The sequence below is a fragment of the Mesorhizobium sp. B2-4-17 genome (assembly GCF_006441275.1).
Lineage (GTDB): Bacteria > Pseudomonadota > Alphaproteobacteria > Rhizobiales > Rhizobiaceae > Mesorhizobium.
The window spans coordinates 1-57671 of sequence record NZ_VFUX01000022.1 but is presented as its reverse complement, the minus strand read 5'-3'; the positions used below and the strand labels follow the sequence as shown (position 1 = coordinate 57671).

Annotated in this window: 47 protein-coding genes and 1 pseudogene (1 of these 48 running past the window's edge); 11 read left to right on the top strand and 37 right to left on the bottom strand. The window is 62.4% G+C overall.

Annotated features, from left to right (window positions below; translation table 11 throughout):
• The 8 genes from FJ548_RS18355 to FJ548_RS18315 all read right to left on the bottom strand — a co-directional run.
• Positions 1–132, bottom strand: the 5' portion of a protein-coding gene (locus FJ548_RS18355) for an ATP-binding cassette domain-containing protein (RefSeq protein WP_140698655.1). Its footprint begins 1014 nt before the window's first position; only the first 132 of its 1146 coding nucleotides appear in the window; it begins with the start codon at positions 130–132; the stop codon falls past the left edge of the window.
• A gap of 32 nt (positions 133–164) precedes the next feature.
• Positions 165–1193, bottom strand: a complete 1029-nt coding sequence (locus tag FJ548_RS18350; RefSeq protein WP_140607439.1) for a 2-aminoethylphosphonate ABC transporter substrate-binding protein — start codon at positions 1191–1193, stop codon at positions 165–167.
• Between the two features lie 266 nt (positions 1194–1459).
• Positions 1460–2470, bottom strand: coding sequence for an NAD(P)-dependent oxidoreductase (locus FJ548_RS18345; RefSeq protein ID WP_140698658.1), 1011 nt, complete (start codon positions 2468–2470; stop codon positions 1460–1462).
• A 2-nt stretch (positions 2471–2472) separates the two neighbouring features.
• Complete coding sequence (locus FJ548_RS18340) at positions 2473–3831, bottom strand: aspartate aminotransferase family protein (RefSeq protein ID WP_140607441.1); 1359 nt, start codon at positions 3829–3831, stop codon at positions 2473–2475.
• A 73-nt stretch (positions 3832–3904) separates the two neighbouring features.
• Complete coding sequence (phnY, locus tag FJ548_RS18335) at positions 3905–5362, bottom strand: phosphonoacetaldehyde dehydrogenase (RefSeq protein ID WP_140607442.1); 1458 nt, start codon at positions 5360–5362, stop codon at positions 3905–3907.
• Positions 5363–5627: 265 nt separating this feature from the next.
• Positions 5628–6884, bottom strand: coding sequence for a phosphonoacetate hydrolase (phnA, locus tag FJ548_RS18325; RefSeq protein ID WP_140698661.1), 1257 nt, complete (start codon positions 6882–6884; stop codon positions 5628–5630).
• Positions 6885–6910: 26 nt separating this feature from the next.
• A complete protein-coding gene (locus tag FJ548_RS18320; RefSeq protein WP_140607445.1) occupies positions 6911–8110 on the bottom strand; it encodes a 2-aminoethylphosphonate--pyruvate transaminase in 1200 nt (399 codons plus the stop codon).
• A 124-nt stretch (positions 8111–8234) separates the two neighbouring features.
• Positions 8235–9929 carry a Na/Pi cotransporter family protein gene (locus FJ548_RS18315; RefSeq protein WP_140607446.1) on the bottom strand — a complete coding sequence of 565 codons (1695 nt, stop codon included), beginning with the start codon at positions 9927–9929 and terminating at the stop codon, positions 8235–8237.
• 155 nt (positions 9930–10084) lie between these two features.
• Between FJ548_RS18315 and FJ548_RS18310 the strand changes: the two genes are divergently transcribed.
• A complete protein-coding gene (locus tag FJ548_RS18310) occupies positions 10085–10954 on the top strand; it encodes a LysR substrate-binding domain-containing protein (protein ID WP_140607447.1) in 870 nt (289 codons plus the stop codon).
• Here FJ548_RS18310 and FJ548_RS18305 read toward each other — a convergent pair.
• The 13 genes from FJ548_RS18305 to FJ548_RS18245 form a co-directional block, all read right to left on the bottom strand.
• Positions 10951–13428, bottom strand: a complete 2478-nt coding sequence (locus tag FJ548_RS18305; RefSeq protein WP_140607448.1) for an FAD-dependent oxidoreductase — start codon at positions 13426–13428, stop codon at positions 10951–10953. The two genes, FJ548_RS18310 and FJ548_RS18305, sit on opposite strands and share 4 nt — an antisense overlap.
• Before the next feature lie 82 nt (positions 13429–13510).
• On the bottom strand, positions 13511–14296 hold the full coding sequence (locus FJ548_RS18300; protein WP_140607449.1) for a DeoR/GlpR family DNA-binding transcription regulator: 786 nt from the start codon (positions 14294–14296) through the stop codon (positions 13511–13513).
• Positions 14297–14407: 111 nt separating this feature from the next.
• Positions 14408–14548 (bottom strand): hypothetical protein, encoded by a 141-nt coding sequence (locus tag FJ548_RS18295; protein ID WP_226890568.1) that lies wholly within the window; start codon positions 14546–14548, stop codon positions 14408–14410.
• 64 nt (positions 14549–14612) lie between these two features.
• A complete protein-coding gene (gene doeB / locus FJ548_RS18290; RefSeq protein ID WP_140778607.1) occupies positions 14613–15614 on the bottom strand; it encodes a N(2)-acetyl-L-2,4-diaminobutanoate deacetylase DoeB in 1002 nt (333 codons plus the stop codon).
• A gap of 5 nt (positions 15615–15619) precedes the next feature.
• Positions 15620–16798, bottom strand: a complete 1179-nt coding sequence (gene doeA / locus FJ548_RS18285; RefSeq protein ID WP_140778606.1) for an ectoine hydrolase DoeA — start codon at positions 16796–16798, stop codon at positions 15620–15622.
• A gap of 123 nt (positions 16799–16921) precedes the next feature.
• Positions 16922–17914, bottom strand: coding sequence for an ectoine utilization protein EutC (eutC, locus tag FJ548_RS18280; RefSeq protein WP_140778605.1), 993 nt, complete (start codon positions 17912–17914; stop codon positions 16922–16924).
• Positions 17911–18906: a hydroxyectoine utilization dehydratase EutB gene (gene eutB / locus FJ548_RS18275; RefSeq protein WP_140778604.1), complete on the bottom strand. Its 996-nt coding sequence runs from the start codon at positions 18904–18906 to the stop codon at positions 17911–17913. The genes eutC and eutB overlap by 4 nt, the downstream gene beginning before the upstream one ends.
• A gap of 183 nt (positions 18907–19089) precedes the next feature.
• A complete protein-coding gene (gene eutA / locus FJ548_RS18270; RefSeq protein ID WP_140613375.1) occupies positions 19090–19866 on the bottom strand; it encodes an ectoine utilization protein EutA in 777 nt (258 codons plus the stop codon).
• A 3-nt stretch (positions 19867–19869) separates the two neighbouring features.
• Positions 19870–20529 (bottom strand): ectoine/hydroxyectoine ABC transporter permease subunit EhuD, encoded by a 660-nt coding sequence (gene ehuD, locus FJ548_RS18265; RefSeq protein WP_140613374.1) that lies wholly within the window; start codon positions 20527–20529, stop codon positions 19870–19872.
• Between the two features lie 16 nt (positions 20530–20545).
• Positions 20546–21205, bottom strand: coding sequence for an ectoine/hydroxyectoine ABC transporter permease subunit EhuC (gene ehuC, locus FJ548_RS18260; RefSeq protein WP_140613373.1), 660 nt, complete (start codon positions 21203–21205; stop codon positions 20546–20548).
• 174 nt (positions 21206–21379) lie between these two features.
• Positions 21380–22231 carry an ectoine/hydroxyectoine ABC transporter substrate-binding protein EhuB gene (gene ehuB, locus FJ548_RS18255; RefSeq protein ID WP_140778603.1) on the bottom strand — a complete coding sequence of 284 codons (852 nt, stop codon included), beginning with the start codon at positions 22229–22231 and terminating at the stop codon, positions 21380–21382.
• A 63-nt stretch (positions 22232–22294) separates the two neighbouring features.
• Entirely contained in the window at positions 22295–23080 is a 786-nt protein-coding gene (gene ehuA / locus FJ548_RS18250) for an ectoine/hydroxyectoine ABC transporter ATP-binding protein EhuA (RefSeq protein ID WP_281407081.1), read from the bottom strand.
• 244 nt (positions 23081–23324) lie between these two features.
• Positions 23325–24710, bottom strand: a complete 1386-nt coding sequence (locus FJ548_RS18245) for a PLP-dependent aminotransferase family protein (RefSeq protein ID WP_140778601.1) — start codon at positions 24708–24710, stop codon at positions 23325–23327.
• Positions 24711–24792: 82 nt separating this feature from the next.
• Between FJ548_RS18245 and FJ548_RS18240 the strand changes: the two genes are divergently transcribed.
• The 5 genes from FJ548_RS18240 to hutH all read left to right on the top strand — a co-directional run bounded on the left by FJ548_RS18240 (position 24793) and on the right by hutH (position 31075).
• Positions 24793–25284 carry an Lrp/AsnC family transcriptional regulator gene (locus FJ548_RS18240; RefSeq protein ID WP_140698687.1) on the top strand — a complete coding sequence of 164 codons (492 nt, stop codon included), beginning with the start codon at positions 24793–24795 and terminating at the stop codon, positions 25282–25284.
• Between the two features lie 130 nt (positions 25285–25414).
• Positions 25415–26908, top strand: coding sequence for an NAD-dependent succinate-semialdehyde dehydrogenase (locus FJ548_RS18235; RefSeq protein ID WP_140698690.1), 1494 nt, complete (start codon positions 25415–25417; stop codon positions 26906–26908).
• A 35-nt stretch (positions 26909–26943) separates the two neighbouring features.
• Entirely contained in the window at positions 26944–28323 is a 1380-nt protein-coding gene (locus FJ548_RS18230) for an aspartate aminotransferase family protein (RefSeq protein ID WP_140698693.1), read from the top strand.
• A 9-nt stretch (positions 28324–28332) separates the two neighbouring features.
• On the top strand, positions 28333–29436 hold the full coding sequence (locus tag FJ548_RS18225; RefSeq protein ID WP_140778600.1) for an alcohol dehydrogenase family protein: 1104 nt from the start codon (positions 28333–28335) through the stop codon (positions 29434–29436).
• Between the two features lie 142 nt (positions 29437–29578).
• Complete coding sequence (gene hutH, locus FJ548_RS18220; protein WP_140778599.1) at positions 29579–31075, top strand: histidine ammonia-lyase; 1497 nt, start codon at positions 29579–29581, stop codon at positions 31073–31075.
• A gap of 51 nt (positions 31076–31126) precedes the next feature.
• On the opposite strand, the gene FJ548_RS18215 is transcribed toward hutH, so the two are convergent.
• Both FJ548_RS18215 and FJ548_RS18210 read right to left on the bottom strand, forming a co-directional pair.
• Positions 31127–32566: a 2-hydroxyacid dehydrogenase gene (locus FJ548_RS18215; RefSeq protein WP_140778598.1), complete on the bottom strand. Its 1440-nt coding sequence runs from the start codon at positions 32564–32566 to the stop codon at positions 31127–31129.
• Positions 32567–32758: 192 nt separating this feature from the next.
• Positions 32759–34219, bottom strand: coding sequence for a DHA2 family efflux MFS transporter permease subunit (locus FJ548_RS18210; RefSeq protein WP_140778597.1), 1461 nt, complete (start codon positions 34217–34219; stop codon positions 32759–32761).
• A 322-nt stretch (positions 34220–34541) separates the two neighbouring features.
• Here FJ548_RS18210 and FJ548_RS29890 point away from each other — a divergent pair, with 322 nt between their 5' ends.
• The gene (locus FJ548_RS29890; RefSeq protein WP_181165784.1) at positions 34542–34874 is read left to right on the top strand and encodes a hypothetical protein; all 333 of its coding nucleotides are present in this window, start codon (positions 34542–34544) and stop codon (positions 34872–34874) included.
• Between the two features lie 74 nt (positions 34875–34948).
• Here the strand turns inward: FJ548_RS29890 and FJ548_RS18205 are convergent.
• Positions 34949–35482: pseudogene (locus FJ548_RS18205) on the bottom strand (ATP-binding cassette domain-containing protein); the annotation flags it as partial.
• A 5-nt stretch (positions 35483–35487) separates the two neighbouring features.
• Positions 35488–37311 (bottom strand): glutamine--fructose-6-phosphate transaminase (isomerizing), encoded by a 1824-nt coding sequence (gene glmS, locus FJ548_RS18200; protein ID WP_140778596.1) that lies wholly within the window; start codon positions 37309–37311, stop codon positions 35488–35490.
• A 622-nt stretch (positions 37312–37933) separates the two neighbouring features.
• On the opposite strand from glmS, the gene FJ548_RS18195 reads away from it, so the two are divergent.
• The gene (locus tag FJ548_RS18195) at positions 37934–39355 is read left to right on the top strand and encodes a hypothetical protein (protein WP_140778595.1); all 1422 of its coding nucleotides are present in this window, start codon (positions 37934–37936) and stop codon (positions 39353–39355) included.
• A 139-nt stretch (positions 39356–39494) separates the two neighbouring features.
• Here FJ548_RS18195 and FJ548_RS18190 read toward each other — a convergent pair whose 3' ends face one another.
• The 9 genes from FJ548_RS18190 to FJ548_RS18150 all read right to left on the bottom strand — a co-directional run bounded on the left by FJ548_RS18190 (position 39495) and on the right by FJ548_RS18150 (position 50122).
• Entirely contained in the window at positions 39495–40838 is a 1344-nt protein-coding gene (locus FJ548_RS18190; RefSeq protein ID WP_140778631.1) for an HlyD family type I secretion periplasmic adaptor subunit, read from the bottom strand.
• A gap of 26 nt (positions 40839–40864) precedes the next feature.
• Positions 40865–42577: a type I secretion system permease/ATPase gene (locus tag FJ548_RS18185; RefSeq protein ID WP_246678704.1), complete on the bottom strand. Its 1713-nt coding sequence runs from the start codon at positions 42575–42577 to the stop codon at positions 40865–40867.
• Positions 42578–42976: 399 nt separating this feature from the next.
• On the bottom strand, positions 42977–43852 hold the full coding sequence (locus tag FJ548_RS18180; protein WP_246678703.1) for a class I SAM-dependent methyltransferase: 876 nt from the start codon (positions 43850–43852) through the stop codon (positions 42977–42979).
• Between the two features lie 122 nt (positions 43853–43974).
• Complete coding sequence (locus FJ548_RS18175) at positions 43975–45234, bottom strand: polysaccharide biosynthesis/export family protein (protein ID WP_140766165.1); 1260 nt, start codon at positions 45232–45234, stop codon at positions 43975–43977.
• Between the two features lie 40 nt (positions 45235–45274).
• Positions 45275–46498: a hypothetical protein gene (locus FJ548_RS18170; RefSeq protein ID WP_140778594.1), complete on the bottom strand. Its 1224-nt coding sequence runs from the start codon at positions 46496–46498 to the stop codon at positions 45275–45277.
• Complete coding sequence (locus FJ548_RS18165; RefSeq protein ID WP_140766157.1) at positions 46495–47499, bottom strand: SDR family NAD(P)-dependent oxidoreductase; 1005 nt, start codon at positions 47497–47499, stop codon at positions 46495–46497. The genes FJ548_RS18170 and FJ548_RS18165 overlap by 4 nt, the downstream gene beginning before the upstream one ends.
• A gap of 45 nt (positions 47500–47544) precedes the next feature.
• Positions 47545–48219, bottom strand: coding sequence for a sugar transferase (locus FJ548_RS18160; protein WP_140612104.1), 675 nt, complete (start codon positions 48217–48219; stop codon positions 47545–47547).
• A complete protein-coding gene (locus FJ548_RS18155) occupies positions 48216–49352 on the bottom strand; it encodes a DegT/DnrJ/EryC1/StrS family aminotransferase (RefSeq protein ID WP_140766156.1) in 1137 nt (378 codons plus the stop codon). Before FJ548_RS18155 ends, FJ548_RS18160 begins: the two co-directional genes overlap by 4 nt.
• Before the next feature lie 47 nt (positions 49353–49399).
• The gene (locus FJ548_RS18150; RefSeq protein ID WP_140612108.1) at positions 49400–50122 is read right to left on the bottom strand and encodes an NDP-sugar synthase; all 723 of its coding nucleotides are present in this window, start codon (positions 50120–50122) and stop codon (positions 49400–49402) included.
• Positions 50123–50684: 562 nt separating this feature from the next.
• Here FJ548_RS18150 and FJ548_RS18145 point away from each other — a divergent pair.
• Positions 50685–51362: a response regulator transcription factor gene (locus FJ548_RS18145; protein ID WP_140612110.1), complete on the top strand. Its 678-nt coding sequence runs from the start codon at positions 50685–50687 to the stop codon at positions 51360–51362.
• A gap of 95 nt (positions 51363–51457) precedes the next feature.
• Here the strand turns inward: FJ548_RS18145 and FJ548_RS18140 are convergent, their stop codons facing one another.
• Complete coding sequence (locus FJ548_RS18140) at positions 51458–53200, bottom strand: PAS domain S-box protein (protein ID WP_140778593.1); 1743 nt, start codon at positions 53198–53200, stop codon at positions 51458–51460.
• Positions 53201–53490: 290 nt separating this feature from the next.
• On the opposite strand from FJ548_RS18140, the gene FJ548_RS18135 reads away from it, so the two are divergent.
• Together FJ548_RS18135 and FJ548_RS30505 are read left to right on the top strand one after the other, a co-directional pair.
• Entirely contained in the window at positions 53491–54168 is a 678-nt protein-coding gene (locus FJ548_RS18135) for a helix-turn-helix transcriptional regulator (RefSeq protein ID WP_140612174.1), read from the top strand.
• Positions 54169–54266: 98 nt separating this feature from the next.
• Positions 54267–54440 (top strand): hypothetical protein, encoded by a 174-nt coding sequence (locus tag FJ548_RS30505; protein WP_246671587.1) that lies wholly within the window; start codon positions 54267–54269, stop codon positions 54438–54440.
• Between the two features lie 234 nt (positions 54441–54674).
• Here the strand turns inward: FJ548_RS30505 and FJ548_RS18125 are convergent, their stop codons facing one another.
• Entirely contained in the window at positions 54675–56900 is a 2226-nt protein-coding gene (locus tag FJ548_RS18125; protein WP_140766154.1) for an oligosaccharide flippase family protein, read from the bottom strand.
• A 76-nt stretch (positions 56901–56976) separates the two neighbouring features.
• A partial coding sequence (locus FJ548_RS18120; RefSeq protein WP_140778592.1) for a tyrosine-protein kinase family protein occupies positions 56977–57671 on the bottom strand: 695 nt, incomplete at its 5' end.

Below are 57671 nucleotides of genomic sequence, written 5' to 3'. Positions count from 1 at the left end.
CAGCGGATGCAGCACGACATGCGCGCCATAAGCGACGCTGACCCTGTCGAAGTGGACGTTGGAACCGGCGCCGCGAACCTTCGCGGCGTCGATATCCATGACACTGGTACCCGTGAAGGCGACGGCCGACATGGCGTTGTTCTCCCGACTGGTTCCCTTGGGGATCAACTTCCGGTCGCTTCGTTCCACTTCTTGACGTAGTCGGGAAGCTTGGCCAGCGCGTCATCCCAGTTCGGCGACCAGATGGTCAGGCCCTTCATCGCCTCCTGCAACTTGGCGAAATTGGCGTCGGACGGCTTCACGTCCTTGCGGGCGGGCATACCGATGGCAATCGAGCTTACGGTGGACTGGGCTTCCTTGGATAGCAGGAAGTCGATCAGCTTCTTGCCGTTGTCGGCGTTCGGCGCACCGGTGACCAGGCCGATTTCATAGGGCAGCGCGAAGGTGGAGCGAGTGCCGTCCGGACCAGCGGGCCAGAACACCTTGATGTTGGGATTGTCGGCCATCTGCGACATGTTCATCTGCAAATCGCCATTGGCGACATGCAATTCACCCTTGTTGACCAGTGCGGTCAGCTTGCCGGTCGAGGCGGACGGGCCGACATTGTTGTCCTGCAGTTTCTTCATGAAGGCGAAGCCCGCATCCTCGCCGCCGAAGGCGTGAATGATCTGCAGCATGACGGCGGTGCCGTCGCCGGCCTGGCCAGGAGTCGAATACTGGATCTTGCCCTTGAACTTCGGATCGAGCAGGTCGTTGTAGCTCTTCGGCGCTTCCGATAGCACGGCGCTGTTGTAGATGAAGTTCATGTAGTTGTTGACCAGCGGCCGGTACTTGTCGGTGCCGCCGTCGATCTGGGATGCGGCCTCAGGCTTGTAATCCTGCAGCAGGCCGTCTGCGGCCGCGCGCTGGATGAAGGGGGGCAAGGTCACCAGAACGTCGGCCTGCGGGTTCGACTTCTCCTTGGCGACGCGCTCGACGACGCCGCCCGAACCTGCCTCGATATACTGCACGGTGATGCCGGTGGCCTTGGTGAAGGCGGCGAATTCGGTCTCGTACCAGCTGCCGTTGCCGTCATGCAGGCCATCGGCGGAATAGATGGTGACGACGCCGTCGGCGAGTGCCGGTCCGACGAGAGCGGCCGACGCGAGCAATGCGGCAAAGGCCGCGACCATGGTTGCGTTTCGTGATTTCATGACCAGTTCCCCTTTATGATTGAAGGCACATTCTGCGATGCACTAGGACCAATCGGCTCGGCCTCTGACGGACGTTGAGCCGATTGGATGTCGTCGTTGTGACAACTCTGAGGATTGGTGATCGATAAGTAAAATCTATTTATTTTATGACAGGCAAACTTCCTCTGATATTTGTCATAGAACTGTCGCATCCATGTCGTGGACGCATTTCAGGGTCGCGGAACCGGCCCGAGGCAGGGGTCCTGAAAGTTAAAAGGTGATGGAAATCAGGAGAATAAAACGCCTGCCGTCTGCGCCCGCAGACGAGGATCGAACGAGCGGATGGTCACCGGACGTCCGTCGAGGATTTCGAAGCAGCGGGCGAGCGTATCCTGTTCAAGCCGGCGCATCGCTTCCGCCGTGAAAAATGTGAGATGCGGAAAGAGGATCACATTGTCGCGACCGAACAATGCGCTCATCGGATGGCCGGACTTCGCCAGAGGCTCGACCGAATAGACGTCGAGCCCGGCGCCGGCTATGCGCCCGGCGAGGATCGCCTCGACGAGTGCCGCCTCATCGATCAGCGCGCCGCGAGAAACGTTGACGATGACGGCGGAAGGTTTCATGCAAGCGAGTTCGGCCTTGCCGATCAGGCCACGTGTCTTGTCGTTCAGCACACAATGGATGGAAACGAAGTCGCAGGCCTGTAGCATGGTGTGGAGATCGTCGGCCTTCTCGATGCCGGCAGCGTGCATCGTCGCTGCATCGACACCGGGATCGAAACCAAGAACCCGTGCGTGAAACCCTTGCCCGGCCATGCGCGCCATGCTGCGGCCGATCTTGCCGCAGCCGACTAGGCCCAGCGTGGCGCCGGAAATATCGCGCCCAAGCCAACGCTGCCCGGCCCAGACCCAGCCATCGCGCGACACCGCCGCCGTAATGGCCGGCAGCCGCTTGGCCAGCGCGATCATCAGCGCGAAGGCGCCTTCGGCGACGGTTTCCTCGGCATATTCGGGCACGTTGACGACCGGGATGCCGCGCCGCATCGCGGCCGGAATGTCGATGGCGTCGATGCCGACGCCATATTTGACGATGCCCTTCAATCTGGGAGCTGCCTCGATCACCGCAGCGGTAATCGGCGTGTAGCACATGAGCAGGAGGTCGGCGTCGGCGACCGCGCTGATGAGATCGGCTTCGGGAATGCCGTCCGGCAGCGTCACCAGTTCGACGCCCCTCGCCCGCAAGCCGGCGTCGATGCCGGGGCATTCGAGTTCCTGATCGGTGCGCACGGCCTTCATGGTCAGGCCGCCAGCACCGCGGCCTCGACGACATCCAGCGCGCGATCGAGATCGGCTTTCGAGATGACCAGCGGCGGCGAGAGCGTCAGCACATTGCCCTGGCTGATTTTGAAGCTCAGCCCTTGCTCCAGGCACGTGTAGAAGACGCGTTCCGCAAGTTCACGTGCCGGCTGGCGCGTGGCTCGGTCCTGGACGAGTTCGACGCCGCCCATCAGCCCCCTGCCCCTGACGTCGCCGACATGAGGCGAGCGCGCCATCAGATCCTGCATGCGTCCGAGCATGTGCCGACCGAGTTCGGCCGAGCGCTCGACTAGCCCTTCTTCCAGGATAATGTCGATTGTCGTCAGCGCGGCGCGCGTCGTCACCGGGTTCTTCTCGTGGGTATAGTGGCCAATGGCAAAGCCGCCCGTGACATCGAGGTCGCGGCGGGCAATGACGGCGGCGATCGGCAAGATGCCGCCGCCGAGCGATTTGCCGAGAACGACGATGTCGGGCGTCACGCCATCATGGTCGTGGGCGAAGAATTTTCCCGTCTTGCCGAGCCCGGTCGGGATCTCGTCGAAGATCAGCAGCGTGCCGTGCCGGTCGCAGGCCTCGCGCACCCGCTTCCAGAAACCAGGCGGCGGCGGGTTTGGCGTCGCCCGCATCGGCTCGGCGACGACCGCCGCCACGTCCTGCTCGCGGCCGAGCACGTAGGCGATCATATTGGCGCAAGCGAGCCCGGATGCTTCCAGTGAATCGTGGCCGTAGGGGCAGCGATAGCCGTCCCAGGGCGCGACATGCTCGGTGCCGGTCATCATCGGGCCGGCGATATGGGAACGGAAGGTCGCCTCGCCGCCGACGCTGGCGGCGCCGAAGCCAGCGCCATGGAAGGCGTCCCAGAACGACACCGTCTTGAAGCGGCCAGTCGCGGCACGCGCGATCTTCAGCGCCACCTCGATTGCATCCGAGCCGCCCGTGGTGAACAGCACCTTGCCGAGGTCGCCGGGTGCAAGTGCCGCCAATTTCTCGGCCAGTTCGACCGCGGGCTCGCAAGTGAAGCGGCGCGGCGCAAAGCAGAGCTCGTCGAGCTGCTTCTTGATTGCCGCCACCAGCCTTGGATGGCCGTAACCAAGGTGATGCACGCTGTTGCCGTGGAAATCCATCAAGCGCCGGCCGGCGATGTCCTCGATCCAGATGCCTTCCGCCTTGGCGATCGTCGACAGGCAGGGACTGGACAGGCTCTGGTGCATGAAAGCGGCCGCGTCGCGGTCGAGCAGGCCGCGGATACGCGGATCATCCTGGCCGGCGTCCCAGCGGCCGCGCGCCGCCGTGGTGTTGGAATCGCCCTCGGTATGCACAAGCTCAGATATTGGGGCCATAACCCTCTCCGAAACGCGAATGAGGGAGCGCGAAACGCCCCCTCGATTTGTCCTGCCAGCCAGTGTGGTCCGGTCAGGACCAGGGCAGCGAAAACGTCTTTACATTGGTATAGCTCTTCATCGCCTCGATGACGCCTTCCTTGTAGCCATTGCCCGAATCCTTGATACCGCCAAATGGCGACATCTCGATGCGGTAACCCGGCACTTCCCAGATGTTGACCGTGCCGACCTGCAGGCCGGCGATGTACCTCTGCATGCGGGGAAAGGAATTGGTGCAGACGCCCGACGACAGGCCGAAGGCGGTTGAGTTGGACAACGCGATCAGCGCCTCGTCATCGTCCGGCGCGCGCACGATGGGGATGATCGGCCCGAAGGTCTCTTCCATCACCAGTTCGGATGTGTGCGGCACACGATCGACGACGATCGGCGGCAGCAGCGCACCCTGGCGGCCGGGGTTGTAGAGGATTTCCGCGCCCTGCTCGGCGGCCATGTGAACGCGGGCTTCGAACAAAGCCGCCGCCTTCTCGTGCACAACGGTGCCGAGATCGGTCGCGCGATCCATCGGATCGCCGAAGCGGATCTTCTTCGCTCGCTCCAGCACCATCGGCACGAAACGGTCAGCGACGCTTTCCTGGACGAGGATGCGCTTGACCGCCGTGCAGCGCTGGCCGGAGTTCTTGGTTGCACCCGCGACGGCGAGATCGGCGGCCTTGGCCAGATCGTCGTCGGAGAGATCGTTGAGGATGATCAGGGGATCGTTGCCGCCGAGTTCCAGCACCTGGCGCTTGTAGCCGGCGGTGCGGGCGATCATCTTGCCGACCGGCACACCGCCAGTAAATGTGATCAGGTCGATGTTCTCGTTGGTGATCATTTCGTTGCCGATGTCGGCCGGCCAGCCGGTCACCACCGAGAGCATTTCCGGCGGCAGGCCGGCTTCGTAGAGGATGTCGGCGAGCAGCAGCGCCGTCATCGGCGTCAGTTCGGTCGGTTTCACCACCACGCAATTGTTGGTGGCGATCGCCGGTGCCACCTTGTGCGAGACCATGTTGAGCGGATGGTTGAACGGCGTGATCGCCGAGATCGCCTTCAGCGGCTCACGCGTCGTGAATATCTTGCGTGCCTTGCCATGCGGTGTGAGATCGCAGGAGAAGATCTGGCCGTCGTCCTGGATGCACATCTGCGCCGACAGCGTGAACACGTCATAGGCGCGGCCGACTTCATAGAGCGAGTCGGTCTTGGAGATGCCGAGTTCCAGCGTGATGAGATCGGAGATTTCCTCCTTGCGCGATGCCAGCGCTTCGGCGGTACGGAACAGGATCTGCTGGCGCTCGTAACGCGTCAGTTTCGATTTGTAGCCAGCCGCGATTTCGAAGGCCTGGCGGGCGTGTTCGGCGCCACCGGCCGGCACAGTGCCGATGACAGTGTCGTTCCAGGGATAGCGCACCTCGACGACGCTGTCGGCATCGACCTTCTTGCCGGCAATGCGCATCGGCTCGTGGCGAACTTTGATGGCAGGGTCAAGTTTGGTCATGTGAGTGTTCCTGGTGCTCAGTGAGCTACATTGATCTTTATCGGCTAGGCCATCGCGTCTCTGCAACGGCTTCCCCCACTCCGTCGCCGCTTCGCGGCGCCGCCTCTCCCCCCTCCGGAGGGAGAGGAAGGGAGCCAAGGCTGACGAGCCCGCGCGCCCTTCCTCTCCCCCGTCGATCGGGGGAGAGGTGGCCCGGAGGCCGGAGTGGGGGTCGACCAGTGCCATCATGGATGGCGACACACCCAACCGGCGCCCAACTCACCCGTCACGCCAAAGCCGCTGCCATGGTAGCGTAGTAGAAGGCGTCGAAATTGCGCAAGGTTGGCTCATTCGGCAGGTCCGGCAGCACGCGGTTGACGATGAACGGCACTTCCTGCTCGGTCAGCCCGCCATGCGAGCGCAGCGGTTCGTTGAGGGCCGCGAGATCATGCCGGTGTTCGCTGGTGCCAATGGTCTTGTTCTCGGTCGAGATCAGCACGATGTCGCCGATGCGGTCGGCCGGCAGTTCGAAACGTTCGCAGGCCGTCGGGCTGTCGACGACCAGCATGATGCCGTCGACCTTGGCCAGACGCGCCATGATGTCGGCCTGGTCCGCGCCATCAGGCAGATAGGCGGTGGCGAAGGAGCCGAGCGCGCCGTGGTGCACGACATAGGGATCAGTGATCGGCAGGATCACGCGGGCGGCGTCCTTTCCCAGCCATTCGTCGAGCAGGTCCTGGACATAGACGACGTCGGGCGAGCCGTCCGCCTTGTGCTTGGGCTTCATGCCATGGTCGGCGGTGACGACGATCGCCGCGCCCAGCGCATCGAGTTCGGTCAGGTACTTGTCGAACATCTCGTAGAAGGCGTTGGCCTGTGGCACGCCGGGCGCATATTTGTGCTGCACGTAGTCGGTGGTGGTCAGGTACATGATGTCAGGGCGGAATTCCTTCAGCAGTTGGACGCCTGCGGCGAAGACGAATTCCGACAGCTCAGCTGAATAGACTTCCGGCACCGGGAGGCCGAAGTGCTTCGAGGCGTTGTCGATGCCGTGCTCGGCCTTGGTGGTGGTGTCGGACTTTTCCGCCGAGAAGCACAGCGCACGGCCTTCGTCGAAAGCCAGCCCCTTGCCGAGCAGCGCGCGCAATTTGTCCTTGGCGGTCACCACGGCAACCTTGGCGCCGGCGTCGTAGAAGGCCTGGAAGATGGTCGGCGCGCGCAGGAAGCGCGGGTCGTTCATCATCACTTCCTTGCCGGTCTCACGCTCGTAGAGATAGTTGCCGCAGATGCCATGCACCGACGGCGGCCGGCCGGTGGCGATCGAGAGATTGTTGGGGTTGGTGAAGCTCGGGATGACCGAGTGCGCCATGAGCACCGTGCCCTTCTGCTTGATCCTGACCAAAGCCGGCATCAGCCCGGCATGAATAGCCTCGTCGAGATAGGCCGGCTCGCAGCCATCGAGACAAATGGCGATGGCGGGCACGCGCGGCCAGGCGTAGGTGCGGCCGTTGACGGCGACGTTAACGGGAGACATCTGGTTCATCGAAAATCCCTTGAAATCCTGCCGCTTCAGGCGGCGAGTTTGGCACGCTCGGCGATTGCCGCGGCGGGTGGAGCGGCGGTGTCGACGCCCATTTCCTTCAGTGACTCCGCCGCTGCCTCGACGACGCGGCGCATGACATGTTCGTCCATCTGGCCGATGCAGCCGACGCGGAAGGAATCCACGACCGTCAGCTTACCCGGATAGATGATGAAGCCCTTGTCCTTCATCAGCTCGTAGAAGCGATCAAAGGCGAAGTTGGCATGGGCCGGATTGAAGAAGGTGACAATGATCGGCGACAGCCAACGGTCTTTCAGCAAGGTCTCGAAACCGAGTTCGCGCATGCCGGCCACCATGACGTCGCGGTTCCTGGTGTAGCGGGCGCCACGGCCAACGACGCCGCCTTCGGCTTCGTGCTGGCGGAGCGCCTCGAGGAAGGCGGCAACGACATGCGTCGGCGGCGTGTAGCGCCATTGGCCGGTCTTGTTCATATGCGCCCATTGCGCGTGGACGTCGAGCGACAGCGAGTGGCTGCGGCCCTTGGCGGCCTCGAGTTCGCTTTTGCGGGCGATGATGAAGCCGAAGCCTGGCACACCCTCGATGCATTTGTTGGCGGAGGAAACCATCGCCTCGTAGCGGATCTCGTTGACGTCGAGCGCGACCGCGCCGAAGGCACTCATGGAATCGACCAGCAGCTTGCGGCCCTTGGCTTGGACGGCCTCGGCAATCTCGGCGACCGGATTGAGGATGCCCGAGCTGGTTTCGCAATGGATGGCGATGACATGCGTGATGGCGGGGTCGGCTTCAAGGGCTGCCGCTACCTCGTCGCCGCGCGGCGGCAGATAGTCGCCCTTGTCGATCAGCGTATAGGCACGACCGAGATACTGCATGGTCTGCGCGGCGCGCAGGCCGTAGGCGCCGTTGGCCAGCACCAGAACCTTGCCATCTTTCGGCACGAACGAGCCCAGCATCGCCTCGACGCAGAAGGAGCCGCTGCCCTGCATCGGCACGCAATCGAATTCGCCTTTCGCGTCACCGGTCAGCGCCAGCAGGCGGCGGCGCATGTCTGATGTCATGGCGCGGAAGTCGCCGTCCCACGATCCCCAGTCGCGCAGCATGGCCTGCTTGACCGAATAGGCCGTGGTGAGCGGGCCCGGGGTCAAGAGATAGGGCTCGCCCAGCGCCGGCATGGCCAGCGGCTCCGCGGCAAATTTCGTCTCGGCGAGCATGGGTGTCCTCCGACAGGTCGCTGCTTTTTGATGCGGCCTTACTCTCGGCCGGAATGACATATTTGTAAAATCGTTATTTTGTATCGAAGTATCGATTTCCACGATGGTAGAATTGCCATCTCTGTCAGGCCGGCACGGGCGCCATTGCGTCCGCGGCGCCCGTGGCCAGCCGGCTTTCAAGCAGATCGCCGCTTTGCGTCAGCAGGGGATAGGCGACCGACGCCATCAGCGAGTTGATTTCCTTCAGCGCCCTGACCGCCTCCAGATGAATGTCGCTGGTGTCGATGCTCTGCGGCATTCCCGATTGCAGGCGCTTGAGGTGACGATCATGGCTCATGCGTTCCAGCTTGCGCATACGCTCCTTCTCGACCACGAGTTGCCGCGCCGAATCGAGGTCGCCCGATACCAACACGTTGAGCGCAAGCTGCATGTTGGCCATGACACGGCTGTGAAGCCCGCCCAGTTCGCCCCAGCCGTCGCGTGAAAAGCGCAGATTCTTGTCCCGCAATTCCCCGGCAAGCACGAGCAGGTTCTTGGCGACGATATCGCCGGCCCGTTCGAGATTGATGGCGAAATCGGTGAGTTCGATGCCGCGGCGGGCCTCGGCCGCGGTCATGCTGCCGCGGTTGACCTCGGCAATGTAGAGCTTGATGTCGGTGTGGGCGCGGTTGACCTCGTCATCGAGCTTGCGCGCCTGACGGATCTGATCGGCAGTGCCGGCGTCGAAGAAATCCATCACCGGACCCAGCATCACCTCGACGACTTCACCCATGCGCAGCAACTCGCGGGTCGCGCTGGCCAGCGCAAGACGGGGTGTCCGCATGACGCTGCGATCGAGCGCGCTGGCGCGACGCGACATCAGATCAGTACTGTCCTTTGCCGGCGGCTTGTCGGCGACCAGCAAGGTCACCAGCCTTTCCACCAGGCCAGCGAAGGGCAGGCAGCAGATGACCAGAGCCAGATTGAAGGCGAGATGCAGGTTGACCAGTTGCCGGCCTTCTGTCGCACCGAAAAGATGTGTCGGGAACGCCATTTCCTGAAGGGCGAACAGGGCGGCGAGCGCGGCCGTGCCGCGGAAGATCAGATTGCCAAGGGGGATGCGGCGCGCCTCGACGGGCTCGCCGCGCGTCAGCCACACCGCGATCAGCGCACCGCCGCAATTGGCGCCGAGGATGAAGAACAGACCGACCTCGACAGGCAAGACGCCTTGCGCGGCGAGCGTGACGAACAGCAGGATCGCCGCCACGCTGGAATGGATCAGCCACGTGAACAGGGCGGCGGCGGCAAAGGCCGTGAAATAGTCCGCGCGCAAATAGGAAATCACCAAGGGCAGCAGCGTGCTCTGGCGCATCGGCGCGGTCGCCTCGCCGATCATGTGCAGCGACAACAGAACGAACGCTATGCCCATCAGGATGCGCCCACCTTGCTTGATGCCGCGCGCCTCGAACTTCAGGAACATCGCGCCGCCGATCAGGATCAGCGCGGGTACGAGCCAGCTCAAGTCGAACGAGAGCACCTGCACGACCAAGGCGGAGCCAAGATCGGCGCCAAGCAGGATTGCCAGCCCGGCCGAAACCGAAACCATACCGCTTGCGGCAAAGCCAGCTGCCAGCATGGCGACGGCCGTGGAACTTTGCAGCAGGACGGCAAGCACGGTGCCGACCCCCGCCGATTTGATCCGCGCACCGCGAGCCTGTCTCAGTGCATCGCGCAATGCAGGCCCGCAGGCCCGCTCGACGCCGGTGCGCACCATGCGCACGGCCCAGAGCAGCAGCATGACGGCACCCGCCAGATGCAGCAGGATGAGGGAAAATTGCATGGCTACGCCTCCGGAATGTCCGTGGCCGGCAGAGACGTCGACCTTTACTCAGGCTAAGTTTGACCGAACATAAGTCAAATCGTTCATTTCTATCTTTTAGTTAATCTGGCTTATGGTAAGATATCCACTCTTCCTGACCTCGAACGGCGGAAAAGATGCGCTACGTCCAGTTGCGGGCCTTTCATCAAGTGGCGATCTCGGGCGGCTTTTCGCGAGCGGCCGAAGCGCTGTTCCTGACCCAGCCGGCCATTTCCGACCAGGTGCGCAAGCTCGAGGAAGAATATGATGTCCTGCTGTTCAATCGGAACAAGAAGCAGGTCACGCTGACCCATTCGGGCCAGAAGCTGCTCGAGATAACCCACCGCATGTTCGACACCGAACAGCAGGCACTGGAACTGCTCACCGAATCGCGCGCGCTGCGTTCCGGCACGCTGCGCATCGTCGCGGACGCCGCACATCACCTGCTTCATATCCTCGGCAGCTTCCGGGCCCGTTATCCCGGCGTCCAGGTGTCGGTGCGCGCCGGCAACACCGAGACGGTCATCAGCAGCCTCTACAGCTATGATGCCGACATCGGCGTGCTGGGCGAGGTGCCGGCCGGGCGAGACTTCGAAGTGCTGAAGCTCAACTCGACGCCGATCATCGCCTTCACCTCCATCGACCACCCGCTGTCCGGCAAGAAATCGCTGACCCTCAAGCAGCTCGCGCAGGAATCGCTGGTCATGCGCGAGCGCGGCTCGAAGACCCGCCAGAAGCTCGAAGACCTCGCTGCTGCCTCGAAGGTCGAACTGAGGCCGGTGATCGAGGCCGAGGGCCGCGAGGCCGTCCGCGAGATCGTCGCCTCGGGCGCCGGCATCGGCTTTGTCTCGGCGGCCGAATTCGGCCAGGATTCGCGGCTCGTCCCGATCACCATCGACGCTCCCGAAACCTTGATGGACGAAGCGCTGATCTGCCTGCGCGAGCGCAGCGGCGGCAAGCTGGTGCGCGCCTTTCTCGACATGGCGCGCTCGATGTCGGCGGATTAAGCGGCGGCGCGAACCTCAACCCTATCCGCCTTCACCCGCTCTGATTTCGGATCGTAGGGGCTGCGCAGGTGCGCCGTTGCCGTATGGCGAACGCCAGCGAGGTCGATTTCGAAACGGCCACCGCTGAGGAATTGGGCGTCGACGCCGGTTTCGTTTTCGACCAGCCCGAGCGCGACCGAGCGGCCCAGCGTGTGGCCATAGGCCGCCGAGCGAACCTCGCCGACCGGCTTGCCGTCACGCAGGATCAGCTCACCGCCCCACAGCATCGGCTCGGCATCGTCGAGCGTGAACAGCACGATGCGCTTGGCCGGTGCCGCCGCAGACCTTGCCTCGACCAGCGCGTCGCGGCCGATGAAGCCGCCCGGCTTGTCGATAGCGACGGCAAAGCCAAGCCCGGCCTGCCAAGGGTTGATATCCGGCGTCAATTCCCTGCCCCAGGCGCGAAAACCCTTTTCGATGCGCAAGGCATCGAGCGCGTAGTAGCCGGCGTCAGCCAAGCCGAATTCACCCCCTGCCTCATGCAGCGCCTCGTAGACGCCAACGGCGAATTCTGTCGGCACGATCAATTCCCAGCCGAGTTCACCGACATAGGTCATGCGGTTGGCATGGGCGGTGGCATGGCCGATATCGATCTCGCGGATGGCGGCGAAGGGAAAGCTCGCGTTGGAGAGATCGGCCGAGGACAGTTTGCCGAGAAGATCGCGCGAGTGTGGTCCCATCACGGCCAGCACGGCATAGGCCGAGGTGACGTCGGTCAGGATCGCATGGGCGTCGGCCGGAATGTTCCTGACGATCCAGTCAGCGTCGTGGACCGCTTGCGCGGATCCTGTGACGATGAGGAACTTCTCCGCATCCAGCCGCATCACGGTGAGGTCGCTTTCATAGCCGCCACGCGCGTTGAGCAAGCCCGTGTAGACCGACGTACCTATAGGTACATCGACATTGCCGGCGCAGATCCGGTTCAGCACGGCGCAAGCGTCGCGGCCCTGGACAAGCAGTTTTGCGAAAGACGTCTGGTCGAAGATGGCGACGGCCTCGCGTGTCGCCTTCATCTCGCGGCGGACCGCCTCATGCCAATTCTGGCGGCCGAAGGCGTAATCGTTCTCGGCCTTCTCTCCTGGAGCAGCGAACCAGTTGGCGCGCTCCCAGCCCATCTTTGAGCCGAAGCAGGCGCCCCTGGCGGTCAGCCGGTCATAGAGCGGCGAGCGTCGGAAGGGCCGCGCGGTGTCGAGTTCACGGTTCGGCCATGGCATAGCGTAGTGCAGGCCGAGTGTCTCCTTGACCCGGTCATGCAGCCAGCGCGGGTTGTTGTTGAAGGAAGCGAAGCGCCTGATATCGACCGGCCACAGATCCATGGTGGGCGCACTGTTGACGATCCATTCGGCCAGCGCCCTGCCGGCGCCGCCGGCGCTGGCGATGCCCATCGAATTGAATCCAGCGCCGACATAGAAATTCTTCAGTTCCGGCGCCTCGCCAAGGATGAAATTGTTGTCCGGCGTGAAGCTTTCGGGACCGTTGTAGAATTTCTTGACCTCGGCATGCGCCAGCTGCGGCACGCGGACCAGCGCGTTTTCCATCAGGATCTCGAACTGGTCCCAATCGTCGGGCAGCAGCGCGAATTCGAAATTTTCGGGGATGCCGTTCATGCCCCAGGGCTTGGCATGCGGCTCGAAGCCTCCCATGATCAGGCCGCCGACCTCTTCCTTGAAATAGATGAAGCCGTCGGGATCGCGCATGACAGGCAGGTCAGGATGCACACCCTCGATCCTGCCGGTGACGATATACATGTGCTCGGCCGAATGCAGCGGTACCGAGACGCCGCACATCAGTCCGACCTTGCGCGCCCACTGGCCGGCGCAGTTGACGACGATCTCGGCGGCGATGCTGCCGTGGTCAGTTTCGACACCGCAGGCGATGCCGTTCCTGACGCTGATGCCTGAGACCTTGACCCGCTCGAGGATTTTCGCGCCGCGGTTGCGCGCACCCTTGGCCAGCGACTGCGTCAGATCAGTCGGATTGGCCTTGCCGTCGCCTGGCAGCCAGACGGCACCGACCAGATCGTCAATCGCCATGACAGGCCACAGATCGCCGGCCTCGCTGGGCGAGATGACGTTGATCTCCACGCCCTGAGCACGCGCCGACGCTGCCGTGCGCTTCAGCACCGTCATGCGATCCGCGGTACGCGCAACCGACAGCGAACCGCAGTTCTTCCAGCCGGTGGCGAGACCGGTCTCAGCCTCCAGTTCGCTGTAAAGCTGGGTGGAGTATCTGATCAGGCTCGTCATGTTGGAGTGGCTGCGCAACTGACCGACAAGACCGGCGGCATGCCAGGTGGTGCCGCCGCTGAGTTGTCCCTGCTCGAGCAGGACAACATCGGTCCAGCCGAGTTTTGTCAGATGATAGGCGACCGAGCAGCCAATGATGCCGCCGCCGACGATGACAACGCGAGCGTGGATGGGAAATTCATTTGCCATGAGCGTTCCGCCATTGGAGGGATGGCCGGGATACTAACATAGCAATGCCAAATATCAACTCAAAATCTCACAAATTATCACATCAAGCAACGATGAGTTCTGGCCCCTTTTGCGAAAGCGCTTCCGCAAGCGCTGGTTCGGGATTGGCGTCGACGATCACGCCGGCGGCCCGTTCGAAATTCGGAATCCTGAGCGGTGTCAGCTTGCCGAACTTGCTGCTGTCGAGCACGAAATAGGCCTTGCCGGCGAGCGCGATCATACGGCCGCGCTGCTCGGCGCCGGCACGGGTGAAGTCCGTCACGTCGCCTTCCGGCGACAGGGCACCACCACCGAGAAAGGCGATGTCGACGCGAAAGCGGGCCATTGCATCAAGCGTGTCGATGCCGGAAGCCGCCTCCTCGCCCGGATCGATCTCGCCGCCCAGCATATGCACGCGCATGCCCGGCACATGGCACAGATGCAGCGCTATCTTCAGGCTTGCCGTGCAGATGGTGAGATCGCGCAGTTCGGTCATGGCATGCGCGACGGCCAAGGTGGTGGTGCCGGAATCGAGAAAGACCACCATGCCATCCTTGACCAGACCGGCGGCGGCCCTGCCGATCGCCGCCTTGCCATGGGCATTTTCCTGGCTGCGCAGGCTCATCGCCGGTTCGCTCGGTTCGAAGCGGGCGGCACCGCCATGCACGATGCCGAGCCTGCCCTGCTCCGAAAGCAGCTTCAGATCGCGGCGGATGGTTTCGCGCGAGACCTCGAAGAACCCGGCCAGTTCGGCGACACTGACGGAGCCTTGGGCGCTCAGCCGCCGCAGGATTTCGTCATGGCGGCGCGGGGCAAGGGCGCGCACCGGCAGGCGGCTGACGGGAGACATGGCGATCCTCTTGTCGAGCATTGACGTTGCAATATGTGGCAGTGAACTCGCATAGACGCAACCGCGCCCGACGTGGCCGGTATCGATCGGCACTCTATTTGTCAGTCGAGGTTAGGGTTTTCGCGACAAGCCACCGCCCTCTATCGCGTTGACGAGCGTCTCGCTCCCTTCGCGCAGATACTGCCGCAGAACGCTCGCGGCTTTCCTGCCGTCGCGCTCGCGGCAGGCGGCCAGCAGTTCGCGATGCTCCATTTGCGAGCCGGTCGCATCGGGCTCGCTCCGCTCGGGCCAGAGCCGAGCACACAGGCGCTCGTGCTCAGCCTACCTTCACGGCCATCACCGCGGCGCAGTCACCCGCTTTGACCAGCCCGGGAAAATGCCGCGCCGCCAGCAGGCCAGACATTTTTGCCCGGATTTCCTGTGGGGCAATGCCGGTGCGGCCAACGGAATGGATGCGTGCCAGCACCGCGCCTTCCTCGACGGGTTCGCCGAGATCAACCATGGTTTCGATCATGCCGTCGTCCTCGGCGAAGGCGAAGCAATCGCCCGAGGGCATGTCGAGCCACTGTGTTCTGGTCTTCTCCACCGCGCCATCAACAATGCCTGCATGGCGAAGCACATTGAGGATGCCACGCCGCGCGATGCGCACGGTTTCGGCACGCGATGTCCCCCCGCCGCCAAGTTCGGTGGTGACGAAGACCTTGCCCATGTCCTCGGCCGCGGTGTCGTACATGCCGACCGCATCGATCTCGGTCATGCGCATCGAGAAAGGTGCCGAGAAGGCTTCGACCGCGGCGAAGGCCTTTTCTTCCTGCACCTTGTCCGGCAGCGTGTGCGCGGCGCAGAAAGGCACGAAATCCAAGGTCCTGCCGCCGGAATGAAAATCGAAGACGATGTCGGCGCGGGGGAGCAACTCGCGTTGGAAATAGTCTGCGATCTTCTCGGTCACCGTGCCATCGGGCCGGCCGGGAAAGCTGCGGTTCATGTTGCCCTTGTCGATCGGCGACGTGCGCGTGCCGGCACGAAAGGCCGGATAGTTCATCGCCGGCACGATGATCACCGTGCCGGAGACGTCCTTGGGGTCGAGTGTGCGGGCGAGTCCGTAGAGCGCCAGCGGGCCCTCATACTCGTCGCCATGGTTGCCACCGGTCAGCAGCGCCGCCGGTCCCTTGCCGTTGCGGATGACGCAGATCGGGATCATCACCGAGCCCCAGGCCGAATCGTCGCGGCTGTAGGGCAGGCGCAGGAAACCATGCTGGACGCCGTCACGATCGAAATCGACGGTCGGCGCGATAGGCGACGGACGGAGGCTGGACATCGGGTTCAATTCTTCACCACCAGCTTGCGCGGCACATTGGCCAGGCATTCCACACCCGTTTCGGTGATCAGGATGGATTCGGTGATCTCAAGACCCATCGTCTCCAGCCACAGGCCGGTCATGAAATGGAAGGTCATGCCCGGCTTGAGCTCGGTGCGGTCGCCGGGGCGCAAGCTCATCGTGCGCTCGCCCCAATCCGGCGGGTAGGACAGACCGATGGAGTAGCCGGTGCGGTTGTCCTTGACGATGCCGTACTTCTTCAAGACGGCGAAGAAGGCATTGGCGATGTCCTCGCATGTGTTGCCGGGTTTTGCCGCCGCCAACCCCGCATTCATGCCTTCAAGCGTCGCCTTCTCGGCATCGAGGAATTCCTGCGTCGGCTTGCCGAGGAAGACGGTGCGCGACAGCGGACAGTGGTACCTGTTGTAGCAGCCAGCAATCTCGAAGAAGGTGCCCTCGCCCGACTTCATCGGCTGGTCATCCCAGGTCAAATGCGGCGCCGAAGCATCGACGCCCGACGGCAGCAGCGGCACGATCGCCGGATAGTCGCCGCCGATGCCGTCGACGCCGCGCGTGCCGGCATCGTAGATCTCGGCGACGAGATCACATTTGCGCATGCCGACTTCAATCCTGTCGACGATGCGCTGATGCATCGCCTCGACGATGCGGGCGGCCTTGCGCATGTAGTCGATCTCGGTCGGGCTCTTCAGCGCGCGCTGCCAGTTGACCAGGGCCGTGGCATCAACGAAGCGGGCGTTGGGCAGATGCTTCTGCAAGGCGGCGAACGCAGCGGCGGAGAACCAGTAATTGTCCATCTCGACGCCGATGGTCAGCTTGCCCCAGCCGCGATCGGTCAGCACGCTGGACAGGAAGTCCATGGGGTGGCGCTCGGTCGACTGCACATAGTGGTCGGCATAGCCGACGATGTTGTCATGCGCGAGATAGGCGGTGCGCTTGGCGCCATTGGCGTCCTGGCCACGGCCGTACCAGACCGGCTCGCCCGATGGCGGCACGATGACCGCCTGGTGCACGTAGAACGACCAGCCGTCGTAACCGGTCAGCCAGGCCATGTTGGAGGGATCGCTGACGATCAGGAGATCGACACCCTTGGCTTCCATGGCTTTGCGCGTCTTGGCGAGGCGATCCGCATATTCGCCGCGCGAAAATTTCAGGTTTGGCTGCATTTTTTTGGGTCCTCGTTTGTTGGGCTGGAGCCTGTTCAACTTCGCTGAATCCGGCTCGTCGTCTGGTTCTTCTTTGCACGTGAAAGCCGGTTCCCACTTTTCCGGATCACGCTTTGGCCGGCATCAGCTTTCAAAAATGGTTCCGGATTTCGCGGCCAGCGCCCGGTCGCGGGCGAGCGTGGCAATCGCCGTATCCTGCACGCCGGTGCCGGTGAGATCGGCAATGGTGATGTCGCTGGCCGAGCGCCGTCCGTGTCTCTCGCCAGCGATGATCTGGCCCAATTCGGCCACCTCGTCCTCGGCGGCCATGATTCCTGCGGCGATGGCATGATGCAGTTCGCCCAGCCGCCGTGTCTGGCGAGCACTGTCGGCGACATAGAGATCAGCCATGCGCAGGATCGCAGGGGCGATCTCGTTCTTGTGTTCGGCGTCCGAGCCCATGGCGGTGATGTGCTGGCCGGCAGAGATGAAGCCGGCCTTGATCAGAGGCTCGGTCGACGGCGTCGTGGTGACGATGATGTCGGCCCCAACTACGGCCTCCGCGGCACTGGGTTCGGCGCGAACGGCGATGCCGAGCTTCTCACGCAGGGCGCCCGCAGTCAGCTCAGCCTTGGCGGCATCGCGGGCCCAGATGCGTGCCTCTGTGATTGGCCGCACGAGGCGGAGCGCTTCGAGCTGCAATCCGGCTTGCACGCCGGCGCCGAAGATCGCGGCGACGGACGAATCCGGCCGCGATAGATGCTTGGCCGCGACCGCGCCCGCGGCGGCGGTGCGGATATCGGTGAGATAGCCATTGTCGAGCAGCAGCGCCTCGACCAGACCGGTCCTGGCCGACAAGAGCACCATCATGCCGTTGACGCTGGGCAGGCCGAGTTTTGGATTGTCGAAGAAGCCGGGGCTGATCTTGACGGCGAAGCCGTCGACGCCAGGCACATAGGCGGTCTTCACATCGACCTCGCCGTGATGTTCAGGGATGTCGAGCCGCAGGATCGGCGGCATCGCCACCGGCAGAGTGGCTAGCGCGCGAAAAGCATTCTCGACGCAGGCGACGGCATCAAGATCGAGCGTCACGATCTTACGCAGTTCCGTTTCGGTCAGGATTGTCATCCGGTTCATGCGGCGCGCTCCACAAATGAGGGCTTCTCTCCGCAAACGATCTTCTTGTGCAGTTCCATATCGATGTTGCGCCCCGAAAGCAGAACCACCACCGGTCCGCTCGCCCTGACCTTACCGGCGAGCAGTGCCGCGATGCCGACGGCGCCGGCGCCCTCGACGATCTCGCGCTCGTGCTCATAGGCATGGCGGATGCCGGCGGCGATTTCCTCCTCGGAAAGCAGAACGACATCGTCGAGCAGGTCGCGGCACATGGCGAAGGTCAGTTGGTTGTCGAGGCCGATGCCGCCGCCGAGCGAATCCGCCAGCGTCGGCAACTCCTCGACCAGCACGGGCCGGCCGGCATCGAGGCTCGCCTTCATCGCAGCACCCCGCGCCATCGACACGCCGACGACCCTGGTCCCGGGGCTGACGCCCTTGATCGCCGCCGCTACGCCCGAGGCGAGCCCACCGCCCGACAGTTGCACCAGCACCTGCGCTGCGTCGGGAACCTGCTCGATCATCTCCAGTCCGAGCGTGCCCTGGCCGGCAATGATGGCTGGATGGTCGAAGGGCGGCAGCATGACGAGCCCCTCCTCCGCCACCAGCCGCTCGACCTCCTGCTGCGCGTCGTCCTGGCTGTTGCCGACGATACGGATCTCGGCCCCGAGCCGGCGGATGGCATCAAGCTTGTTCTGAGGCACCAGCCGCGACATGCAGATCACCGCGCGCAGGCCCTCGAGTTTCGCCGCATGGGCAAGGGCCCTGCCGTGGTTGCCGGTCGAGGCCGCGACCACGCCACCTGCCTTCTCCCGCGCGCTCAGCGAAGCGACAGCGTTCGAGGCGCCACGCAGTTTGAAGCTGCCGGTGATCTGGCGATGTTCGAGCTTGAGGTGAACGGGAATACCCAACCGTTCCGACAGAGCTTCGGACAGCACGGTTGGCGTTCGTTCGATCTTGCCGGCGATACGTTCGCGGGCGGCTCGGATGTCCGAAAGGTCGATGGCGCGCGTCATCGGGCGACCCCCTCTGGCCTGCCGGCCATCTCCCCCTCAAGGGGGGAGATCGGCAGCTCATGCGGCACCGCCGTTTCTATAGCATCCACAAGCAGCCAAAGCGCAGCGGCAGGGAATCTCCCCCCTTGAGGGGGAGGTGGCCAGCAGGTCAGAGGGAGACGCTCTTGCACGCAGAACATAATCTTACCGTCCCAGCGACAACGTCATCAGACGGCCGAACTCCGGATGTGGCGTCTCGTCCCCGCACAACCGTAAACAATTCCATGCCGTCGCCTGGTTGCTGGTCACCACTGGACGGCCGATCGCCTCTTCCATACTGGCGACCGCGAGCGCGCTCCGCAGCGCCGTGCAGGACACAAACAAGGCTTCGGCCTGTGGATGGGTCGCCTGGCGCGCGAGGTCGACAAGGGCTGCCGGCGGAATGCGTGCCATCTCGCGGTCATCCTCGAAACCCAGGCAGGTGAAGCTGGCGATATCGAAACCGCGTTCGGCGAAATAGGTTGCCATCGGCCTGGAAGTTTCAACCGTGTAGGGGGTGAGAATGCTGATCCGGCGCACGCCGAAGGCGTTCAGCCCGCGCACGCCGGCCATGGGCGGGGTTACGACGGGAATGCCGGGCTTGGCCGCCTGGATCGCCGCCTCGATCTCGGCATCGCCGATCACCACCGATGCCGAAGTGCAGGAGTAGCAGATGGCGTCGAGCGGCTCGTCGGGCAGGATCAAGGCCGCGCCCGCCGTCAGCGCCGGCTGCATCTTGCGAAGGTTCCGAGGCGTCGTCGGATTGGCATAGGGAATGCGCGCGACATAGACGCCGATCCGTTCGCTCGCCACCATGCGGCGAAAGTCCGGCTCGGTCGTGTGGTCGGTGGCCAGGATGATCAGGCCGACACGCTTCGCCAGCGGGCGGTCATCGAGCGCCGGCCGGTCGGGGTGGACCTTGATCTCGGGCAAGGGCTTCATACGTTATCTCTCGATCTTGCCGTAACGGCGTTCCAGCCAGCGCAACAGCACGACAGAACAGAGGCTGATGGCGAGGAAGAAGGCGCCCACCAACGTGATCGGCTCCAGGTAGCGATAATAGGTGTTGGCGACGCTTTTGGCCTGGTTCATCAGTTCTAGCACGGTGATTGCCGACAGCAGCGGCGTCTCCTTGAACATGGCGATGAAATAGTTGGCCAGCGCCGGGATCATCGGCGGAATGGCTTGCGGGATAATGATGTGGGACCAGGTCTGCCTGGCGCTGAGGTTGCACGCCTTGGCTGCCTCCCACTGGCCGCGCGGCACATTGTCGATGCCGGCGCGATAGACCTCCGCCGTATAGGTGCCGTAGTGCAGCCCGAGCCCGATGACACCGGCGACCAACGGCGGCAGAAGAATACCGACGTCTGGCAGCACGTAGAAGATGAAATAGAGCTGCACCAGCAGCGGCGTGCCACGGACGAATTCGGCCGCCCAACCGACGGAGCGCGATACCGCCTTGTTGGGCGAGCGGCGCGCCAGCGCGATGCCCAGACCGACGATCGCCGCCAGTACCGAGCCGAGCAGCGTCGCCAGGATGGTGATCTTCACCCCCTGGATCAGCGTCGGCAGGATCTGCCGGACAAAATCCCAATCCCAATCCATCAGCGAGTTCCGGTCATCAGACGCGCACCCCGTCGAGGCCGCGCGCCAGGTGGCGCTCCAGCGAGCGCACACCCCACGAAATGAGCAGCGCAAGGATGAAATAGAGAATGAGGATGGTGGTGAACGGCACCATGGTGTTACCGGTCTGGGCTCGCACCACCTGCGCCTGGAATGTGAGGTCGGCGAGCGAGATCAGTGAGACGACGGATGTGGCCTTGAGCAGTTCGATGGCGTTGTTGCCGAAGGTCGGCAGCATCACCAGAAACGCCTGCGGCAGGATGACATGGCGCAGGCCTTGCCAGCGGCCAAGGTTGAGCGCGATGCAGGCCTCGTGCTGTTCGCGGCCGATCGACTGCACGGCGCCGCGCACCACTTCGGCGGCGTAGGCGCCGACATTCAGGCCCAGCGCCAGCACGCCGGCCTGCAGCGGGGTCAGTTCCAGGCCCAATAGCGGCAGCACGAAATAGGCGAAGAACAGCTGCACGAAGATCGAGGTGCCGCGGAAGAATTCGATATAGGCGGTGGCGAGCGCGCGCAGCAGAAAGAAGCGCGACAGCCGCCCCATCCCGGCAACAAAGGCCATGACCAGGGCAAGCACCGACCCCATCAGCGTCAGCTCGATGGTGACAAGCGCTCCCTGCAATATCAGGCCGAAATAGCCGGACCATTGGGTCATTCGATTAGAGGTTCCAACGTTTGCGATTCGAGTTCCTTCTCCCCGTTCAACGGGGAGAAGATGCCGGCAGGCAGATGAGGGGCAGCGCTAGCTTCTCCAAACCTAGCGCCGCCCCTCATCCGTCACTTCGTGACACCTTCTCCCCGTTGAACGGGGAGAAGGAAGAAGAGCGCTCTACTTCGCCGAGCAGAGCTTTTCGCGCGTCGTCGACATTGCGGCAGCCGCCGAGAAGCCGTAGGGCTCGATGATCTTGGCGAACTCGCCCGACTTCTTCATCTTGGCCAGTTCGACGTCGTAGGCGTCACGCAGCGCCTCATCGCCCTTCTTGAAGGCGGCGCCGTCGCAATAGACCGGGGCGCCCTGCACCGGCGCGATGACTTCGAGGCTCGGATCGTTGGCTTTCTTCATCAGATCATTGATCGACAGGACCGGCAGCGAATAGGCGTCGATGCGGCCGTCCTGCACCATCTTCAGGCCGCTCTGGCCATCCGGCACGACGATGACACGTTCACGCGGCACGCCGGCGTTGAGCGCCAGCTTCTCCTCGGTGCCGCCGCCCGGCGCGCCGATCGTGGCGGCAGTGTCCTTGGCGACGTCCTCGTAGCTCTTGAAGTGCTTGGGATTGCCCTTCTTCACCAGCATCGCCTCGGCGTCGCACAGAACCGGCTCGGAATAGGCGACCGCCGCGCAACGCTCCGGCTTCATGAACAGACCGGCGGTGACGACGTCGAAGCGGCCGGCCTGCAGACCGGGGATCATCGCGCCATACTCAGAGATCGAAGCGACGATATCGGCCACCCCGAGACGCTTGAAAATCTCGCGCGCCACGTCGGGCGCCGCGCCCGAAACCTTGCCGTCGGCGGCGACCGCCGTATAGGGCGGTTCGTTGGCGATGGCGACGCGGGCGAAACCCTGCGCCTTGAGCTGTTCGAGCTTCTTGTCCGCGGCCGAGCCCACGTTTGAGGTCGCGAGCACCGCCGTAATTGCAAAGCCGGCGACGCCGGCCAGAATGCCAAGTTTCTTCATTGTTCCCAACTCCTTGTTGCTCTTCTTGGTTTGCTTGTGGGCAATTTGCACGCCCGCATGGGGTCAGACACGGTGTCCGGCCGCGATGATCTTCTTCAGGAAGCCTTGCGTGCGCTCCTGCTTGGGATGGCGGAAAATCTCGTCGGGCTTGCCTTCTTCAACGATCTTGCCGCGATCGAAGAACAGCACCCGGTCGGCGAAGTCGTGGGCGAAACCCATCTCATGGGTGACCAGCAGCATGGTCATGTCGGTCTCGGCGCAGAGCCGCCACAAGACATTGAGCACCTCCTCGACCAGTTCCGGGTCGAGCGCCGACGTCACCTCGTCAAACAGCATGATCTTCGGCTGCAAGGCGAGCGCCCTGGCAATCGCCACACGCTGCTTCTGGCCGCCGGACAGTTGCGCCGGCATCGCCTTGGCCTTGTCGGCCATGCCGACCATGTCGAGCAGTTCCATCGCGCGTTTTTGGGCGGCGGCGCGCGGCGTGCCCTTGGTCAGCATCGGCGCCAGCGTGACATTGTCGATGACGCTCTTGTGCGGAAACAGGTTGAACAACTGGAAGACCATGCCGATCTTCTGGCGCATTTTTGCCAGATGCCGCTCGTCGGCCGGCAACAACTGGCCGTTGCGCTCCATATGGTAAAGCTGATCACCATCGATCTGGATGTGGCCGCCGTCGATGCGCTCCAGCGTCATCAGGATACGCAGGATCGTCGTCTTGCCTGAGCCCGACGGGCCGATCAGCGCCAGCTTCTCGCGCGGCATGACCTGCATCGACAGGCCGTCCAGCACCTTGAAGGCACCAAAGCTCTTCGAAATGGCATCGACCTTGATGATGGGTGCGGACAAATGAATTTCCCCGTGCTGGAGAAGCCTGTGCCCCTAACGATGCGGAACGCGCCAAATCATGTCAATTGGGAAAATAATATCATGACAATTATTCCGATTGCGCACAATTCTCGACCAACTGGGCGACCCGTCGAGAGTCGGGCTCAGGCCCAACCCAGCAATGGCGGCCTCTGAGACCGGAACGGAGCCGGAAGCGCAGGAGACCACCTTCGCAAGCCGGCATTACCGGAATATCGACGCACCCCTAGATGGCGAGCAGCAGGTGCTCCGGATCTCCAAGCAAGAGCTTGGTGACAACGCCGAGACCGGCGCGCAGTTCCCCCTCGGTGGTCGAACCCAGCGAAATGCGCACCGCCGGATGCCAGGGGGCGTCGGAAATGCGGAAGGAGGCGCCCGGCGCGATCGCCACGCCCTGCAGCCGGGCCTGGGCGACAAAACTCTCCTCGGCCCGGTCGCCAGGCAATTGCAGCCACAGATGCAGGCCATCGCGATGCGAACGATACTCGACCCCTGCAAGGACCTCCGCGGCAATGTCCATCCTGTGCCGGAGCGCTTGGCGCTGCCAGCGGACAAGTTCCATCGCGGTGCCGTCGGCCACCCATTTGGTGGCGATCTCGGCCACCAGCGGCGTTGCCATCCAGTTAGAGACCAGATGCCGGTTGGCGACGGCGGCAACGTAACGATCGGGCGCGGCGAGATAGCCGATGCGCAGGCCGGGCACGGTGATCTTGGTGAAGGAGGTGACGTAGAGCGTGCGCTCCGGCGCGTAAGCAGCGACCGGCGGCGGCCGGTCCTCGACCAGCGGACCCAGCACATCGTTCTCGATGATGGCGATGTCGTGCTTGCGCGCCACCGCCGCGATCTCAGCCCGACGTCCCGAATCCATCAGTGTCGCGGTCGGGTTGATCACCGAAGGCTGCACGAACACAGCGCGGATGTCGGAAAGCCGGCAGGCCTCGTCCAGCGCCTCCGGGATGAGGCCATTGCCGTCGATCGGCAGGCCTTCGAGGTTGAAGCCGAGATAGCGCGCGAGCGGCACCAGCGTGTGATGGCCGATCGCCTCGGTCGCGACGGTCGATCCCGGCGGCGCGACGCTCATCAGCGCCACTGTCATGCCGGCGGTAGCGCCGTTGGTCAGGCTGATATTCTGCGCGGAGGCCTCGAGCCCGCACAGTTTCAGCCATTCGACGGCGACAGCGCGATGGCGCGGGAACACCATGTTGGGCCGGAAGGACAGTGCCGAACTTGAGGGCAGGTGTTCGGCCAGCCATCCCAGTGCCTGCTTCATCCGTTCCCGATGCATCGGCTCGCAGACCGGCTTCAGGATCGAGAGATCGATGACCTCGCCGAGGCGCTCGGGCAGATAGGGCGGCTCCGGCTCGCGGCGCTGCGTCTGGACAAAGCTGCCGCGGCCGATCTCGCCCGAAATCAGGCCGCGCCGGATCAATTCCTCATAGGCGCGGCTCACCGTCTGTACCGACAGCTTCAAATCGTCGGCCAGCCGGCGATGGGTCGGCAGGCGCGCGCCATTCGCCAGCCGTCCGTCATGGATGGCACGCGCGAACTGGTCGGCAAGCGACTGGTAGGCTGGCCGCCTGATGAGCGCGGGATCGGGTTGCCACAATGTCATGACTTATTAGAGATCGAAATCAGTGCAATTGACAATCGAAATAATGCACCGTCATGGTGCCGTGGACGAAAAGTGGACTGTGATGACGGCTGCAAAACTCGACGCGATCGACCTCAAAATCCTCGACGCCATCCAGCGTGACGGACGCATCACCAAGCTGGCGCTGGCCGAGCAGGTCGGGCTCTCGCCGACGCCATGCTGGATGCGGCTGCGCAAGCTGGAAAAGGCCGGCATCGTCTCGGGTTACCACGCCCGGATCGCCATGCGCGTGGTGGCGCCGGTCGCCACCGTGCTGATGGAAGTGACGCTGGCCAGCCACCGCCAGGCCGATTTCGACCGCTTCGAGCGAGTCATCCGTGACATTCCCGAGATCGTCGCCTGCTGGTCGGTGGGCGGCGGCGTCGATTATGTGCTGAAGGTGATGGCGCGCGACATCGACGCCTATCAGCGGCTGGTCGATGCCTTGCTCGACCGCGAGATCGGCATCGACCGCTACTTCACCTACATCGTCATCAAGACGGTGAAGGACGACATTGCGCTGCCGATTGTCGACCTGTTGCCGGCGTCGACCTAACGCCGGAGAGATCGCCTGCCTCGTCGGCGCAACAGAGAGAGATTCTCTATCAACGGATGTCCAAACAGCCTCTCTATCTGCGCATCGCGGATAGTCTTCCCGTATCAGTCCGAACCGGGAGGCTTCGACCATGTCCGCGCATTTCGCCCGCTCGCATCGCCATGAAGCGCTCGATCGCCTCGCCGACCGCCGGCTGCTTCGCGAGCTTGCCTATGTCGACGGCCACTGGACGGCGAGCGACGCGGCCGAGAGTTTTGAAGTCACCGATCCGGCGACCGGCACCACCGTCGCCTTCGTCGCCGCGTTGGATGCGCGCCAAACGACAAAGGCGATCGATGCCGCTGCGCGTGCCTTTCGGGCCTGGCGGTCGCTGCTGCCGCAGGAGCGTTCCAAGGTTCTGCGAAAATGGTTCGAGTTGATCATCGCCGCCAAGGATGATCTGGCTCTGCTGATGACACTCGAACAGGGCAAGCCATTCAAGGAGTCGCTCGGCGAGATCGATTATGCCGCCTCCTTCGTCGAGTGGTATGCCGAAGAAGCCAAGCGGCTCAACGCCGAGAGCGTCAGCAGCCATTTGCCGGGCGCTGAAATGATGGTGCGGCGCGAACCGCTCGGCGTCGTCGGTGTCATCACGCCGTGGAATTTCCCTGCGGCCATGCTGACCCGCAAGGCGGCCGCCGCCCTCGCCGCCGGCTGCACCATCGTCGCGCATCCCTCTTCGGAGACGCCGCTGTCGGCGCTGGCACTGGCGGAACTCGGCGAGCGCGCCGGCCTGCCTGCCGGCGTCTTCAATGTCCTCACCGGCAATGCTTCGACGATCGTCGGGCGCATGTGCGAAGACCCGCGCGTCCGTGCCATGAGCTTCACCGGCTCGACCGAGATCGGCCGGCTGATCGCCGCGCAGAGCGCGCCGACGATGAAGCGGCTGGTGATGGAGCTTGGCGGCCACGCGCCGCTGATCGTCTTTGCCGACGCCGATGTCGACAAGGCCGTGCGCATCGCCGTCGACGCCAAATTCGCCACCTCGGGCCAGGACTGCCTTGCCGCCAACCGCATCTATGTCCAGCGCCCGATCTATGACCGTTTCTGCGCGGCCTTCGCCGCGCGCATCGAGGCACTGCGGACCGGCAACGGCCTTGCCGACGAAACCGACATCGGGCCGCTGATGCATGAGCGCGCCGTCAAGAAGGTCGAGGAACAGGTCGCCGACGCCCTCGCCCAGGGCGCCCGCTGCCTTGCCGGCGGCAAGCGCCATCCGGCGGGCCCCCTCTTCTACCAGCCGACGCTGCTGGCCGACGTGCCCGACGAGGCTTTGATCATGCGCGAGGAGACCTTCGGTCCGGTCGCTGCCGTCACGCCCTTCGACGGCGAAGACGAGGTGATCGCCCGCGCCAACGCCACGGAGTACGGCCTCGTCGCCTATGTTGTGACCGAGAACGGCGCCCGTCAGCAGCGCCTGGGCCGCGCGCTGGAATACGGCATGGTCGCGATCAACCGCGTCAAGATCACGGGCGCGCCGATCCCGTTTGGCGGGGTCAAGCAGTCCGGCATCGGCCGCGAAGGCTCGCGCCATGGGCTGGAGGCTTTCACGGATCTCAAATATCTCTGCCTGGATGTGGCTTAGGCCGCGCCGGAATTCTCTTTCAAGGAGTCAAAAAGATGCTCGACCAGTCCAACGAACTCAACGCCTGGGACCGCGATCACTTCTTTCATCCCTCGACCCATATGGGCACGCATGCGCGCGGCGAGAGCCCGACCCGCATCATGGCCGGCGGCGAAGGCGTCACCGTCTGGGACAACAATGGCAGGAAGAGCATCGATGCCTTCGCTGGCCTCTACTGCGTCAATGTCGGCTACGGCCGCCAGAAGATCGCCGACGCCATCGCCGCCCAGGCCAAGAACCTCGCTTATTACCACGCCTATGTCGGGCACGGCACCGAGGCCTCTATCACGCTGGCCAAGATGATCATCGACCGCGCGCCGAAAGGCATGTCGAGGGTCTATTTCGGCCTCTCCGGTTCGGACGCCAACGAAACCAACATCAAGCTGATCTGGTACTACAACAACGTTCTCGGCCGCCCGGAGAAGAAGAAGATCATTTCGCGCTGGCGCGGCTATCACGGCTCGGGCGTGATGACCGGATCGCTGACCGGCCTTGAGCTGTTCCACAACGCCTTCGATTTGCCGCGCGCGCCGATCCTGCACACCGAGGCGCCCTATTATTTCCGCCGCGCCGACCGCTCGATGAGCGAGGAGCAGTTCTCGCAGCATTGCGCCGACAAGCTCGAGGAAATGATCCTGGCCGAAGGCCCCGAGACAGTCGCAGCCTTCATCGGCGAACCGATCCTCGGCACTGGCGGCATCGTGCCGCCGCCCGCAGGCTACTGGGAAAAAATCCAGGCGGTGCTGAAGAAGTATGATGTGCTGCTGGTCGCCGACGAGGTGGTGACGGGCTTTGGCCGGCTCGGCACCATGTTCGGTTCCGACCACTACGGCATCAAGCCGGATTTGATCACCATCGCCAAGGGCCTGACCTCGGCCTATGCCCCTCTGTCAGGGGTCATCGTCGGCGACAAGATGTGGCAGGTGCTGGTCGAGGGTTCCGACAAGCTCGGTTCGCTCGGCCATGGCTGGACCTATTCGGCGCATCCGATCTGCGTTGCCGCGGGTGTGGCCAATCTCGAACTGATCGACGAGATGGAGCTGGTGAAAAATGCCGGCGAGACCGGCGCCTATTTCCGTGCTGAACTCGCCAAGGCCGTCGGCGGCCACAAAAACGTCGGCGAGGTGCGTGGCGACGGCATGCTGGCGGCGGTCGAATTCGTAAAAGACCGCGACGACCGCGTCTTCTTCGATCCTTCGCTCAAAGTCGGACCGCAGGTCGCCACGGCCCTTGCCGCAAGCGGCGTCATCGGCCGCGCCATGCCGCAGGGCGACATCCTCGGCTTCGCGCCGCCGCTCTGCCTGACGCGCGAGGAGGCCGATATCGTCGTGGCCAAGACCGCGGATGCGGTGAACAGCGTGTTTGCCAATCTCTGAGATCGAGCCATGAATGCCAGGACCAACACGCTCCCCGCCACCATGGCCGCCGTGCTGCTGACCGGCCACGGCGGACCGGAAAAACTCGTCTACCGTACCGATGTGAGAGTGCCCGCCCCTGCTTCGGGGGAAGTGCTTATAAGGGTCAGCGCTTGCGGGATGAACAACACCGATGTGTGGGTGCGCCAGGGCGCCTATGGCACCGAGGAAGACGCTGCAGCGGTGTCGACCTGGCGGCGGCAGGGCAACACGCTTGTTTTCCCGCGCATCCAGGGCACCGACACTGTCGGCATCATCGCTGCCGTCGGCGATGGCGTTTCGTCTGATCGTATCGGCGAACGGGTGATGGTCGATTTCTCCATCTACAACCGCGACGACGATTCGCTCGCCGATATCGACTATATGGGCCATGGCCGCGACGGCGGTTATGCCGAATACCAGGCCGTGCCGGCGGAGAATGCGCATGTCGTCGACACGACGCTGAGCGACGTCGAACTCGCCACCTTCTGCTGCGCCTATCTCACCGGCGAGCAGATGCTGGAACGAGCCGCGCTGAAAGCCGGCGAGCGCGTTCTGGTCACCGGCGCCTCGGGCGGCGTCGGCTCGGGCATCGTGCAACTGGCACGGGCGCGCGGCGCCATTCCCTATGCCGTCGTCGGCAAGGGCAAGGAGCAGGCGGTGCTCGACATCGGAGCGGAAGCCGTCATTACCCGTGGCGTCGACGATTTGCCGCAAGCCGTGGCCGAGGCGACCGGCGGCCAGCCGATCGACGTCGTGGCTGACCTCGTTGGCGGTGCCATCTTCAACGATTTGCTGCGCATCCTGAGGCCGGAGGGCCGCTATACCACCGCCGGCGCGATTGCGGGCCCGGTCGTCCAGCTCGATCTCAGGACCATGTATCTCAAGCAGTTGCAACTGCACGGTTCGAGCCAGGGCACGCGCGCGGATTTCCGCCGCATCGTGCGCTACATCGAGGCGGGCAAGATCCGCCCGCTGGTCGGCGGCGTCTACAAACTCTCCGATTTCCACCACGCGCAAGCCGATTTCGTTGCCAAGGATTTTGTCGGCAAGCTGGTTGTGGTGCCAGACGCCGTCGCGGAGCGAACGGCGTAGTTCCAAGAATCAAAGCCCCTCGCCTGCTTCCTCACCGCTGCCACAATGGGAATGGCTTGCACTCCAGCCGGCAAGCCGCCACAAACAGTGACGCCCGCCGCGCCGCTGGTCCGGGCATCTGGTCACGGGGTACAGGCGAGACATGACGGCCCGGATGATACTGCTCGACGCCAAGCCACTCGGCGTGGCTGACGTCGCCGAGATCGCACGGCGCAACGCCCGGCTTATGCTGGGTAAGGAAGCGATGCGCCGTATCCGGGCGAGCCGCGCGCTGGTCGAGCACCTGATGCAGCTCGGCAAACCGATGTATGGCGTCACCACCGGCCTCGGCGCCTGTGTCGACACGCCGCTCGCCGAGGCCGATCTGATCGCCTTTCAGCATAGCGTGCCGCTCAGCCACAGCATGGGCATCGGCCCCGCCCTTCCGACCGAGGCGGTGCGGGCGCTGATGACCGCACGCATCTCGGGCATGGCCGCCGGCGGCACCGGCACCTCCGAACGCGTGGTCTTGGGCCTTGTGGCGGCGCTCAACGCCGGCGTCCATCCGGTGATCCCCACATGGGGATCGATCGGCGCGGCGGACCTTGCCCATCTCGGCCATATGGCGCGGGCGCTGCGCGGCGACGGCGAAGCGGAATTCCAGGGCCGGATCATGCCATCGGCCGAGGCGCTAACCCTTGCCGGGCTGGAGCCGCTCGACCTGCGCGAGAAGGACGGCCACGCCCTCATCGTCGCCAACAGCCTGTCGACCGGAACGGCCTGCCTGTGCCTCGAAGACGTCGCCCATCTTATCGACTGGGGGTTGGCTGCCGTGGCGCTCAACTACGAGGCGTTCCGTTCTTCCCTCACCGCGATCGACGAGGATGCCCTGGCCGCGCGGCCGGCCTTCGGCCAGCGCGAGATCGGCGCTCGGCTGCGCACGGAGCTGGCGGGCAGCGGCCTGTGGAAGGACAAGGCCGCGCGGCGCCTACAGGACCCGCTCAGCTATCGCTGCGTGCCCCAGGTCTGGGGCGGCCTGCTCAATGCGTTCGAACAGGCAAGGCTGGCGACCGAGATCGAACTGACCCATTCGGGCGACAATCCCGTGATCCTGCCCAAAGACGAGCGGGTGGTTTCGAATGGCAATTTCGACCTCACGGCATTCACGCTTGCCTGGGAACAGCTCGGCCAGGCGCTGGCGCATTGCGCGGTCGGCACCGCCAACCGCTGCATGAAGCTGATGTCGCCGACAACAGCTGAGCTGCCGCGCTTTTTGTCGGCCAGGGGCGGCAGCCGCCAGGGCTACGCCGAATTGCAGAAACCGCTGGCGGCGCTGGAAGCCGAGATCCGGCATCTGGCCAACCCGATGTCACTCAGCCCGCTCGCCGTCTCGGATGGTATCGAGGACCAGTCGTCGATGGCGCCCCGGGTCGTGGCCAAGACCGCTGAGATCATCGAGCGCCTGCGCTATCTCATTGCGATGGAGCTGATCTTCGCGGCAACGGGCGTGGAGTTGCGCGACGTCGTCGACAGCATGGGCGAAGGCCCGCAACGCACCTTTGCCGCGGTGCGCGCGCTTGTCAGTCCACTCGACGACGACCGCGAGATGAGCACCGATATGACACGGATTGCCCGGATGGTGGCCGGTCCCCGCTACTGAGGCAGCGTCTTTCCGCCTGAGGCCTTTAAACCTCCGCAGCGGCAGGTTGAGTTATTGGTAAGGGCCCCTGAGATTCAGTTTCTCGGCCACAAGGCAGAAACGGTCGATCGACCGGACGAGCTCTTCGCCTTGTTCGGCAACAATCCCGCCACGCTCGGCAGTTGGCGTTTCCGACAGCGCCTTCCACAACCGGCTTTGCCGGTCGCAGAGATCCGCCAGCTCGGCGCAGTCGCTGGAGGTCAGTTTCAAAAGATGGGACTCCGTCACCGGTCCGATGCCGTGAGGCGTCGTCACTCCGAGGGAAACATAGCCCGGCGGCACGGAGCCCTTGGCATTCGTCACCGCTTTGCGGCAGATGACATCGAACAGCTGGTCGACGGCCTGTTTGGCGCCGGCGACGCGCGAAGGATGGTCGGTGTCGGCCGCGGCATGGGGCAGAAGTTCGAGCTTGTCGCCATGTTTCTCGACGAGGTCGAGATAAGGCAGCATCGGACCGGACAGGCTGCCGGTCGAGGCATCGCTGAAAAGATCGGCATCGATGGCGGCGTGGCTTAGCCGGCCGGAGGACAGGGCGTCGTCAAGCGCCTCGATATCGACAAGCTCGCCGCGATCGTAGTTGACCAGCACGGCACCGCTCTTCACGCGGGACAGTATCTCCGCGCCGACGAGCCCGGCATTGGCGTAGCCGCCGGTCTGCGCGTCCTGCTTGCCCAGGCCGACATGGACGCTGAGCACATCGGCCCCCTCGGCCGCTTCGGCCGGGCTCGCCGCATAGACAAATCCCTCTGCTTCTATCCAGTCCCGGTGCCGAGGGCGTGCATGGATCACCACGCGCATGCCGAAGGCACGGGCGAGCTTCGCCACCTCGCGGCCGATATTGCCGTAGCCGATGATCGCCATCGTCTTGCCTTCGAGCTTTTCGGTGGGGAAATCGCGCAGCTCCCTGCCGGTGTCGAAGGCGCCGCGCGCCACCAGGCCGTGCAGCATATCGACCGGGAGATCCGGCAGGACTTTCAGGATCGCCTTCATCGCCATCTGCGCCGTGGCGCGGCTGTTGATGCCGGGCGTGTTCATCAGCACCGCGGTGCCGCCCTCGCCGCTGCCGCCACCCCAGGAGCGCGAGCCCATATTGCCGGTGCCAGCGCCGATCCGCACGCCGGCCAGTGGAAAGACGGTCTCGGCAGGCAGGAAGGTCGCCGCCGCGATGACGGCGTCATAGCGCCCCTCCCCCGCGGCCTCGATCAGCTCTTCCCTGGTGCTGAGGTCCGGCTGGTAGAAGAAATGCACGCGGCCACGTTCGAGGTCGGCTTTGTCGCCAAGCGCCGCAGCGTGAAAGCGGCCGCCCTTGGCTTCGATATGGGCGCGGACTTCGCTCGGGTCGGGCTTGCCGTCCGGCCCGAAGCGCAGGCCGACCAGATCGCAGATCAGCACGGCGTAGCTGCTTTGCGGGTCGATTGGCTCCACGGCCTGCATGCTGGTCTCTGCGGTCACGTCGTTTCCCCCATACAAGAACGGCAAGGCCTGCTGCGACAGCAGGGCTGCCCTGAACAATCAGAACCTATCAGCCCGGAAAGGTGTCAGATCGATCGCAGGCGGCAAACCGGCGGCAAGTTGCGACACGTCCGTGACGAACGCTTCAACGAGAGCGGCGCCGCACGGTTTTTGAGCGAACGGATTGTTCCACTATCCTTGCCGGGATGATTTGCGTGATCTGCCGATGTGACCACTGACCTGCACGCCGTCCTCGGCGCGCAGGTACAGAAAGCCGGGAATGGATATGAGCGGGATGATCGCGGTCAGCAGGAACACCTGATGGAACCGTTCCGGCGTCAGGACGTGGCTTTCCCCTGCAATCAGGCCCAGCAGCATGGCGGCGACCGAGACGCCCAGCGAAACGCTAAGCTGCTGCAGCACGCCGCCCAGGCTGGTGGCGCGGCTGAGCTTGTCCGCCGGCAGATCAGCGTAGGACAGGGTGTTGGAGGTCATGAACTGCGCCGACCGGACGACGCCGAACAGGAAGACATAGAAACCGATCATCCAATGGGGCGTATCGGCAGTCATCAAGGCGAAGCCCGCCACGGTGGCGGAGCCAACGATCGCGCTGCCAATCAGCACGACTTTGAAGCCGACGCGCCGCAGCAGCGGCGACAACAATGGCCGCATGAGCAGCGCGCCGAAGCTGCCGACGAATGTCAGCGAGCCTGAGGTGACCGGGCTCGTGCCGAACCCGACCTGAAGCATCAGCGGCAGGAGGAACGGGGCACCGTTGAGACCGACGCGGCACAGGCCCCCCGCCAGCGTGCCGACCCAGAACGAGCGAAATCGAAACAGCGTCAGGTCGACGGCCGGCGCCACGACACGGCGCGCATAGCGCCCGAAGGCGAGCAGCAGCAGGACGGCCGCAGCCAACACCAGCACCGTCGCGAAGGCGGGAATGATCGGGCGGCCGATATTCTCCAGCCCCAACTGCAGCAACGCCACGCCGCATCCCACCATCAGGAATCCGGCGAAGTCGAAGCGCTCCACCGCCTCCTGGTGGAAATCGTCGACGAAGCGCAGCGCCGCCAGAATGCCAAGGCAGCCAAACGGCAGGTTGACATAGAATATCCAGCGCCACGACGCGTAGGTGGTCAGCAGGCCGCCGAGCAGCGGCCCGATGATCGGCCCCATGATGGCCGGCAAGGTCGTGTAGGTCATGGCGGTGATCAGGCCGCTGCGTGGAAAGCTGCGCAGCAGGATCAGCCGCCCGACCGGCGTCATCATGGCGCCGCCAAGTCCTTGCAGCGCGCGCATGGCCAGCAGCATGCCGAAACTGTTCGCTATGCCGCACAGCGCGGAGCCAAGGGTGAAGGTGAAAAGCGCCAGGGCGAACACCCTGCGCGCGCCGAACCTGTCGGCGAACCAGCCGCTGACGGGAATGAACACGGCGAGCGCCAGGATGTAGGTGGTGATCGCCAGATTCAGCCGGACCGGCGTCGTGTCCAGACTTTGCGCCATGGCCGGGATCGCGGTGGTGATGATGGTGGAATCGAGCTGTTCCATCAGAAAGGCGATGGCGACGATGATCGGGATGATCAACCTCAGCTTCGGGTCGCGCTCGGTGGCAAATAGAGGCTGTTCCAATGCTCTGGCCAATTCCGTCATGCAGGCGGTTCATATGCCTTGGCGAAGGCCCGCATATTGCGTTGAAAACATTGATCATCCGCGACCAACCAGCCGGGCGGGATCACTTGGCGCGTTTATGGTCCGACAAATGCAGCAGCGACAATGAATTCTTGCCGGACGGTGGTCAAAAAATCTTGAGCGCGGACAGAGGGCGAGGAAAGCAGCGATCGCGTCAAGAAGGATGGTCCAAAGACATTAGGCATTCAGCGTCAGGCATTCAGCGTCCCTATTTCGTGAAGGAACGTCTGGGGCGGCAGGCCGTTTTTCCTGTGCATGTCTCGTAGGAACAGGAGGCATCTTCATGAAACGGCGTCTGATGCTCGCCAGCGGCGCTATCGTGCTGGCCGCCGCGAGCGCGATTTCATTTACCTCCATCGCCGATGCGGCAGCTGTCAGGTATCACTTTGTCCATACCGCGGTTCATCGCCACAATGGACATCGGTACGTCGTCCAACGGCAACATCGAAACCCTCGCGTGTGGGTTGGCGGCGGTTGGACCGGCGACAATTGGACCGGCGACAATGGCTGGATGGACAGCTACTACAATGGCTACGGCAGCTACCATGGATTCGTCGGCGACTTTTGTGGAACCATCGAATGGACGCTCGGCCTGTGCGGTCCCCACGGTCCTTGATCCCTGATCCCCAGACCCCGGCCAGTTGACCAGATTCGGGCGGATGCTATGCCATTTCGGGACCCTTGACGCGTCTGAGTCAGCAATTCCTGCATCTGATGCCGGGTCAAGGCATCGAAAGGGCTCGTCCATCAGGAGCATCTTGGGGCGATAGGAAGCGCACGCGCAATGGCGACGCGCTGTTTCATGCCGCCCGACAATTCGGACGGATAGCGGTCAGCACTCTGCGACAGCTTGACGAGGTCGAGATGCTTGAGCGAGATCTCGCGGCAGGCCGACCGGTCATAGCCCGCGGCCTTGAGGGCAAACTCGATGTTCTGCCGCGCCGTCAGCCAGGGAAGCAGCGTGTAGGACTGGAAGACGACGCCACGGTCGAGACCCGGCTGCAGGATCGGCGCACCGTCGATGCTGAGTTCGCCGGCGTCGAAGTCCTGCAGTCCGGCCACGATCGACAGCAACGTGCTCTTGCCGCAACCCGATATGCCGACAAGCGAGACGAACTCGTTGTCGGCTAGATCAAGATTGATGTCGCGCAGCACTTCCGTGCGCCGCTCTCCCGTGCCGAAGCTCTTGTGGAGGCCTGCTCCGCCCGAGGATGACGAAAGGATGATACCTACTCCACGGTCACCGACTTCGCCAGGTTGCGCGGCTGGTCGACGTCGGTGCCCATGAACACGGCGGTGAAGTAGGCCAGCATCTGGATCGGCAGCGCATAGATGATCGGCGAGATGATTTCGGGCACGTCCGGCAGCACGATCGTCTCCATCGTGGTCACGCTCGCCTGCGCCGCTCCCCTGGCGTCGGTGATCAGGATGATCTTGCCGCCGCGCGCCGCCACCTCCTGCATGTTCGACACCGTCTTTTCGAAGATGCGGTCATGCGGGGCGATGACGATGACCGGCATGTTCTCGTCGATCAGCGCGATCGGCCCGTGCTTCAGCTCGCCCGCCGCATAGCCTTCGGCGTGGATGTAGGAGATCTCCTTGAGCTTCAGCGCCCCTTCCATGGCCAGCGGGAAATTGGTGTCGCGGCCGAGATAGAGCACATCGGAATAGCGTGACAGGTCCCGCGCGATGCGCTCGATCTGCGCTTCAAGCTTGAGCACCTGGTTGGCATAGCGCGGCGCTTCCGAAAGCGCCCGCACCAGGGTCTTTTCCTCATCCGTCGAGATCGCGCCGCGCGCCACGCCGGCGCGCACCGCAAGCGAGGCCAGCACCGACAGCTGGCAGGTGAAGGCCTTGGTCGAGGCGACGCCGATCTCGGGACCGGCAAGTGTGGGCAGCACGACATCGGATTCGCGCGCCATGGTCGATTCGCGCACATTGACCACGGCGCCGATCTTCATGCCGGCCTTGCGGCAGTAGCGCAGCGAGGCCAGCGTGTCGGCGGTCTCGCCCGACTGCGAGATGAAGAAGGCGGCATCGTTGCCCGACAGCGGCATCTCGCGGTAGCGGAATTCCGAGGCGACATCGATGTCGACCGGCAGCCGCGCATAGCGCTCGAACCAGTATTTGCCGATCAGGCCGGCGAGATAGGCGGTGCCGCAGGCCGAGATCGCCAGCCGGCCGATCTTGGCGAAATCGAACGGCAGGTCGAGCGGCTTCGAGACGCCGGAGACGAAATCGACATAGTGCGCCAGCGTGTGCGAGATCACTTCGGGCTGTTCATGGATTTCCTTTTCCATGAAATGGCGGCGGTTGCCCTTGTCGACCATGAAGCTGGTCGACAGCGACTGCTGGCGCTTGCGGTCGACCTTTTCGCCGCCGATGTCGAAGATGGCGACGCCGTCGCGGCGCACCACCGCCCAGTCGCCGTCCTCGAGATAGGTGATCGAATTGGTGAACGGGGCGAGCGCGATGGCGTCGGAGCCCAAAAACATCTCGCCATCGCCATGGCCGACGGCGAGCGGCGGTCCGTTGCGGGCGCCGACGATCAGGTTGTCGTCGCCCCTGAACATGATGGCCAGCGCAAAGGCGCCCTCCAGCCGCTTCAGCGCCTGGTGCGCGGCCTCGACCGGCTGCAGCCCCCTGGCCAGTTCGCGCGCCACCAGATGGGCGACGACCTCGGTGTCGGTCTGCGAGGCGAAGCAATAGCCGTCGCGCGTCAGCTCGTCGCGCAGTTCGGCGAAATTCTCGATGATGCCGTTGTGGACGATGGCCACGCCTTCGGAGAAATGCGGATGCGCGTTGGTCTCGTTGGGCACGCCATGGGTTGCCCAGCGCGTGTGGCCGATGCCGATGGTGCCGTCGAGCGGCTCGTCCCTGAGCCGGCGCTCGAGGTTGACCAGCTTGCCCTCGGCGCGGCGCCGGGCAAGCTTGCCACGCTCGACGGTGGCGATGCCGGCCGAGTCATAGCCGCGATACTCCAGACGCTTCAGCGCATCGACGATGAGTGGCGCAACCTGCGAGTGGCCGACGATCCCAACGATACCGCACATGGCGTTGCCTCCATTGCCGGCAGAATCCCGGCCTTATTGCCGTAAGAGCCACCTTATCCTTCCTTGATAACGGGCTGATCGTTCATTTGAAGGAGCCCAATGCGTTAATCGGAGCCCGGACTCTCGTGCTTGAAACCGACTGATCCAAGTGGACGCTGGTCCGGGGCTGGGGCCTGACGCAGCTGGTTGAGTGGTGCCTATCGCGACGGCAGTGTTCGTTTGAATGATGCGCGTTCATCGAATGAGGTGCAGGGTGGCTCAGCCGGCAAACCAAAACACACCCAACCGCCGGTTAGGCCCGGCCGCCTGATGCCCCCCTCCAAGAGGCTGTCGGGCCGCCCGATAAAGCGGCGCTGAATTCAGGCAACAGGTGACGTCAGGATGAACGCAAGAAGGGCTGCCTGACGCGAGAGCCTCCAGGCAGCCCTTGCAGGTGATCGACCACCATCAAACCTCAGGCCTGCCTCGCGAGTTCTCGACGATTCCTGCGGTGACAGCGCTAAATCGCCGGAGCTTGGCATCGTTTGATTGCACGAAGACGCTCAACGGATCTCCCGATACAAAGGGTATCTCAGTCCGCGTGCCTTGCTGGGTCCAGGCATGCCGTAGGGGGATGTAGGGCATGAAGCTCAGGGATCTGATCAGGCGAGCCGATAACGCGGAGAAGTCATTCGAGGAACTCGAAGCTGACTTGGCGGACGCCGTCGACGAGTGCATTGGTTTGGACGACCTGTCGGCGCCGGCAGAGAACGATGTCCTGGGCGAGGCGTCCATGGAGCAAGACGAGGGCGCGCAAACCGAAGACGACGCGAGCACCCCGAAAACCGCGCGACGGCTGACCTCTCATACGCAGAGCCGTATGGCCGCCTTGACGTCCTTCGATGGGCTGTTTCGCGATGCGAAGGTCCATTTCGAGGACATCAACGCGAGACTGTCGGAGATCGCAAGCACGCACCACCTGACCCGCGAATTCTTCCATATCCTTCACGCCGACATTCTCCGCGCCAACGAACTGGAACTGACGAATCAGAGCCTGACGGCGGAGCAAAGGGTCCTGTCGGACAAGCTCAATGACCTGAACCGAAGGCAGCATGAGCGGGAAAGCATTGTGGAGACTTTGCAGCAGCGCGAGACAAGCCTGGTTCAAGACAGCGAGGCGCTTCGCGGCGCACTGGCCGCGGCAAGGCTGGAACTCGTGGAGGCAGCGAACGCGAACGCAAAAAGCGAAGCGGAATTTGGAGACCTCACAAACACGCTTGCCGCCGTAACCGTCGAGGCTGACAGGCGCGCGCGCGAAAACAAACTGCTGCGGGAAAAGAATGTCAGCCTGTCGATCGACCTCGAAAAGGCGCTAAAGCGGGAAGATGAAGCGCGGCACAGACTCGACGCCTTCTCCACGATCCACGCCAACGAAGCGGCGCGAAACTCCGAAATGCTGGGTGCGCTCGGCAGGAGCGAAAAGGAAGCGACACGGCTCCATACGTCGCTTGAGGTCGCCCAGGCAAAACTGTCGGAGGTGACGGAAGCCGCCCGTATCACGGAGGCGGACAAGAACGCCGAGATCGAACGCTACCGTGCCGAGATCAGAGGATTGCGTTCCGAGATTCAGAACCTCCAGTCGCGACTGGAGCTCGCATCAAGCGCAAATAAAGAAGCCTCGGATGAGATCGCCAAGCTCAAGCATCAATGGAGCGACGCCGTGGCGGAAAAGCAGGTCGCGGATGAAAGGTTGGCTGCTCTCACCAAGGAGGCCGAAACCGACAAGCAGAACCTTTCGAAGCTAACCGCCAATTTCTCACAGCTTTCACTGCAGCAGGCGTCCGATCAGATACAACTCGATATCCGCCGGCAGGAATGCGAAGACCTGCGGGCCGAAATTGCATTGGTCAACGCCCGGATCAGGGAATTGCTGCCCTTTGAGAGACTCCATGTGGCCACAAACGGCTTGCCGCACAAGATCGATGTAGCCAAGGCTCCCGTAACGGCAGAGCGAACAGCGCGGGCCGCGCGCCGCGTTCGTCGCAGGGCGCTCACCGGGTCTTAGAGCGGTTCAGCGTTTGATAGAATCGTTGACCCCCTCTAACTCTTTGTTTTTACGCAATTCCGGACGGAGAACCGTACGCACTTTCTCCGGATTGCTCTAGGAGGCAGGGTCGCTCGTATTGCGGCTCGCTTCCGATGGTTCATTGGCGGAAGGCCCTGGACATCTGATCCGTAAGCGGCTTCAGCAGATAGGACCAGACGCTGCGTTCGTCGGTGCTTATATGAACCTCCGCCGGCATGCCTGGTTTGAGCACCTTGGCATCGGTCAGGCAGGCCGCCTTGTTCTCGACGTTGATACGCGCCGAGAAATACGAGAGCTGGCGCTGTTGATCCTTGATCAGATCGGCAGAGATGCGTTTGACCGATCCTTGGCAAGCAGGCGTGGTGCCGGAATCGAAAGCCGGAAAACGGATCGAGACCCGCTGGCCTGGTCGAATGTCATCTATGCGTGAGGGAGGAATCAGCGCATCGACGACGAGGTTGTCGGCGTCGGGAACAATCATCATGAGCACTTCCCCAGGAGCGATCACGCCGCCGATTGTGTGGATGGTGGATTCCTGCACCGTTCCCGATTGCGGAGCGCGGATGGTGGTTTTGGTCAACTCGTCTTGCGCCACAACCTTGCGCTCGTTGAGTTCGGTCTGCTTGGCTTCCGTTTCGCGTAGCTCGCTGGTTACCTCACTGCGCCTTTGTTCATCGAGCTGAAGAATTTGCAATTCGGTCTCGCTGATCCGGGCCTGCGCCTCGGCGACCGCCGCCGCGAGACGCCCTGACTCTCCGTGCGCCCGGGTGGCATCCAACCTGATGTTGCTCAGCCGCTCCTTGGACACCAGTTTTTTGGAAAAAAGCGCCTGGACGTCGACAAGATCCGCGTCCAGCAGGGTCACGGATTGATCTTCCGCGGCCTGCTGTGCCTTGAGGCCATCGATCTGGCGTTCAAGTTGTTTTGAGCGGCTTTGCAACTGCGCCTTCTGCCCCGTCAACGCGGCAGCGCGGCTTTCGAACAGGGCGCGTTCGCCGCTGACGAGTGCAGCCAGTTCCGGGTCGCCCATCCGCGTCTGAAGGCTGGACGGAAGCTGCATATCCGGCAGGCCTTGCCGCTCGGCTTCCAGCCGCGCAAGACGAACGGTCGCGCGATCGAGGTCCTCACTGATTATCTGCAGATTGGCCCGAGTCAGCGTGTCGTCCAGCCTGGCCACCACATCGCCCGCCCGCACATGGTCTCCATCTTGCGCGAAGATACCGCCGATGGTGCCGCCGTTCAGATGCTGGACTTTCTTGATATTGGTTTCGACCACCACCGTGGCTGGCGCAATCACCGCGCCGGCGATTTTGGTCAAACCAAGCCAAAGCCCTCCGCCGGCGATCAACAGAACCGTGACCGCGACGCCCAGGATCAGGTTGGCACGGATATCATCCCGCATATCGGCCGAACTGGCCTCGGTCCTTCGGCTACCATCGCCAATCGGCGCATATAAGAACATCGTCGCGTCAGACATGGAACAGGACCTCACGCATGACCGCTCACCCCTTTCTGCATCGGGACCACCGACGCTGGCCGTTCAGCGGCCGAGGGGAAGGGCCGGATAACGTTGGCCAGGACCTCCTCGCGCGAGCCAAAGGAGTGCAGCATGCCATTCGACATTACGAGTACCTTGTCGATATTGGTAAGGGCGGAAGGACGATGCGCGACAACGATGACGATGCCTCCGCGCCGGCGTACCGCCAGGATCGCGCCGGCCAGGGCGGCATCGCCGTCAACATCCAGGTTTGAATTCGGCTCGTCGAGGACGACAAGAAACGGGTCGCCATAAAGTGCCCTGGCAAGTCCGACAAGTTGCCTCTGTCCGGCCGACAGGGCCGCCCCTCCCTCGCCTACCCGTGTTTGAAAACCATCCGGCAAGCGCATGATCATCTTGTCGATGCCCGCGGCCCTGGCAGCAGCCAGCACGCCCTTGGCGTCGCCCTTGCCGCCAAATCGCGAAATATTATCGGCAACCGTTCCATCAAACAGTTCAACATCTTGCGGCAGGTAGCCGATATGAGCGCCAAGCTGTTCCTGGCCCCATTGGTCGAGCGAGGCCTCGTCCAGCCTTACCGTTCCGCGAAGCGGTTGCCACACACCCACCAAGGCGCGCACAAGCGTGGTCTTGCCAGAGCCGCTTGGGCCAACAATAGCCATCCCTGCTCCCCCGGACAGGTGGAAGCTGACATTGGTGACGGTCGGCCTTTGCTGACCGGGCGGGACTATGGTCAACTCCTCGACCGCAAGCATTGCCTGTGGACGCGGCAGTTCCATGAGTTCGCCCTGGCTGCCGAAGGCGGCCAACGCCGCCGCCAGCTGTGAATAGCTTTGCCGGAACGCCACAAACCCCCTCCAGTTTGCGATGGCCGCGTCAACCGGGGCCAACGAGCGGCCCAGCAATATGGAAGATGCTATGATCACACCGGGGGACGCTTCACCCCCGATCACGAGATAGGCACCTAGCCCCAGAACGCAGGATTGCAAAGCCATCCGCAGCGCCCGCGACAGGGAACCGGTGGCGCCGACAATATCGGAGAGCTGTTCCTGGTGCGTGAGATATGATTGATTGATCTCGGCCCAGCGACGGGCGAGCCGTCCGGAAAGGCCCATCGCGCGCACAACCTCCGCGTTGCGGCGGCCGGAATCGGCAAGGGTCCGTTGCGACACAAGTGTCTCGGACGCGCGCGCCGCAGGTCCGCGGCCAAGGATCTCCGCCACCACGGTGAGCAGTACGACCACAATCGCACCGCTCGCTGCCAGCAGACCGAGCGAAGGATGCAGGAGATAGATGACCAGCAGATAGAACGGTATCCACGGGGCGTCGAAGATGACGGTCGGTCCCAATCCGGAAAGGAAGCCGCGCAACTGATCCAGGTCACGAAGTGGCTGTATCCGGCTCGCATCCTGCCCGCCGATAAGCGGCAAGGAGAGCGAGAGGCCGAAGACCTTTTGCTGCAGATTTCTGTGGAGGCGATTGCCGATTCGAACCAGGAGGCGAAGCCGCACGAAATCCAGCAACCCGTAGACCGCGTAAAGGCCCAGCATTCCGATGGTAAATCCGACAAGCGTCGGAATGCTCTGCGAAGGCAAAACGCGATCGTAGATTTGCAGCATATAGACGGAGCCGGTCAGGGCGAGAATGTTTATGACCGCCGAGAACAGGCCAACACCTATCAGCCCAGGCGCGGTGCCAAGCATGGCGGCGCGCAGATCGGGCGAGCGTCTTCCACCGGGGGTCATGACCTGCGACCTTTGGCAAAAAACAGTCGCGCAGGCCCATCGGCTCCGACGGCCATGGACAAATTTTTGGTTTTCAGGAGCGTTGTCCCTCTTTGCTTTCTAACATTACGCCCCGCTAACGTATGTGCCCTTCGGTCAAAATGCAGCGAAATCGTGACGCCAGCCAGAGAAACCCGAAACTGACGCGTCAAATCGGGGGAAAACCGCCATCTAGGGTGTTCCGGAAGCCTGGATCGAAGCGTTCCAGTCAATGAGAGCGACGCCGCATTATCTTTTTTGGGGGGGGTGATTCGCTCCGCGGGCGGGCCGGGTTCCCGGCTCGTAGCCATTTCACCGGGCCATTTGCGATTCCGTTTTCTAGCGCTTCTTCGCAACAACCAGGAAATGCTGCGCCAGTTGTCCGGGGATGCGAAGGGTTCTGGACGCCTTCTCGAAAGGCTCCATCAACGCCTCGCACAGCCCTGGCAAGAGGCGTCCCGGCCGGGGCAGATAACCGTAAGGTATCACCTCCTCGACGAGGAATCCCGACGCGGTCAGGAGCTCCTTGAACCTCGCTTCGCTTAGCGTGTTGCGAATTGTGCGTCCAAACAACCGGTTGAGCAGCCGGCAGACCAGGCCAACGGGCGACGTCGCGTTCATGTGAACATTGCACACCAGCCGTCCGCCGTCTTTCAGCTGCAGATTTATCGCTCTCAGCGCCTCCTGTTTCAGTCGATCCTCCGCATTCAGAAAGAAGCGAAATGCCGTTACGATATCGAAGGTCTCGTCGAGGGATTCCATTGTCATATCGATGTGAAGCAGCCTCACATTGTGGGGAACCCGCGCGCAGGCAAGCATGGATTTGGAGACGTCGACGCCGACCACTTCGCCGAAGAGCCCAGCCGCGACATTGGTGATGCGACCTGTTCCGCATGCGAAATCGAGGCACTTTCGGTCGGCTCCACCCATTGGGCCAAGAACACCCAGGATCAGGGGCCTTTCGATTTTATCCCACAGCGCGCCGTAATAGCCGGAGTCGTGCGTTTTGTTGTAATGCGCGCCATAGCCCCGCGCGCAATGGCTGGCTCTGTAGTTGTCCGACGCCCGGTCGCCTTGCGTGTGGACCTTCTGGTTGGACGTCAGGTCCTGCCAGAGTCCAGGTCCACCGGTCCGGGACTCGATCAAGGGATTTTGCACCGCCAAAGACGGATCGAAAGCATAACTTGCCGGCTGGGCCATTTGAGCCGCGTTCATCGACCGCGTCGGCTTTCGCTTGGAATTGAGCCTCACCAGGATCTCCCGTTCGGTTCTGTTCGACTGCCTGATCGAACAGTGAGTTTCCCAAGCCCGTTTCTATCGGCCAACGATCGTGGCCGCTACCGGATTGCCGCGCTCTGCAGATCACTGCTGAACTTGGCCTCGACGGTGTCTCCTGGCATCACGATCGTGTCCTCGTCGGCCGAGAGTTTGCGCCACTCATCGCCGACCTTGCGCACGATGGTGACCTGGGCCCGGATCGTTTCGCCGGCCATCGGCAATGGCTGGGCCGATGCTCCGCTCGGTTGCAGCTTTTCGCTGGCGGCGTGGAGTTTGGCGGTGACGTCGGCGAGCCTCGCGTTGGTGTCCTTCAGATCCGTCAGCAAGCCAATCCTCCTCTGATTGTCATTGCGTTCGTGCTGCCTGACGTAGTCCTCCTGCTGGCGTCGCGCCCTCATGAGCTCCACCGATGTCTGAAGTGCGCCGCTTGAAGACAGAAGCAAGGCGCGCCGGACGTCCGCGAGCCGGTTGTTGGTCAGGTTGCCTGACTCAAACACCTTTGTGACGCGCGCAAGGTCTTCCTGATCCGCCTTCACACCCTCGGCCTCGACCTGTTCGCGCTTCTGCAAAACGTCGATCTGATCGGCCGCGTCCTTTTCGCCCTTCTCGAGAAAAGTCTGCTCCTGCTGGAAATCGCCCAGCGCAATCTTCAGCGCATCCGCTTCAGCCTGGGCGATCGCGGCTCCGATGCTAGGCGAAAGAGGCGATCCCTGTGGGGTCTGCTTGTCGAAGTCCGCCTGGTCCTGAAGTTCGGCGCGGATACGGGCGGCGTGAAAATAATCCTTGGTGTAGTCGCCCCAAAGCGTTTCGTAATCGCGCCTGAGGTCAACCGGATCGGGTCCGGTCTGGCCTGCCCGCGACCGCAAAAGGCTGAAGCCGCCGGAGACGGCGAGCGCCTGCCGTACGGTCATGAGCGGACGATAGGCCTGCTGTCCCGGTGTGAGCACGTCGCCCATCACGTAGATCGGACGGTAGTCGGCGATGACGGCGGTGACGTCGCTTGGCTGGACGACAACCATTTGCTCCCGTCCATCGGGCAGGCGCGCATGAAAAATCTTGGTCGGCAGCAGCGCCTGCATGCGCGTCTGCAATTGAGACGCCGTCAGGCCCGCGACCATGACCATCCCGACTTCGGGAAGGGCGATATTGCCGTCCATCTGGACCACGGCGCGCTGCGTTCGCTCCGGAATCGGCGCTATCCCTATCTCGACGGTATCGCCAGGTGACAGTTGATAGGGCCCGACGTCGCCCGCGGCGGCCATCGATGTCAGGGACATCACGGCAACGGAAGCAAGAACGGTTCGTTTAGTGAAGGCCATTTGTAACAATCTCCTTCTGGTTCGACACCTGCTGCCAAGGCTATTCAACACGAGCAACGAAATCGTACACCGGGCCGCCAGGCACGCCCCAATTGCTAGACCAGACCACCTGTGAGCCATCTGGAGATGGCGAGGCATGCGTCTCGTTCCAGTAGTCGAACTGCGCGTTCTGCGTGTTGACGATAGGGCGGACCTCTCCGCTGCCGTCCGTGCGCAGCGCGATGACCTGCTGCGCATAGGGCGCCCAATCCTGGTGCTTCGACACTTCGGCCGATGTCCCGCCATAGCTCAGAAACACCCAGCCGGGCCTGTCCAGGGACCTGAGGGACGCATGCATGGCCTCGCCGTACTTCATCAGCGAGGTGACCTTGCCGTCGGTCAACCTGCGTTTGATCACCTGATACTTGTCGGGGTCCGATTTGCTGATCCCGACATAGATTTCGGCGCCGTCGGCATCGACCGTCATGTCGCCGTGACCGGGCCGGTGATGCTCTGTCCACTTCTGGCGCAAGACGCCATCGATCGAAAAGATGAAGCTCGGTTCGTTGCCGTCCGGCAATTCCTGGGAACACAGAATGTTGATCCCGTGCGGGGAGATCGAGCAGGCGTTGGTGGCCCCCGGAAGTTGCGCAAGATCGATATCCGGGAATTTCTGCCGCAGCTTGAGGTCATAGCCAAAGACCACCGCTTTGCCGTCATTACGCGTTGCACGCACCGCGATGCGGTTGCCGTCTCGGCTCGGATTGCCCTTGTAGGGCCCGAACTGCAGATTGCGATAGGCTGCCGAGACGAACACGATATCCTCGTGATTGGTGCGTGGCGCCCAGGTGGAAATCCGCCGGCCACCAACGCAAATCATCAGGTTGGGATCCTTGGGATGCCATTCGCATTCGGTCGAGCGGTCGCGGCGGAACAATGGAACGTAGGTATGCCCATCGAGAAAGCACATGGCACCACAACCGTTGACGATAAGGAGAAGACTCTGGTCCGCGTTCCAGGCCTGGGCGCTTGAATAACGGTGGGTGCAGTATTTCTTGCCGCATACAATCCCGTGGCCGAGGATTCCGGGTCTGGTGATCCGCACGATCGCGGTGCCGAACACCGCATCCTTTGTTTCGCGCAGATAGTCAGGCAGGTTCTTCGCCGCCGGTGCGGCCGACTGCTCCGATACGCTGCTTGCCCGTCCGCCGGCCGTATAGATATTGAGGAATACGGCACCGGCGATCAGCAACAGCGCCAAAACATGCCGGCGGAGCAGGATCATGTCATATAACCCTTTTCGCGCCGTACCCGGCCTTCGCTAAGGCGCGCCCGCCACCATGCGATCGTTCGCTGCAACCCGTCGCGCAGGCTGGTCTGCGCCCGCCATCCAGCCTCACTCTCAAAGCGCGAGGAATCCGCGAGCAAGGCGCGAACCTCCGAATTTTGCGGCCGCAGACGGCTTTCGTCGCGATGGACCGGTTTTTTGGAACCGCTCAACTCGAGGACAAGATCCAACACGTCGGAGATGGTCACGGCGCGTTGGCTGCCGGCATTGTAGGCGTGGCCGAATTCAAGCCCGGCCAGGCCCGCGGTCAGGAACGCCGCCGCGGTGTCCTCGACAAAGGTCAGGTCGCGGATCGGGCTTGTGTCGCCGACCATGATCGCCGGGCAGTTCGGATCGAGGGCCTGCCGGATGATGGTCGGCACGATGGCGCGCTCACTCTGACGAGGACCATATGTGTTGAACGGCCGCATGATCACGACCGGGAGGTCAAACGACCTGGCGTAGGATTCCGCCATCATGTCGGCACCGATCTTGGAGGCCGAATATGGCGACTGTCCCTGTAGTGGATGAGTCTCACGGATGGGCATGGTCAGGGCGGTTCCATAGACCTCGCTCGTGGAGGTATGCACCACTCGCTCCGTCTCCCACTGGCGCGCCGCTTCGAGGACGTTCACCGTGCCCAGGATGTTGGTTTCCACATAGGACTGGGCAGCCGCATAGGAGTATGGAATCGCGATAAGGGCAGCCAGATGAAACACAACGGCCTGACCACGCATGATCCGGTTCAGGAACGCGCAGTCGCGGACATCACCGCGGACAAGATTCAGCCGGCTCCGAATGTTGTCCGGCAAATCGTCCAGCCACCCGTGGCTGTCGAAGGAATTGTAGAGCGCCAGAGCCGTGACATCCGCCCCGTTGCGAACGAGCGCTTCGGTGAGATGCGAGCCGATAAACCCATCCGCGCCCGTCACCAGAACTTTCTTGCCGTTGTAACTCATGACCGCGCATTCCCTTGGCTGACTGGGGGGCTTCCCATTTGGGTTTCATACGTCGATCGGCGGTGATGGAACCCAGCCGACAACAGCCAGAAAGCCGCGCAGCATCCAGACGATGTCGGAGACGATGGTGCGCTGCGGATAGTAGGAAAGGTCGAGTTTGGCCTTGGCGGGAAACATAACCTCCCGGTAGAACAGGATCGGATCCACGGATTGTGGAAAGAAATGCGCCTCGTGCCGGAAAAGAACCTGGGTCGGGCCCAGCAGGCCAGGCTTGTATTGCAGGACGGCCTCCAGGCCACCTCGGAAACAATCGGCGAACGCCAGGCTCTCGGGTCGCGGCCCGACGATCGCCATCTCGCCTTTGAGGACATTCCACAGCTGTGGCAACTCGTCGAACTTTGTCGCGGCGAGGAACCGGCCCACCGTCGTCATGCGGCTGTCGCCCACGACGGTCAGCGCGAACCCATGGGGGCTGCAGTCCACGCCAAACTTGCGGAATTTGTACATACGGAAGGGTTGGCCACCCACGCCCATGCGGGTCTGTACGAACAAGACGGAGCGGCCGCCTTCGAGCAGAAGCGCTACGGCAATCAGCAGCATCAGCGGTGCCAAAATGACAATTGCGGCGCCTGCGACGGCAAGATCGATGGCACGTCTCGCGAAGCCATGCGTGCGGTTTGAGACGAGACGCCGGTGAAAGGAAAGGTCCGTCGCATTCATGCCGCAGTTCCTGTTTGAGCGCCGCTGTTGAGCGCGGCTGCGAGCGCGGCCACAACCGCCTCGGCGACAGGCGAAGTGATCTGGGGGTGCAGTGGAATTGTCAGCTCTCGCTGAGCAAAATCCTCTGTCCGCGGCAGATTGGTGCCGGGATAACGCTCACGATAGAATGTCATCTGGTGCACCGGTGGATAATGAATCGTGGTCTGTATGCCCTGAGTCCGCAGTTCATCGATAATGTCCTGCCGCCTCGCATAGCGCGGCAAAAGGATCGGCATGATGTGGTAAGCCGACGTCCGGGGTTCGCTGAAGGGAATTGTCACCGCAGGGCAACGTTCTGCGATGAGGCGCTGGTACAGGACGGCCAGGATACGCCTGATTTCGTTCCACTCCTGCAGATTCTCGAGTTGAACCAGTCCAATCGCCGCGCGCAGCTCATCCATGCGGTAGTTGAAGCCAAGCATGGTGACATCATATTGCGGGGTGCGACTGTTCAGCCGCTGATGCGTCCCTGTGGTCATCCCATGCCCGCGGGCCTGGCGAACCCGGTCGAGCAGATCGGGGTCGCGGGCAATCACGGCTCCCCCTTCCGCCGTCGTCATGTTCTTGTTGCCATAGAAACTGAAGGCAGCAGCGGCGCCGAATGTCCCCACCGACCTCAAGCCGGGAGCATGCGCGGCATCCTCGATGATATGCAGCCCTCGGGCACGGGCGAATCGTTGCCATTGTTCCCGATTGGCGAGATAGCCCGCGAAGTGAACAAGAATGACCGCCTTTGTGCGTGGCGTGCACCGCGCTTCGGCTTCCGCAATCGACATCAACGGCACGTCGACCGACTCGATATCGACAAAGACCGGCGTCGCCCCGACATACAGCACCGCATTGGCGGTCGCCACAAAGGTCAGCGACGGCACCAGCACCTCGTCGCCCGGGCCAATTCCCAATGCATGCAGGATGAGATGAAGCGCCGCGGTACAGGAACCGACCGCAACGCAATCCTGCGCGCCATGCATGTCGGCAAAGGCCCGTTCGAAAGCTCTTACCCGCTCTCCCATTGTAAGCCAGCCGCTATCAATCACTTTTGATAGAGCTGCCTTCTCCGGCACGCCTAGGATCGGGGCGCTCACCAAGAGCATCTTGACCTCCTGAACTCTTATTTACGGTTCGGCCTCATCTGAATTCTCTATGCGGCCGCGGCGGCGACCTCGATTGAGGTCGACTGCTCTTCCCAGGAAATCGCCTGTGCATTCTGGAAGTCGTCAACGCGACCGATATCGAGCCAGAGACCGTCGTGCTTGTACACATGCACGGTCGTGCCGCCCTGCATCATCTGGAGCATCAGGTCATCGAACCCGAATGGTATGCCCGAAGGAATGAACCGCAGGACGTCCGGGTTCATGCAGTAGATCCCCATGCTGACGAGATGGGAAAGTGTCGGCTTTTCCCGAAAGAGCTGAACGGCATTGTCGATCTCGTCGATGACGCCGAAGTCCATCTTGATCAGCCGGCAGGCCGTGGCGATCGTAACCGGATCCTTGTGCAAACGGTGCGCGGCGACAAACCGGCTGAGGCTTAGATCGGTGAGAACATCGCCGTTGAGCACGACAAATGTATCGTTCAGTTCATCCCTGATCAGGGAGAGAGGCCCGATGGTGCCGAGCGGCTCCATTTCCTGTGTGTATCTGATCTTCAGATTCCATTGCGATCCGTCGCCGCAGACGCTGCGGATCAGGTGCCCGAGATAGCCGGTCGTGATATAAACCTCTTCTATGCCGTTGCGCCGCAGCCACTTCAGAAGCAACTCAAGAACCGGCCGAGCCCCTATCGGCATCAAGGGTTTCGGCAAGACCGACGTGAAAGGCCGAAGGCGCGTACCCATCCCACCGCATTGAATCACCGCTTTCATCCGATCCTCCTGATTTGCAGTTGGCCGTATCCGGGCATTCGTGTTCGAGTTCATCCGGATCCGGCACCCGGTCAGATCCGATCCGACCCTCGGCGGCAATCCGAACATCATGAGTGAAGGTATGTGACCGCCGGGGTGGCTGTCGTCGTGCATTCGAATGGCAACGATCCGACGCGTTTCCGGTAGTAAATAGCCGCGAGGTCAAGGGCAGATCTAAGCGTTCAGGACCTGACCGTGAGACGAACGAAGCTCGCATGTGTTATGCCGGCATCAATAGGCTGTACGGCCCACTGGTCCGGACATCGGAACCGGGCACCCGGTATGGTTCGGGAGGCAGGCACCTCACGCGAAAGTTAAGAAAAAATAACAGAAGCTTTTTCGCAATTTAGGACTATATTAGCCATACTTGATATCTTCGGATGGGAGCGCCGTGGATATCATCGTGATGTCATGACCAGTGGTTGGCTGCGATTTTGGGACACCGCGGCTCGGTTCATCACAGAGTAATGGGACGCTTCAGCGGGTTTTCTCGTCGGAGCCGAGCAAGTGTTGGGGTAGTTCAATGTATCGGATCGTCATCGCCGACGATCACGGCTTGTATCGGCGCGGCCTTCGGCTGGCACTCACGGCTGGAATTCCAAGTGCCGAAATTTTCGAGGCTGCGTGTTTCGACGCCGTGGTCAGTCTTCTCGAGGAGCAGGCATCCATCGATCTTGCGATCCTCGATTTAAATATGCCCGGACTGTTTCATCAGGAAGTTCTTGGCGACGTTCTGTCCGCCTATCCTGATACACGCTTCGCGATCGTTTCGGGGGACGATTCGCGCTCTGAGATATTGACCGCTCTTTCGATCGGACTTCACGGTTACATCGTCAAATCTCAGAGGGATGAAGAAGTTGTGATGGCCGTCAACGAGATCCTGTCGGGACGGATCTACGTGCCGGCGCTCTTGTCCCGGACGTCGGCCGGACAGAGATCCTACGCCCCGCAGTCCTCCGCGAAAAATCCGACCCGTCAGCGCGTGAACTCAGGCAACCTCGCTAGACTGACATCGAGGCAGAAGGACGTCCTCAAGCTGATGGCGGAAGGGTATTCGAACAAGGAGATCGCCCGCAATCTGGATATTGCCGAAGCGACAACGAAAATCCATGCAGCTGCCATTCTGCGCGAGCTTGGGGTGCGGAACCGGACTGAAGCAGCGGTTTTGCTGCAAACCTGGCTATCGAAAGATGTGACCTGATGCCTGTCGCCCATGGCGGGCAACTACGTTGGGAACGGGACATCCCAAGGATGAAAACCTAAAGCGCCACGAGACCGTTTCACGGACGACACATTCTACAGTTGGATTTCCTTTCGTGACAGCCGTAACGAATATCGCAGTCCGTGCTCCGATATTTCCAGTTTCGGGGAATGACCGACGAGCGGCGCGCCGTCCACGCCGATGATCATGGAGCCGAAACCGTGGCGCACGACGCCTGAATTGTTGCGGTGTCCTGATTCCACCCAGTCTAGGACGACATCATCACCTGCGCCGTCGGATGCGAACTCCCACTTTACGTCGACCTTGCCTTGCGGATTACCCAGCGCGCCGTATTTCACCGAATTGGTCGTCAGTTCGTGAAGAACCATTGCCAAGCTCTCGGCGGCGCCAACTGGCACGACAATGGAGGGGCCGCTGATCGTTATGTCACGGGTCTCCTTGAAGGGTCGCAATTCCTGCTCCACGAGATCGTGGAGCATCCCTGAAATACTGCTATGACCTGACAGGAGCAGATGCGTCGCTTCCAGCGTTTTGATCCGATCGACCAGCATCTCCTTGTATTTGGCAACGTCGTTCTCGGGAACATTGATCATCTTCACCAGTGCTGTGATCACTGGGAACAGGTTGCTGAACCGATGGCGTTCTTCGCGCATGATGCGCTCGCGTTTCTTTACGGCCGCGCGCAGAAGCGTGGTTTGTCGGCGCTCGGTGAGATCGGCAGCCACACCGATGCGCAACTGGCGATCGCCGTGTCTTTCCTGGCGTCCGCGCAGAGCGATCCAGCGCACATGACCGTCCGTCCGCCGGACACGGACCTCGACGTCGTAGTTCACCGCCGAAGAGGGTTTGGTCGAAGCCGCCAGCTTCGGCCAATCGGCCGGATGAATCACGGCCGAGAGCTCTTCCAAGCGGCGGACGGGCGTTGGCGGCAGACCGAGAATGTCCCAGAACTTGTCGGAGCCTGCGACTGTCCCCTCCTTGAGGTCGATTTGCCATGTTCCCAGGCGTCCGGCAGACAAAGCGAGATCAAGCCACTCCTTCTGAGCCCGGAGCGCCTCGCGAGCCGCTCGTCGCTCCGAAATGTCGTCAACCACCACGAACACGCTCTCGGTGGAGACCTCATCAGGCCGCGATGAAGACACGGCCAGACGCGCCCAGAATATCTTGCCGTCCTTTCTCAGCAGGCGGATGTCCGCGGCGGACGATGCGGCGCCACTGTCCACGTCTCTCAACAACTCCCGCACGGCATCTCGATCATCGGGAAGAACAAGTGCCTCGAGCGGTTGCTGGGCAAGTTCCCGTTCCGCGTAGCCTGTCATCTCACAGAGGCGTCTGTTCGATTGCAGCAGTTCGCCGCGTCGATTGGTGTTTGCAAAACCCAAGGCGGCACGTTCGAAAGCCAAGCGATAACGGCTCTCGGCCGCATCGATGGCGGCAAGCCTCGCCTCCGCAACCTCAAGCGCCCCACGCAAATCCTGTCGCAGGCGGTGGAACACAAGCGCTATCAGGCCGCCCGAGACCACAAGGAAGATGGCGCGGGTCCAATCTTCGGCAGAGAGTTGAGCGTTCAGGACGCGTCGTACCCACAAGCCGAGGGCGGCCATAAGAAGCGTCGCAACGATGCCAGCCAAACGGCCTTCGAGGTATACAACGACAATAATAGCAGGAATAGACGCCATAAACGCCGTGTCCTGGCCAACATATACCGTACTTGTTACTTCGAATATTATTGATACTGCCAGCACCAATAGGGAAGCCACATGAGCTAACGGGGTGCCTGACACGTTCGATTCCAGCCAACGCAGATGCGAACCCATGCCCAAGACTACAACCTTCCGTCTAGCCCGTCGAGACTAGGCCGCGAGGGGGCAGCCTAATCCCACTGCTGGATTGCCACGCCTTTGCCGGGGACTAGAATCATTGCGGAAGGGCTCATCAGGAACGCGCATCCAACGAAAGCTGCGAAAGAAACCTGACGCGGATTCCTATAACCGTGTCGAAATTCAAGCCAGAGGAGTGTGATCCCTGTCGAAAGACGGAAATCAAAGCAGGTAAATTTACACGTCATTTACTTGCGTCAAATGCAACAAGGGTTGGGGTAGAAGCGATGACACTGATTGACAGGCGCAACGATACGGTTGCAGGTAGCCAATATATTGTGTTGAGGGATACCGGGCATGCACGCTCGACACACTTCTCGGATCGATCAGACGCCAGAATTGGCGGGCCGCAGCGACGCAGTTTGGAATCCATAACCGGCATGCTTGACCGCATCGGCTGCGGCTATCTCGTGCTGGACCGCGACAAGAAAGTAATCGAATGGAACACGGCCGCTCAAGACACGCTTGAACGCCAGGGCGAAGCGGCCGATACGGCCTGCGAGCTTTCTGCCGGGCTAAGGCGGCTGGTCGCGAATGTTCCGGTGCATTTCCAGCCAGGCTCACTGTCATGGGTGGTGATCCGCAGCAGAGGCGACAAGCCGGTGATCCTGAACGAGACGGGCGTCATCGCTCCTGACGGGACAAGCATCGTCGCATTGCTGGATCGGGAGAACACGTCGGCGGCGAACCCTCAGACATTGCAAAGAATGTTCGGCTTGACCAGCGCGGAAACGCAGCTGGCGTTGCGCCTAGCTCATGGCGACGCGCCTTTGGAGATCGCCCGCAGTTGGCACCTTAGCCGCACGACGATCCGCTCCCAGCTCGCCTCGCTGTTCGCCAAGACCGAGACAAGGCGGCAGGCGGAGTTGGTGGCGCTTCTGGGGCGCATTTCGGTCCTGCCATGAGATAGGCGCCGGGGTGTCACCGCGTTCACGCGATCGGAGATCGGCGTTGCAACGCAGCCGCGCGGCTGCGTTGCACAGATCGTAGGACTGACAGCCACGTGTGGCGGGATTTCACCTATATCGACGACATCGTCGAAGGGGGCCGCGTGCTTGCCATGCCGCCGCATCCGGATCCGGATTGGGACAGTCGCATGGTCGATCCCGCCACGAGTTCGGCACCACACCGGATCTGCAAGATCGGCGATGACCGGCCCGAAGAAATCAACGCCTGATCGCCATCATCGAGACGGCCCTTGGCCGCCGCGACCTTCGCATCGACGTTTCCTTACCTCCAGGCGATGCACTGGGGACCGGCGCCGATGCGAGCGATCTTCGCCGGGCTGTCGGCTTCGCATCGGCGACAGCCCACGAGGACGGCTTACACCGTTTTGTCGAATGATACCGGAATTTTCGCAGAAAGGGCTGCCAGCCGAGAACGGCAAACGTTCACCGCGGATCGACAGCTGTCATTTGCCAACCCTCAAGAACCAATTCCATTGCTGGCCGCCGATCGCACCTGGCCTGATCGAGAGCAGGACAAACACCAAGCCAGGCAGGATCTTCAGTCGCTTGCCGATATAGATAGCCATGGCAACGCTCCAGATGCCCAGCGCAAGCGCGACACCCACGGCGGCGCCAATCGGGCCGTATATCGCGACGCCCAAGGCACAGGCTATGATGTTGGCCACCGCACCGGCAATCATGGTCGTGGCTGCGGCCCATTCGTTTCCGGTCATTGCCAAAAGATTCTGCTGGGGCCCGCACAGCGCGACAAAGATATATCCCAAGATGAGAACCCGAGCGATTGGCGTTCCCGCGGTGTAGCCCTCACCGAAATAGCTCAGGAACGGTTCGACAATCACCATCATCGGGATGGCGACTGCGATGGCACCGCCAGCAGAAAGCAAGGTGGCCCGCGCGAACAGCTGCTGCAGGCCTTTGCGGTCTCCCCTGGCATGCAGATCGGCCGCTGTTGGCGAAAACATGGTAGCGACGGCGATGCGAGAGAGCCCCACAAGCATCGCGACGTTCAACGCCAGGGCGAATATACCCGCTTCGCGGATATGGTTGGTCCACCCCAACACCAGCACGCCGGCCCGGCTGACAAACACATCGAGACCGGTGATGAGCATGAGCGGAGGCACGGCAAGCCACCATTCCCTCGCTTCGTAACTGGGCCGGGCCTGCCGCAGGCCGGGCGGTTCAAACTTCGCCGCCGTGATGAACACCAGCCCAACCGTGGCCGCGGAGCTTATCAGCACCGCCAGCATCACCTCCGGCGCGTGAACGGCCCGCAATCCTAACTTTGCCATCATCGCCACCAACACCAGCAGGAGCCCGTCTCGCACGATGCGCTCCGGCAATAGCGCCGAGACGACGCCGCCAAAAGCACGTACAAGCGTAGCGCCGATAGCATAAGCGGTAATCAAGGGTACGGCCGCCATGCCAAGCATAATGCTTGTCTCAAGTCCGTTTTGCGTATGATCCGAAAAAAGGAGAACCAAGGCAGCGCCCGTTATCCCGAATAGCGACGCCGCCAATAGCGATCTTTGCACCGCGAATTTTATCACCCCTCGCGCCAGATCAAGCCTGCCATTGGCTCTATAGGCAGGTACAAAACGCAACAAGGACACGTTGAACCCTAGCGTTGCCAGGTAAGCGAGCACGGACGTCCATGCCAGAACGTAGGAATAGATCCCGTAGTTGCGAGGCCCGATGAGGCGTGCAATGGCCAGTTGTGCAAGGCTGGTCAGTCCGGCACCTCCGATATAGATCAAGAGGGCGAAGACGCTCGCCCGAGCGAGCCGGGAGCCCACATCCTTATTCCGCAAAGGCGCGGCGATTGCGGGAGGAACATCCATGGGACGGTTCGGAGACTCTGCATAAAAGCGATTATCGAGACCTGCGGTGGCACTGCTATCGAGAGAGCGTTGTCTTTGGCCTCCAGCCGCGACTTCCTTATCTGTCCGCGAAAGTGCGGAAATGATTTGTTTCTCGACCTTACAAATACTGTTGAATTTTGATCGACCGTCGGCGTTTTCCACGGAAATGACTTTTCGCCCGGAAATCGCGAGAAGATCATTTATAGATTCAAACACACCAAGAGAACGCATATTCACGTTCATGTCAGCTTCGAAAATTCGCTCCGCCGGCGGCTCGCGCTCCATCCGTCGCCGCAAGCGATTCTCCACGACCGCAGATGGCACCACCAGCCTGACGGTGAGGTCGGCCGGCGGCGCGAGGCTGAGCGCCTTTGCGAGCGTGGCATGATCAGCGCTCCCGTTGAATGCCGCCAGCGATCCAATCGCTTGAACGTATCCTTGATCGAATATTATTATTTCGGACGATTGCTTCGCACGGCTCCAGCGACGTGAAAGGTGCAAGATATATTGCCAGATTCGAGCGCGCCATATTCGCCTTTTTGGCGGTATCAGCCGTACCAACGACAATGAAATGGAGAGATCGTTCGGCCTTCCCTTGGAAGAAATCAATATTCGTGCGGTCGAAAAGATTGCCGATACGATTCGTGAGACGAACAAGAAAATCCCGAGGTCGAAGCTTCCGGCCCTGGTGCCGGGTTTGTAGCTGAGAGCGACCTTGGCGTGATAGCCTTTCCCACGCAACTGCTCTGCGAGCGCGTGCGCAAACGTTGTTTTGCCGGATCCTGGGGATCCGAAAAATTCGATGATCATTCCGGATCAGATCCCATCATGGGAACGCACTTGGTTCCCGGTAATATTCCTTCGAGGGTAGAGACGACGGCCTTCATCAAACCCTCGTCAGCAGGAGGTCGGCGCTGTTTCCGAGACTGTAGCCAGCATGCTTCTTGAGATTCACCTGGGTGAGCACACTTCCCACTGGAACGCTGACGGACCCACCGGCTCGCAGTGATTCCAGAACACCGCGGGCAATGCTGCGCCGCGTCCTGGCCCAGCGAACGGCAAAAAGCACCGCATCCGCCCAGCGCTTCAGAAGCCTGGTTTCAGGCCCTCCGAGACCCAAGGGTCCATTCATGATGATGATGTCGTAAACCGAGAGCAACTCATCGGTAAACTGGGACCTGTCCACGGTCGACAGAAGCGTCAGCAGGTCATCCGAGGGTGCTGGAGCAGCCATGAGATCGATGCCGATTTCTGGCATTCTCGTGACTGCGTCCTGCAGAACACAGCGGTCACTCACATAGTCCCCAAAGGAGTTGCGAGCCTTGACAGTGCTGAATTCGCCCCGAAACTCGTTCGTAAGCCGCACGTCCTTGCGGTCAAGGTCGAGGAAAAGCACCCTTCCTCCCAGCCGTGTTGCCGCAAGCGCCAAACTCCATGCCAACTCGGTCTTGCCGTCGTCCCGGACGCTGGACGTTACGAGGATGATGTGTGGCGGATGCCCCCTCCCCTGAGTTGGCGCAGCGGTGACAAGAACGGACGTCACGGCACGGCTGAACGGTGAGGTCAGCTGGCTCAGAACCA

Excerpts from the sequence above, each read along its gene's own strand:
- FJ548_RS18350 (WP_140607439.1), bottom strand. The coding sequence starts at position 1,193 with ATGAAATCACGAAACGCAACCATGGTCGCGGCCTTTGCCGCATTGCTC.
- FJ548_RS18345 (WP_140698658.1), bottom strand. The coding sequence starts at position 2,470 with ATGAAGGCCGTGCGCACCGATCAGGAACTCGAATGCCCCGGCATCGAC.
- FJ548_RS18340 (WP_140607441.1), bottom strand. The coding sequence starts at position 3,831 with ATGGCCCCAATATCTGAGCTTGTGCATACCGAGGGCGATTCCAACACC.
- phnY (WP_140607442.1), bottom strand. The coding sequence starts at position 5,362 with ATGACCAAACTTGACCCTGCCATCAAAGTTCGCCACGAGCCGATGCGC.
- phnA (WP_140698661.1), bottom strand. The coding sequence starts at position 6,884 with ATGAACCAGATGTCTCCCGTTAACGTCGCCGTCAACGGCCGCACCTAC.
- FJ548_RS18320 (WP_140607445.1), bottom strand. The coding sequence starts at position 8,110 with ATGCTCGCCGAGACGAAATTTGCCGCGGAGCCGCTGGCCATGCCGGCG.
- FJ548_RS18315 (WP_140607446.1), bottom strand. The coding sequence starts at position 9,929 with ATGCAATTTTCCCTCATCCTGCTGCATCTGGCGGGTGCCGTCATGCTG.
- FJ548_RS18310 (WP_140607447.1), top strand. The coding sequence starts at position 10,085 with ATGCGCTACGTCCAGTTGCGGGCCTTTCATCAAGTGGCGATCTCGGGC.
- FJ548_RS18305 (WP_140607448.1), bottom strand. The coding sequence starts at position 13,428 with ATGGCAAATGAATTTCCCATCCACGCTCGCGTTGTCATCGTCGGCGGC.
- FJ548_RS18300 (WP_140607449.1), bottom strand. The coding sequence starts at position 14,296 with ATGTCTCCCGTCAGCCGCCTGCCGGTGCGCGCCCTTGCCCCGCGCCGC.
- FJ548_RS18295 (WP_226890568.1), bottom strand. The coding sequence starts at position 14,548 with ATGGAGCATCGCGAACTGCTGGCCGCCTGCCGCGAGCGCGACGGCAGG.
- doeB (WP_140778607.1), bottom strand. The coding sequence starts at position 15,614 with ATGTCCAGCCTCCGTCCGTCGCCTATCGCGCCGACCGTCGATTTCGAT.
- doeA (WP_140778606.1), bottom strand. The coding sequence starts at position 16,798 with ATGCAGCCAAACCTGAAATTTTCGCGCGGCGAATATGCGGATCGCCTC.
- eutC (WP_140778605.1), bottom strand. The coding sequence starts at position 17,914 with ATGAACCGGATGACAATCCTGACCGAAACGGAACTGCGTAAGATCGTG.
- eutB (WP_140778604.1), bottom strand. The coding sequence starts at position 18,906 with ATGACGCGCGCCATCGACCTTTCGGACATCCGAGCCGCCCGCGAACGT.
- eutA (WP_140613375.1), bottom strand. The coding sequence starts at position 19,866 with ATGAAGCCCTTGCCCGAGATCAAGGTCCACCCCGACCGGCCGGCGCTC.
- ehuD (WP_140613374.1), bottom strand. The coding sequence starts at position 20,529 with ATGGATTGGGATTGGGATTTTGTCCGGCAGATCCTGCCGACGCTGATC.
- ehuC (WP_140613373.1), bottom strand. The coding sequence starts at position 21,205 with ATGACCCAATGGTCCGGCTATTTCGGCCTGATATTGCAGGGAGCGCTT.
- ehuB (WP_140778603.1), bottom strand. The coding sequence starts at position 22,231 with ATGAAGAAACTTGGCATTCTGGCCGGCGTCGCCGGCTTTGCAATTACG.
- FJ548_RS18245 (WP_140778601.1), bottom strand. The coding sequence starts at position 24,710 with ATGACATTGTGGCAACCCGATCCCGCGCTCATCAGGCGGCCAGCCTAC.
- FJ548_RS18240 (WP_140698687.1), top strand. The coding sequence starts at position 24,793 with ATGACGGCTGCAAAACTCGACGCGATCGACCTCAAAATCCTCGACGCC.
- FJ548_RS18235 (WP_140698690.1), top strand. The coding sequence starts at position 25,415 with ATGTCCGCGCATTTCGCCCGCTCGCATCGCCATGAAGCGCTCGATCGC.
- FJ548_RS18230 (WP_140698693.1), top strand. The coding sequence starts at position 26,944 with ATGCTCGACCAGTCCAACGAACTCAACGCCTGGGACCGCGATCACTTC.
- FJ548_RS18225 (WP_140778600.1), top strand. The coding sequence starts at position 28,333 with ATGAATGCCAGGACCAACACGCTCCCCGCCACCATGGCCGCCGTGCTG.
- hutH (WP_140778599.1), top strand. The coding sequence starts at position 29,579 with ATGACGGCCCGGATGATACTGCTCGACGCCAAGCCACTCGGCGTGGCT.
- FJ548_RS18210 (WP_140778597.1), bottom strand. The coding sequence starts at position 34,219 with ATGACGGAATTGGCCAGAGCATTGGAACAGCCTCTATTTGCCACCGAG.
- FJ548_RS29890 (WP_181165784.1), top strand. The coding sequence starts at position 34,542 with ATGAAACGGCGTCTGATGCTCGCCAGCGGCGCTATCGTGCTGGCCGCC.
- glmS (WP_140778596.1), bottom strand. The coding sequence starts at position 37,311 with ATGTGCGGTATCGTTGGGATCGTCGGCCACTCGCAGGTTGCGCCACTC.
- FJ548_RS18195 (WP_140778595.1), top strand. The coding sequence starts at position 37,934 with ATGAAGCTCAGGGATCTGATCAGGCGAGCCGATAACGCGGAGAAGTCA.
- FJ548_RS18190 (WP_140778631.1), bottom strand. The coding sequence starts at position 40,838 with ATGTTCTTATATGCGCCGATTGGCGATGGTAGCCGAAGGACCGAGGCC.
- FJ548_RS18185 (WP_246678704.1), bottom strand. The coding sequence starts at position 42,577 with ATGCTTGGCACCGCGCCTGGGCTGATAGGTGTTGGCCTGTTCTCGGCG.
- FJ548_RS18180 (WP_246678703.1), bottom strand. The coding sequence starts at position 43,852 with ATGAACGCGGCTCAAATGGCCCAGCCGGCAAGTTATGCTTTCGATCCG.
- FJ548_RS18175 (WP_140766165.1), bottom strand. The coding sequence starts at position 45,234 with ATGGCCTTCACTAAACGAACCGTTCTTGCTTCCGTTGCCGTGATGTCC.
- FJ548_RS18170 (WP_140778594.1), bottom strand. The coding sequence starts at position 46,498 with ATGATCCTGCTCCGCCGGCATGTTTTGGCGCTGTTGCTGATCGCCGGT.
- FJ548_RS18165 (WP_140766157.1), bottom strand. The coding sequence starts at position 47,499 with ATGAGTTACAACGGCAAGAAAGTTCTGGTGACGGGCGCGGATGGGTTT.
- FJ548_RS18160 (WP_140612104.1), bottom strand. The coding sequence starts at position 48,219 with ATGAATGCGACGGACCTTTCCTTTCACCGGCGTCTCGTCTCAAACCGC.
- FJ548_RS18155 (WP_140766156.1), bottom strand. The coding sequence starts at position 49,352 with ATGCTCTTGGTGAGCGCCCCGATCCTAGGCGTGCCGGAGAAGGCAGCT.
- FJ548_RS18150 (WP_140612108.1), bottom strand. The coding sequence starts at position 50,122 with ATGAAAGCGGTGATTCAATGCGGTGGGATGGGTACGCGCCTTCGGCCT.
- FJ548_RS18145 (WP_140612110.1), top strand. The coding sequence starts at position 50,685 with ATGTATCGGATCGTCATCGCCGACGATCACGGCTTGTATCGGCGCGGC.
- FJ548_RS18140 (WP_140778593.1), bottom strand. The coding sequence starts at position 53,200 with ATGGGTTCGCATCTGCGTTGGCTGGAATCGAACGTGTCAGGCACCCCG.
- FJ548_RS18135 (WP_140612174.1), top strand. The coding sequence starts at position 53,491 with ATGACACTGATTGACAGGCGCAACGATACGGTTGCAGGTAGCCAATAT.
- FJ548_RS18125 (WP_140766154.1), bottom strand. The coding sequence starts at position 56,900 with ATGATCATCGAATTTTTCGGATCCCCAGGATCCGGCAAAACAACGTTT.